This is a genomic window from Blautia sp. HCN-1074 (assembly GCF_037890165.1).
In the GTDB taxonomy this organism is placed as follows: domain Bacteria; phylum Bacillota; class Clostridia; order Lachnospirales; family Lachnospiraceae; genus Blautia_A.
Window position 1 is genome coordinate 1 of sequence record NZ_JBBKBP010000017.1, and the last position, 57,671, is coordinate 57,671.

Genomic DNA, 57,671 nt, shown 5'->3' on the forward strand with positions numbered 1-57,671 from the left:
TGGTTTATTCAACCGTTCTTAAAAATGTAAAGAATTTTCGAGAATCGTATGTGTTTCACTGTTTAGTTATCAAGGTTGTCTGTCTTACGACAGCTTGTTTATTTTATCATGTTGTTTTTGATTTGTCAAGAACTTTTTTAAGTTTTTTCAAATCTTTTTTTCAACCGATTTGCTGTCCGTTGACAGCTTGTTTACTTTATCATAGTCTCAAGCGTTTGTCAACATCTTTTTTTATTTTTTTAAAAAACATTTTTTCAAAAAAATAAAGCGGAGAAGGAGGGATTTGAACCCTCGCGCCGCGTTAGCGACCTATACCCTTAGCAGGGGCACCTCTTCGGCCTCTTGAGTACTTCTCCAGACTCCGAACTAATAGTTCAATATTAAATTCGAATGCACTTTGGAACTTCCCGAAGCGCATTTGTAATTATATGTAAAAAAACCTGTTTTGTCAACAGGTTTTTTTGTTTTTTTTCATATTTTTTATTTTCAACTTCTTTTCGTCATTGATTCTATAGCGAATCATAACTATTTTCCAGCATAAATACGCCATTTCAGGCATATCTGGCTATGGTTTCTTCGATACGTCTTTTTACCTCTGATGCAATTTCTGTTGTTTTCATATCCTTGTATTCTTCATAATATATTGGTTCCAGAAAATGCACCTGTACAGTCAGCTTCTTAACAGAGCCTGTATCAAATGCTTTAAAAGAATCGATCAATGCGACCGGCACGATCGGACATTTTGATTTTGTTGCAGCTTTAAAGCTCCCGCCTTTAAATTCCTGCGGATGATTTCCATCTTTGCTTCTGGTTCCCTCTGCAAAGATCAGATAGTTGCGTCCTTCCTTTACCTCTTTGATAACCTGAAGAATCACCTGCATAGACTGTTTTACATCCTCACGATCGATCATAAAAGCTTTCATGCATGCAAATACCTGTTTCAGAAACGGAACATCCGTAAGTTCCTTCTTGGCAACTACAGAGAATGGCACCGGGCATACTTGTATGATTGCAAGTACGTCAAACAATCCCTGATGATTTGGAAAGAACATAAATCCATTTTTTTTTGGTATGTTCTCTACTCCATGTGCATCAATGATCAGGTTTCCTCCCCGTATTGCTCTGTGGTCTACCTGTTGTAGAAGCTTATATCTTTCCTCTTCTGTATAGCGGTCCACATGTGACGCATACCAGCACAACTTGAACCATCCATATGGAACAAAGAAAAGATTTCTCAATACCATAAATAATATTCTTTTCATTTTTTGTCCTCGATATATTATGATCCTATTTTTTCCGAAATCTTATCTTCATATCCCGGATTCTTCTTGATAAATGTCTCGTATGCTTTTGTATATGTCTTATATGAATCTGTTTTCATAAATTTGGCATACTCTGTCGCAGCCTGAGTTCTCATATCATCTGTGATCTGAGATGGAGCCATGATATAATATGTTTTATCCTGTTTACCTACCATATAGGTCCCTACACATGGATACTCCTGGTCATCCTCCAGAACCAGATTATATGTAATATATACATATGCATACTTATCATTCTCTGAAAGAATCTCACAGTTCTGAACAGATACTTTCTTTGGATTATGTGCTTTAAAGTAATTGAGCGTTGCTGTAATTTCTGTCTGAAGATCTGCTTCGGTATTATCTTTCTGATTATAGCAGTCTTTTACTTTGCTTTCTTTTCCATCAACATAGGACTGTATCAGTTCCTCTGTTACTTTTTCCGGTGATTTATGACTTACACCTCCGCATCCTGCCACGCAGAGTGTCAGTAATACCAACACTCCCGCTACAAGATATCTATACCATTTTTTCATGGTTATTCCTCTTCTCCTCTGTTCTCACCCTGTGCATCCTGATCAGTTTCTTCTGTTACAGCTGATACAGCTTCTGAAATTTTCTCTCCAGTTGCCAGCTGTGTATTCTGGTCTTTCTCTTCTTTATCCCTTACTTTGGCTACGCTGGCTACAGTTACACCCTCTGTAAGATTAATCAGTTTTACACCTGATGTGATTCTTCCAAGAATGGAAATATCGGAGCATGCAATTCTGATAATAATGCCTTCTGTCGTGATCAGCATTACTTCGTTATCCTCATTTACAGCTCTCGCACCAATTACATCACCGGTTTTCTCTGTGATCTTATAACACTTCACACCTTTTCCGCCACGATTCTGGCAGGTAAATTCACCCATAGAAGTACGTTTACCCATACCATTAGCAGATACGATAAGCAGACAGTCTCCCTGAGAATTCAGCTGCATGGAGACAACTTCATCGCCATCATCAAGGTTCATGCCTCGTACGCCCATGGAAGTCCTTCCGGTGCTTCTTACATCTGTCTCTTTGAAACGGATACACTGGCCATTCTTTGTAACAAGAATAATATCTTTCTTATCATCAGTTAATTTGACTTCGATCAGCTCATCATCATCGCGCAAAGTAATCGCTGCCAGTCCTGTCTTACGGACATTTGCATAGTCCTCAGTCGGAGTTTTCTTCACAAGGCCGTTCTTTGTAGCCATCATCAGATAACTTCCCTCATCAAACTTACGGATTGGGATCACTGCTGTGATAAATTCACCCGGCATAAGCTGTAAAAGATTAATGATTGCTGTTCCTCTTGCGGTACGTCCTGCCTCAGGAATCTCATATGCTTTCAGACGGTATACTCGTCCTGTATTTGTGAAGAACATCAGATAATGATGTGTGGTCGTCATCAGAAGTTCTTCAATGTAATCGTCTTCAAGAGTCTGCATTCCCTTGATTCCTCTTCCACCTCTGTTCTGACTTCTGAAATTATCTACTGTCATTCTCTTGATATATCCCAGTTTAGTCATTGTGATCACTGTATTCTCTCTTGGAATCAGATCCTCTGTAGAGATATCATATACGTCAAATCCAATGGCAGTCTTTCTCTCATCTCCATATTTCTCTGCGATTGCGAGAATTTCTTCACGAATCACGCGAAGCAGAAGATTTCTGTCAGCAAGAATTGCTTCGTATTTGCGGATTTTTTCCATTAAGTCAGCATACTCTGCTTCCAGTTTCTCTCTTTCCAGACCTGTCAGAGCACGCAGACGCATATCTACGATTGCCTGAGCCTGAACATCCGTCAGCTCGAAACGCTCCATTAATTCCTGTTTTGCGATCTGTACATTCTGAGAAGCTCTGATAATACGGATTACTTCATCAATATTGTCAAGAGCTTTCAGCAGACCCTCTAAGATATGAGCACGTTCTCTTGCCTTATTCAGATCATATTTTGTTCTTCTGGTCACTACATCTTCCTGGTGAGCCAGGTAGTATTCCAGCATTTCCTTCAGGTTTAACACTTTTGGTTCAAGACTTCCGTTATTTGGAATAAGAGAAAGCATATTTACGCCAAAAGTATCCTGCAGCTGTGTATGCTTGTACAGTAAATTCAGAACTACGTTCGCATTTGCATCTTTTCGCAGATCAATACAGATTCTCATGCCTTCACGGCTGGAATGGTCGTTAAGGTCTGTGATTCCATCAATCTTTTTATCTCTTACAAGGTCTGCGATTTTTGAGATAAGACGCGCTTTGTTTACGAGGTATGGAAGCTCTGTAACGATAATTCTGGATTTTCCGTTTGGAAGAGTCTCAATATTTGTTACCGCACGTACACGGATCTTTCCACGTCCTGTTCTGTATGCCTCTTCAATTCCTCTTCTGCCAAGAATCGTGGCACCAGTTGGGAAATCAGGACCTTTTACGATGTCCAGGATTTCCTCCATAGTGGTTTCTCTCTGTTCTTCAATCGTGTTATCAATGATTTTGACAACAGCATCTATAACTTCTCTCAGATTATGAGGCGGAATATTGGTTGCCATACCTACCGCAATACCGGAAGTTCCGTTTACCAGAAGATTTGGATAACGGGATGGCAGAACAACAGGCTCTCTCTCTGTCTCATCGAAGTTTGGCTGGAAATCAACTGTATCTTTGTTGATATCTGCCAGCATTTCCATGGAAATCTTGCTCAGACGTGCCTCTGTGTATCGCATGGCTGCTGCCCCGTCACCGTCTACAGAACCAAAGTTTCCATGTCCGTCTACCAGCGGATATCTGGTAGACCATTCCTGTGCCATATTTACAAGTGCACCATAAATAGAACTGTCACCATGTGGGTGATATTTACCCATTGTATCACCGACAATACGCGCACATTTACGATGTGGCTTGTCAGGACCATTATTCAACTCTATCATGGAATACAATACACGACGCTGAACCGGTTTCAGACCATCTCTTACATCCGGCAATGCTCTGGAAGCGATAACGCTCATTGCATAGTCAATGTAAGAGTCCTTCATGGTCTTTTCCAGATCCACCTCGTGGACTTTGTCAAAAATATTATCTTCCATTTATCTATTCTCCCTATTATCAGATATCCAGATTCTTTACAAATCTTGCATTCTCTTCAATAAATTCACGTCTTGGCTCTACTTTATCACCCATCAGTGTAGTAAATGTCAGGTCTATCTCAGAAGTTGCTGCTTCATCCATGGTAACCTTGAGAAGAATTCTCTTCTCCGGATCCATAGTTGTCTCCCAAAGCTGGTCTGCATCCATCTCTCCAAGACCTTTGTATCGCTGAATCTTGTTATTTCCGTCACGACCGATATCTGTCAGAATCTGATTCAGCTCATCATCATCGTATGCATACCATACTTTCTTGTTCTTTTCAATCTTATATAACGGTGGCTGAGCAAGGTATACATAGCCCTGTTTGATAAGTTCCGGCATAAAACGATACAGGAAAGTCAGCAGTAAAGTCGCGATATGTGCACCATCGACATCGGCATCAGTCATGATAATGATCTTGTGATATCTAAGCTTACTGATATCAAAGTCATCATGGATACCTGTTCCGAAAGCTGTGATCATTGCTTTAATCTCAGCATTTGCATAAATCTTGTCCAGACGTGCTTTCTCTACATTCAGGATCTTACCTCTCAGTGGAAGAATCGCCTGTGTTACACGATTTCTGGCTGTCTTTGCAGAACCACCGGCGGAATCTCCCTCTACGATGTAAATTTCGCAGTTCTCCGGATTCTTGTCTGAACAGTCAGCAAGTTTTCCAGGAAGTGACATATTATCAAGTGCTGATTTTCTTCTGGTGAGATCACGAGCCTTACGTGCAGCCTCACGTGCTCTCTGTGCAAGGACAGATTTCTCTACGGTAGCTTTCGCTACTGTCGGATTCTGTTCAAGAAAGATTTCAAGCTGTCTGCTTACCACGCTGTCAACAGCACCTCTTGCTTCGCTGTTTCCAAGTTTCTGTTTTGTCTGTCCCTCAAACTGAGGATTCTCAATCTTAACACTGACAATAGCAGTCAGACCCTCTCGGATGTCATCACCACTCAAGTTCGGTTCGCTGTCTTTGAGCAATTTATTCTTTCTTGCATAATCATTGAACGTTTTAGTCAGAGCATTTCTGAAACCTACAATATGAGTACCGCCCTCAGGTGTATTAATGTTATTTACAAATCCATAGCAGTTCTCGGTATAAGAGTCATTGTGCTGCATGGCAACTTCTACAGATACACCGTTCTGCTGCCCTTCACAGTAAATGATCTCCGGATACAGTGCCTCTTTACTTCTGTTAAGATAGCTTACAAACTCACGGATACCACCTTCGTAATGGAAAACTTTCTCTCTTTCCATTCCTTCTCTGGTATCTTTCAGACAGATTCTCAGTCCTTTTGTCAAAAACGCCATCTCTCTCAGACGCTGTTTCAGGATATCGTAGTCATATACTGTTTCCTCAAAGATTTCTTTATCCGGCAGGAATACAACAGTCGTTCCTGATTTATCCGGCTCACAATCTCCTACAACTTTCAAAGGATACATTGTTTTACCACGCTCATAACGCTGCTGATAAATTTTACCTTCATGGTAAATTTTTACTTCCAGCCAGGTAGAAAGTGCGTTTACTACAGATGCACCTACTCCATGAAGACCACCTGAAACCTTGTACCCTCCACCGCCGAACTTACCACCGGCATGAAGAATGGTGAATACTACTTCGACAGCAGGAATTCCTGCTTTATGATTGATACCTACCGGAATACCACGTCCGTTATCTACGACTGTGATAGAATTATCCGGATTAATAACTACCTGAATCTCCGTACAAAATCCAGCAAGTGCTTCGTCAACTGCATTGTCTACGATCTCATAAACCAGATGATGAAGACCTCTGCTGGATGTACTTCCGATATACATACCTGGTCTCTTTCGTACGGCTTCCAAACCTTCCAGAATCTGGATTTGATCCGCTCCGTATTCTGTATTTTCTCCGCCCATTTCTTTCCTCCTGTTATATATAGTTATCACCAGAATATATCTGAAAACCCTTGCGGGTTAATTTCCGCAAGAAACCATAAACTGGGTTACTGTTCACTTCATTCTCAGTAACTAAACAGGTTTTCAAATATATTCTGGTATTTGGACATAATAATACAAATTTATTATAGCACAAAAGCCTGTTTCTTGCTACAAATTATATAAAAAGAATCCCCGCTAACGGGAATTCTCCTATAAATTCTTCTGTGGTTTTTGCTTTTTATTTATCCGAATTGTTAATGAGATACTGATAAACATCTCTCTTCGTCATACCTCTGTCATTTGCCACCAGTTTCATGGCTTCTTTTCTGGAATGGCCTTTGTTTTCGTATAGTTCCATATGTTCTTCTATCGTTATTTTTTCCCAGGAAGCTTTCTGTTCTTCTTCCATTTCTTTTCTGTTTCTGCCTTCGATTACCAGAACACATTCACCCAGTGGTTTCTCCGTCTGATAATACAGAATCAGATCATCAATCGTAGAATGAAAAGCAGTTTCATGTTTCTTTGTCAGTTCTCTGCAAAGCGTCATCCTGCGGTTTCCCAACGTTTCTTTCAGTTCCTCCAGAGTCCTTACCAGTCTGTGTGGTGCTTCGTAGAGAATAATGGTTCTCGTTTCATTCTTCAGTTCTTCCAGAATCTGTTTTCGTTCTTTCTTATCTGCCGGCAGAAAAGCTTCAAAAGCAAATCTTCTCGTTGGTAGCCCGGACAATGTCAGTGCTGTAATACAGGCAGCAGGTCCAGGAAGTGATGTTACCTCGATTCCAGCCTCATAACACATCGCAGCCAGTTCTTCTCCCGGATCAGAAATACCAGGTGTTCCTGCATCTGTGATCAATGCGATATTCTGGCCTTCCTGCATTTTGTTGATCAGTACATATGCCTTGTCGATTTTGTTATATTCATGATAGCTGGTCATAGGCGTCTTTATATCAAAATGATTCAGCAGTTTGATACTGTTTCTGGTATCTTCTGCTGCAATAAGGTCCACTTCTTTTAATGTGCGAAGTACCCGGAGTGTGATATCCTCCAGGTTTCCTATGGGTGTTGCGCACAAATACAATTTACCACTCATAATTTATTCCTCTCATATTACTTTGCCGATAATGTTTTTTCGTAACTGTAAATCAACTAAACAATTACGATTTTTCCACAATTCCTGTTCATCAGATCATATCATAAATCTTCAGGATATTCTCCGTATAAACTCCCGGCTCTTTATATACGATCAACGGCGGCTCCACTGTCACTCTGGAATTTCCGCCTTTTAATGCCTCAATCAGAACCATATTCGGCTCTCTGTCTATGTATGGATACACCAGCTGCATTCTTTTCGGCTCCAGGCGGTATTTTGTAAGAACATTCATAATCTCTGCAAGCCGAAATGGTCTGTGCACCATATAAAATCTCCCACGCTCTTTCAGAACTTTTGCTGCCTGACTTACCACATCTTCCAAATTACATAATACTTCATGTCTGGCGATTGCCTTTGGCATATCCGGGTTTCTTAGTCCGTGCTGTCCAATCATATAAGGTGGATTGCTTGTCACTACATCAAAAGAGGCCGCCCCAAAAATCTCAGCAGCCTCTTTAATATCTCCCTGCACGATATCAACATCGTTCTCCAGGTGATTATACATGACACTGCGTCCGGCCATATCTGCACATTCCTGCTGAATCTCAAGACCTGTGAAATGTTTTCCACTTGTTTTAGCCTTGAGCAGAATCGGAATAATTCCTGTTCCTGTTCCCATGTCCAGAGCAATCTCACCTTTTTTCACTTTTGCAAAGCCGGAAAGAAGAACCGCATCCATTCCAAAACAGAATTTATCCGGATCCTGAATCACATAATATCCGTTTTGAAGATCATCTACGCGTTCGTTATCTTTTACCAGCTGATCAGTCATTTAATTTGGGATCTCCTTTTTTGTCTTCCAGATTTCCAAGTTCCTTTAATTCTTTGTCTGAGACTTTGACTTTCTTCTTTCTCGGACGGAATTTCAGTTCATCCACCGGAAATTCCTGAATCTCTTTCTCGTCATTAATCTCAACGATTACCTTTACACGCTGACGAAGTACGTTCACACTGTGTACAGTTCCTGTAAGTCCATCCGGAGTTGTGACAGAATCGCCCAGTCCCGGAAGTTTCTTATTCAGTTCCTCATATGTTTCCTGCTCATTCTTCAGACAGCACATTAATCTTCCACATACTCCGGAAATCTTTGTCTGGTTAAGAGACAGATTCTGCTCTTTCGCCATCTTAATAGATACCGGTGCAAATTCTGAAAGATAAGTATGGCAGCACAAACATCTTCCACATATACCGATTCCACCAAGAATCTTCGTTTCATCACGAACACCGATCTGTCGAAGTTCAATACGTGTTTTGAAAATTGCTGCGAGATCCTTTACAAGCTGACGGAAATCAATTCTGCCGTCTGCCGTAAAATAAAACAATACTTTATTGTTATCAAATGTATATTCCGCATCTATCAGCTTCATCTCCAGACCATGCTCACGAATCTTCTTCTGACAGATTTTAAACGCTTCTCTCTCTCTGACTCTGTTCTGTGCCTCTCGCTCATCGTCCTCCTTTGTCGCTACGCGGAGTACTTCTTTGAGAGGATGAACAACATCTTCCTCACCTACTTCCCTCGGTGCAAGTACAACTTTCCCGTACTCTATTCCACGGGCAGTCTCCACGATCACATGATCGCCAGTTTTAATCTCGTAATCCTTAGGGCTGAAATAATAAATCTTGCCTACATTACGAAATCTTACGCCTACTACTTTTGTCATTCTATTTCTCCCTGATCGTCAGGAACAGTAATTCAAATGCCAGGTCAAAATTAACATTTGCTTTCAGACGTACCTTTGTCTTCTGAATGGAATCCAGGATTTTCTCCAGATTCTCATAGGAACGCTGTTTCGCCTGTTCTCTGATAAAATTAATTTCCTGCTTAAATACCAGATTATCAACTTCCTGTGTTGCCTTGAACATCAGGACATCTCTGAACCAGAACTGGAAAATATCCAGATAATCATTAATGTTCTGTTTCTCTCCTGAAAGGCTCTTGATCGCATCTGACAGTTCATAAACTTCCATGGTATTTGCATATTTAAGGATTCTCAGTGCATTCTGAGTCATCTCTGCAAATTCCCGGGAAGTGGCGGCTTCCTTTGCTCTTCCGATACTTCCCTGTGCAAAAGACGCATCAATCTCTGCCTGATAGTCAGGAACATGAAGATGTTCCATCAGGTATTTCTTCACAAGACCATCATCTACTACCTTCAGGTCAAGACGAACACATCTTGACTGAATCGTTGGCAGCAGTCCACCTATATTATTCGTCAATAACATGATCACTGCATATTCCGGCGGCTCCTCAATTGTTTTAAGAAGAGCATTCTGTGCCTGCGGTGTCATAAGATCTGCATCTGCAATAATATAAATCTTGTAGGGACTATAATATGGCCTGATATCCACATCATGAATCACCTGATCCCTGATCTCATCAATTGTGATCGTTCCCGGTTTCTCATGTGTAACCATAATAATATCCGGATGATTCTTGCCCATAGCTTTCTTACAGGAATCACATTTCTGACACGGTTCTGTACCGCCGGCTTCGCATTGGAGTGTAGCCGCAAAAGTTCCTGCAAGAAGTTTCTTACCAGAACCTGGTTCGCCGGTAAAAATATAAGAATGCGATATTTTTCCCGCATCTATTGCATTTTTTAAATGTCCGATAATCTCATCATGTCCGATAATGTTGTTAAATCCCATCATAAGAATCACCTCACCAGTCCGTTTTGTAAGATATTATACCATAAAAGAAGATCTATTGCATAGATTTTATATAATTTACGATTTCTTTCACACATTCGTCGAGATCTATATTCTGAAAACGTTTCCATATTCCGGCCCGGAGAATGTTCTCCTCTGAGAAATCCGACTGGTCCGCAATAAACCGTCTGCACATTTCCTCGTATTTCGGATTTGCCTGCTCACGCTCCCTCTTAAGAGCGCGGCTAAGTCTTTCGCCATCTTCTACCTGGATATAAACAGGGCAGACCGCATCATCCCCATAATATTTACGCATTTTCTTAAAGGATTCCAGCGTTCCAATACCAAGGTAATCAGAACCAGTCAGGTCCACCTGTCCGTCATCTGCGGTAAAATATGTCCAGATTCCGTGAACGGTATGATATGCTCTCGCCTCGATCAGATTTCCGTTTCTGCGAAATTCTTTCAGTTTCTTATCATCTACAAAGTAGTAATTCTTCCCATCCTGTTCCCCTGCCCTGATAGGGCGTGTCGTATACAGGACCAATGTCTTTAAATTCAGTTCCTTATGTGCGGCCAGAAGTGAATAAATTCTGTCTTTTCCGGACGCACTTTTTCCCATAATGTAAAAAATCTTTCCCATGTCTGCTATTTTATTCCTTTGCCGGACTGTCATCTTCCTGTCCCGATTCATTTCGGGCCGCCACGCAGATCGTCTCAGCAGATGTATCACTAAGCCCCTGCACTTCCAGTCCCTGTTCCATGTATCTTCTCACATTTCGTACGAATTGTCCAGTTATCTGCTCTCCCGGCACAATAATCGGGATTCCCGGCGGATACAGGTAAGCAAACTCTGCACTGACCTTTCCAATACTCTCTTCCAGAGGATATCTTCTCTGCTGTGCATCCATTGCCTGGGAAATACTCATAAGCTGCTTCATTCTCGCATAAGAAACAGTCTCCTGGGATTCCTCCGCTGAAGCTACGAATTCTGTCTCTGTATCAATCTGTTCAATCGCATCACATAATCTTTCAAATCCCTCTTTGGTATCTCCAACTGCCGCAATCCCCAGCGCATATTTCTCCGCTTCCATTTCCATCTCAATATGAAATCTGTCGCGAAGCATCTCGTGAAGCTGATGTCCATTAATTGAAGTTCCCACTGTTGAAAAGAGAAGCTTCGATCTGTCAAAATCATAGATTCCGGTTCCCTTAATCATAGAGGCTTCGATCAGCCTTATCTTTTCACAATTTGACAGTCTCTGCCTAGCTTGTTCCAGATTAAAGGTAAATTCCCGAAACATCTGCTGCCCATCTTTTTTTAATTTATCCATACACGCATCCATGCTTGCCATCAGAATATAAGAAGGACTGCTGGTCTGATAAATGCCCATAAATCTTCTGATTTTCTCCACATCTGCCATGTCACTGCATATATGAATCACCGCCGTCTGTGTCATAGATGGAAGCGTTTTGTGAAAACTCTGAATGACGATATCTGCTCCCAGATCTGCCGCCGAAACCGGAAAATAATCTGAAAAATGAAAATGTGCACCATGTGCTTCATCCACAATCAGTGGAATCTCATGTCTATGCACCACTTCTGCAATCGCCTTTATATCAGACACAATTCCGTCATATGTAGGAGATGTCAGCAGAAATGCCTGTACATCCGGATTTTCTTCCAGATATCTTTCCACACGCTCGGCAGAAATCCCTCCGTTTATCCCCAGCCGGTGATCTTCGTGTGGATAAATATAGACAGGCTGTAATTCTCTTAAGTACAATGCATGATAAACTGCTTTATGACAGTTTCTTGCCACAAGTATCCTGCCACCTTTACTTACGCTTGCACTGACTGCTGCCAGAAGTGCAGCTGTGCTTCCATTTACACTAAAAAAACATTTCTTTGTCCCATAAATCTTAGCTGCATATTCCTGTGCTTCCTTCAGGATTCCTTCTGCATGATGAAGATTATCAAACCCGGAAATCTCCGTAATGTCTCTCTCAAAAGGAAACTCTCCTGCTGAGGATGCCTTATTTCGCTTATGTCCCGGCATATGAAATGGATAATAATCCGACTGCCCATAACTTTCTAATTTTTTATATAATCTTTCCATTTTCTTCCTTTCTTATACTTTAAATCTGTAACCAACCCCCCAGATTGTCTCAATATACTGCGGTTTGGCCGTATTAAATTCGATTTTTTCACGAATTTTTTTAATGTGAACAGTAACTGTTGCAATGTCTCCCACTGATTCCATATCCCAGATTTCTCTGAACAGTTCTTCTTTAGTAAATACTCTGTTAGGATTCTCTGCAAGGAATGTAAGAAGATCATACTCTTTGGATGTAAAGGTTGTCTCCTCTCCGTTCACCCATACACGGCGTGCAGTCTTGTCAATCTTAATGCCTCGAATCTCCACAATATCATTCTTTCTCACATTTGATCCGATCAGACGATTATATCTGTCCATATGTGCCTTGACTCTGGCTACCAGCTCACTCGGGCTAAACGGTTTTGTCATATAGTCATCTGCGCCAAGCCCCAGACCTCTAATCTTATCTATATCATCTTTCTTTGCAGACACCATAATAATTGGTGTATTTTTCTCCTGGCGCACCTGTCTGCAGATATCAAAGCCATCCACTTCCGGCAACATCAGATCCAGAATGATCAGATCAAATTCCTCATTCAGCGCCTTAGTCAGCCCTGTATCTCCTCTGTTACAAATCTCAACCTCAAATCCGGACAGTTCCAGATAGTCTTTCTCCAGATCTGCGATTGCTTCTTCATCTTCTATGATTAAAATCCTGCTCATTTCATTGGTACCTCCTGATACTTTCTAAGTACAAAATACATAATCGTGCCAATTCCAAGTCTGCTTGTAGCCCAGACCTTTCCACCATGATCCTCAAGAATTTTCTTTACAATGGAAAGTCCGATTCCGCTTCCACCCTTGGAAGAATTTCTCGACACATCCGTTCTGTAAAAACGGTCAAAAATAGATGTAAGATCTTTTGCAGCTATTCCTTTTCCATTATCCTCTATCTCAACCTGTATGAAATCACCTACGTCTTTAACACGAATCTGAATGATTCCCTTCGGTTTATCCATATATTTGATGGCATTACTGATAATGTTATGGATTACACGACGGATCTGTTCACCATCTGCGATTACCTGTACGCCACTCTCCACATAATTCGCATATACCAGTTCTATTCCTCTTGTTTCCAGTTCCAGTCCTGTTTCTTCCGCACAGTCGCTGAAATAATCCTCTACATTCAGTTTACTGAATGTATATGGAATTCTGTTTGTATCAATCTTGGAATAAAAGGTCAGCTCGTTAATCAGATGATCCATCTCATTCGTCTTGTTATAGATGGTCTTTACATAACGATTCATTTTCTCCGGAGTGTCTGCCACCCCATCCATAATGCCTTCTACATATCCTTTCACTGCGGTGATAGGTGTTTTAAGATCGTGGGAAATATTACTGATCAGTTCCTTGTTCTCTTTATCCAAAAGAACTTTCTCTTCTGCCGACTCTTTCAGCCGTTTTCTCATCTCTTCAAAATCTCTGCAAAGCTCTGAGAATTCGTCATCTCCCTCTACTTCCAGAACGAAGTCCAGATTTCCCTCTTTGATATTCTGAGTCGCTTTCTTTAATTTTACCAGTGGTGTTGCAATGCTTCTGTATATCCACAACCCTATCGACAAAGATGTAAAAACCAGAATTACCGTCGCCGTAAATAATACATCTTTGGCTATCAATTTTACCTGAGTCTGGCTGTTGGCTGATTCTCCAACAGAAATATCATACACAACCTCTGAAGAATTCTTTGCCTGCTGCGCAAATTTCGTATGGCTTAATCCATATAAAGTTGCTGAAAATAAAAGCAGCGGAACCAGAATGCTCATGCCGAACCCCACTATGATCCTTGTCTTTAACTTCATTTGAATCATCCTTTATCTTTTTTATTTAACCGGATCAAACAAGTTTCCCATTTCCATTACAAGGCACAAAACAGCAGCCTTATCCAATCCGGACAGCTTAAAAATATTATATCATAAAGTCTCTTTGCCATATCTAAATTTTCTATAAAAAGAACAGGAATCATCTGTCAGATATTTACAGATAATTCCTGTTTCCTCTTTTTTGTATTTCAATTTTCTCACAACTGTATTTTCACAGTTGCTGCAATATCTTCCCTGCTATCAATTATGCAAGATATTTCTTAAGATCATCAACCTTGTCAAGATGTTCCCATGGAAGATCTACATCTGTACGACCAAAGTGTCCGTAAGCAGCTGTCTGTTTGTAAATCGGTCTTCTCAGGTCAAGCATCTTAATGATTCCAGCCGGACGAAGGTCAAAGTTCTCACGAATAATCTCAACCAGTTTTGTATCAGAAAGTTTGCCTGTTCCAAATGTTTCTACGTGGATAGATGTCGGATGAGCAACACCGATTGCATAGGAAAGCTGAATCTCACATTTATCTGCAAGACCTGCTGCAACGATATTCTTTGCAACATAACGTGCAGCATATGCTGCAGAACGGTCAACCTTTGTGCAGTCTTTTCCGGAGAAAGCTCCGCCGCCGTGACGACCAGCTCCACCATATGTATCAACAATGATCTTACGTCCTGTAAGTCCACTGTCACCGTGAGGTCCGCCGATTACGAAACGTCCTGTCGGGTTGATGAAGTACTGTGTATTCTCATCTACCATATCTGCCGGGATAATCTCATCAAATACATATTTCTTGATATCTTCATGAATCTGCTCCTGAGTTACATCCGGATCATGCTGTGTAGAGCATACAACAGTATCGATACGGAAAGGTTTTCCAGCTTCATCATATTCAACTGTAACCTGAGTTTTTCCATCTGGTCTTAAGTAAGTTAATGTACCGTCTTTACGAACTTTTGTCAGCTGACGTGCAAGTTTATGTGCCATGTTGATTGCATATGGCATATATTCTTCTGTTTCGTTTGATGCGTAACCAAACTGGATACCCTGATCTCCGGCTCCGATAGCGTTGATCTCATCTTCACCCATCTTAGCTTCCAGTGCTTTATCTACACCAAGAGCGATATCTGCAGACTGTTTATCCAGAGCTGTGATAACTGCACATGTATCTGCGTCAAATCCATATTTACCACGGTCATATCCAATCTCACGAACAGTATCTCTTACGATCTGCTGAATATCGATATTTGCAGTTGTTGTGATTTCCCCCATTACCAGTACAAGACCTGTTGTTGTAGCTGTTTCGCATGCAACACGTCCCATTGGATCCTGTTCCATGATTGCATCAAGAACGGCGTCGGAAATGGCATCGCACATTTTATCCGGATGGCCTTCAGTTACAGATTCAGAAGTAAATAAAATTTTCTCCATTGTATTCTCCTTTTTTCTATGTGTTAACAAAAAGAAACAGCCCGAAGTAATCGGACTGTCTGATTATCTCAACAATCCTCTTATTGTTCGATCACTCGCTCAGGTTGGCACCTTCCTCCACTAAAGGGGTTGCCGTGGCTTCGCAGATCCTTTGTATCTCCACCACTCTGAATAAAAGGCTATTACTAATTATTAACTTTCATTAATATTGCTGCACACCATACAATATACTTAACATCGATAATTGTCAAGCTATTTTTTTGGTATTTTTTATCATCCCACTCTTAAACGGAATTTCTGGATTTCTTTCTCACTGGATACTCTCTCGATCTCAGCGCCAAGGGATCTGAGCTTCTCTTCGAAATTCTCATATCCTCTCTGGATATAAACAATATCATCAACAATAGTGATTCCATCTGCTGCAAGACCTGCAATTACAAGAGCTGCACCGGCACGAAGATCAGGAGCACTTACTCTTGCACCAGTAAGCTTCTTCACTCCATCAATAATTGCTGAATTACCTTCAACCTTGATGTTAGCTCCCATACGTGAAAGTTCATCCGCATATTTAAATCTGTTCTCAAAAATGCTCTCCGTTACAATACTGGTACCTTCTGCAAGCGCCAGTGTTACAGCGATCTGTGGCTGCATATCTGTCGGATATCCCGGGTATGGGAGAGTTTTTACATGAGTACGATGAAGTCTGCCTGTAGAACGTACACGAACTGCATCATCAAATTCTTCAACTTCGCATCCGATTTCCTCAAGCTTAGCAGTGGTTGCCTCTAAGTGTTTCGGGATTACGTTCTTAACTGTAATATCTCCGCCAGTTGCTGCTGCCGCAAACATAAATGTACCAGCTTCAATCTGATCCGGAATAATAGAATATTCTGTACGGTGAAGTTTCTCTACGCCTTTAATACGGATAACATCAGTTCCTGCACCCTTAATATTAGCTCCCATGCTGTTTAAGAAGTTTGCAACATCTACTACATGCGGCTCTCTGGCTGCGTTTTCCAGGATAGTACGTCCCGGAGCCAGTGATGCTGCCATCATAATATTGATTGTTGCACCAACAGAAACAACATCAAGGAAAATATGGCTTCCATGAAGTTCATCTGCTTTTGCAACGATCGCGCCATGCATGATATCAACCTCAGCACCAAGTGCTCTGAATCCCTTCAGATGCTGATCGATCGGACGGCTTCCGATATTGCATCCGCCCGGAAGCGGTACTTCTGCATGTTTGTACTTACCAAGAAGTGCTCCCAGCAGATAGTAGGAAGCTCTGATCTTCTTGATATATTCATAATCAACACTTACATCTCCAATTGTAGATCCGTTAATCTTTACAGTAGATTTATCAATACGGTCTACCTGTGCTCCAATACCAGCGATTGCTTCAAGCAATACATTGATATCCCTTACATCCGGCAGATTCTCTATAAGAATCGTCTCATCAGTCATTATGGCTGCTGCAAGAATAGCAAGTGCCGCATTCTTGGCACCGGCAATCTCAACCTCACCAACTAAAGGGTTGCCTCCTTTAATAACATACTGTTCCATATCACACCTCTATAATTATTTTCACTCCACGAGCAGAATTAAGTACATCTTACTCCATACAAAAACAGCTTTTTTGCGGGTTTTATAACAACGTACATTTTATTTCAAATGAATATATGTTTATACTAAACGATCATCTTATTTTAAAGTCAGTTGTATATTATAACATATATTTAACATTTGTAAACAAAAATTATTTACCACTATCTGCTTCAGGACCTGTAATAATCACTTTCCCTGCTCTTTGATATGTATTATCTCCAGAATTGCTCTGAGACTTTCATCCAAATCTTTCCCATCCTCATCAATGGTAATATCTGCATATTTTTCGTATAAAGGTACTCGTTCTTCGTATAAGTCTTTCAGGCTTTGTCCATCCTTAAGCAGAACTCCACGTCCCTTAAGATCTCCAAGTCTTTTGGATAAAGCTTCCAGAGATAATTTAAGATAAATAACTTTACCTATGGATTTCAGATGCTCCATTGCTTCCTCGCAGTAAATAACACTTCCGCCAGGCGCAATCACTGTATCTGTCACATGAATAGCTACATTAACACGATTCTCTATTTCCATAAAACGTTCCGGCCCGTCCTGCGCTATGATTTCAGAAAGTTTTCTTTTCTCCTCTTTCTGAATCAGAAGATCAGAGTCCAGAAACTCATATCTCAAAGCTTTTGCAAGAATAACTCCTATTGTACTTTTCCCTGAGCCGGGCATTCCTATTAATGTCACATTATTCATGTTTATGTCCTTTCATTTTACCATACTTTTATCGTTTTTTACCGGAAGATTTTTTCTTCTTTTTTACGCTGTAACCAAAGGTTCCCAGTTTCTTTCCGATTCCCAGATATTCACCATGGGAATATACCAGCGGCTTCGCATCATTGAGATGAAATTTCTTCTTCTCATCCATATATTCCGGATCTGCATGGACTGCAAGTACATCTGCCAGAAACATATGATGAGAGCCTAACTCCAGAACCTGTTTCACTCTGCACTCAATACTTACCGGAGATTCGGCGATCATCGGTGCTTTAATAAATTCTGCCTTTTCCTTTGTAAGCCTCATTTCCTTAAACTTATCAACATCCCGGCCGGAACGTACACCACAATAATCTGTAGCATATGCCAGCTTCTCCGTTGTCAGGTTTATTACAAATTCCCCTGTTTTTCTGATCATATCATAAGAAAAACGGGATGGTCTTACGGAAATGGATACCATGGGCGGATTGGTACACACAGTCCCTGCCCATGCAACTGTAATAATATTATCATTACCCTCTCCGTCAGAAACACTTACCATAACTGCCGGAAGAGGATAAAGCATATTTCCTGCTTTCCAAGTCTCTTTTGCCATTCTATATTCCTTAACTGTTTTATTGTTAACACACGATAATTCACCACTTATCAGCTGTAGTCATTCTGTCCCGCCTGTGCAGCTTCCATAAGTGCCGGAATCAGCTGTTTCTTACGTGAAACTACACCTTTCAGGTCAAAGACACCATCCTTCGGTTCCATGTGAAATGCGATACGCGCCATTTCTTCACTGCCCTCACCATAATAAAGAAGTTCAGTAGACTCCTCAATAATATTAGTAAGCATAAAGAATACGCGGGTAACTCCATGGCGACCACACTCGCTGACCATAAACGGAACCAGTCGTTCCTTTATTTCTACCAGCTCGTCGCTGTCCATAGAACTGATCTGTCCAACACCAAAGTTGATCTCGTCTTCTGCGATAAACTTCTTGTAATCCTGATAGAAAATCTCTTCCGGAGATTTATCTTTGAGGTTACTTCCTGCCTTAAACATTTCTCTGGCAAATTTTTCAATATCGATTCCTGCAATTAATGCCAACGCACCTGCTGCCATTTTATCTGATAAAGTGCAGGTCGGTGAACGGAACATCAAAGTATCTGAAATAATCGCAGCGCAGAGAAGTCCGGCGATGGTCGGTGAAATTTCAAGCTTCTGTTCGCCATACATTTCATACAGAATCGTTGCCGTACATCCAACCGGCTGATTTCTGAAAGAGATTGGTACCATTGTCTCTAAAGAACCAAGTTTATGATGGTCAATGATCTCTACAATCTCTGCCTTATCAATATTATCTACCGCCTGGTCTTTCTCATTATGATCCACAAGTGCAACTTTCTTCTTGTGCATATCCAGGAAGTTTCTTCGGGAAATCGTTCCGATACATTTTCCCTTTTTATTGATTACAGGGAATGCACGATGACGATGTTTGATCATCTCATTCTGAATATCATCGGTGAAATCTTCTGTGTTAAATGTAACCAGATTATCTGTTTTCATGATATATCTTACCGGAATACTCTGGTTGATCAGTCTCGCAATTGTAAATGTATCGTACGGAGACATAATGATCGCGATTTCTTTTTCATGAGCAAGTTTAATTACTTTCTCACTGACTTCAATTCCCATTCCAACGATAATACAGCTTACGTTCTGTGCAATTGCCTGAAGATGATCCTCTTCTCTGTCTCCCATGATGAGCAAGTCATCTTCTTCAATATAGGCTTTGAGCATTTCCGGATTTGCTGTTCCTACCAGAACTTTTCCCTTTGTAAAATATCCATGCTCATTTCCCTCTATCACAGTACCTGCAATTGTCTCGGCAATTCTTCTGTACTGTGTTCTTGCTCTGGATAACAGATAGCTGTCCGTTGTATCCATATAAGTCTTGGCGATATCGCCGATAGTGATCAGACCTTCCAGCTGCCCGTCTTTATCTCTGATCGGGAGAGATACGATACTCTTCTCCATCATCAGATCCCACGCATTCTTCAGGGACATACTCTTGTCTGCATCCGGACTCATACGGATATCCATATCCTTTACCTGAGTTCCGATATTAGACAGATATCCAGGTGGCTGCATTCCAAAACGGTTTAATACATATTCTGTTTCTTCATTAATCTGTCCTGCACGTTTCGGAATATATTTTACTTTCTGAGAAGTCCTGTTTTTGATGTCCGCATAGGCGATTGCTGAACAGATAGAATCCGTATCGGGATTCTTATGACCTATTACAAATATTTTTTCCTGATTTCTCATACAGATTTTAACCTCAATTATAAATTTTAGTGTAATGATTCAGCCGTCCACTAACTGTGAAGATACTGACCCGTTGCAATTTAGTTTAACTTAATGTTTGCAAAAAGAGACGCAAGAGAAGTGGATGCTTCTTCCTTGGAATCCGGAAGTTCGATCACCTCTTCTTCGATCTCCTTAGCCATCATATCCGTAGCTTCTTTGATACTCAGGCTTAATTTTCCATCTTTAACAGCAGTTACTTTGACTTTTACTTTGTCTCCGACTGTCAGAACTTCAGATGGTTTCTTGATTCTTTTCTCACAGATCTGAGAAATGTGTACAAGTCCTGATAAACCATTTCCAAGGTCTACGAAAGCGCCATAAGGCTGCAGACTCTCAACCACACCTTCCGTTACAAGACCTACCTGTACATTGGAGATTTTTGTTTTTTTCTCTTCTTCTGCTTTCTCTCTTAATATTTCCTTTGCAGAAAGAATTAATCTGCCTTTTTCTTTATCAATATCAAAAACCTGAACCTGAATTGGTTTATTCAGATATTCATTTGTATCCTCTACATAGTTTAACGCAAGCTTTGATGCGGGAATAAATCCACGCACGCCTTCTACATATGCGATCACACCGCCGTTTACGATTCCCTTTACTACTACATCGATAACTTCTTTGGAATCCTTTAACTCTTTCAGTTTATCCCATGCCTCTACATCTGCTGCCTCCACTCTGGAAAGAAGAATATTTCCGTTTCCATCATCTTTTCTTACAACCGTTGCAGAAACTTCATCTCCCACGTGAACTTCTTCTTTTAATGAAAATCCCGGTTCTCTGCTGTAATCTTCTGCCGGAATGATTCCCTCTGCATAATATTTAAGGTCAATTACAACCTCTTTTTCATCTACACTGATCACAGTTCCTGTAAGAATATCTCCTTCTTCAATTTTCTTAAAAGAAGCTTCCAGTTCTGTTTCGTAATCTTTCATTGATTCAGCCATTATTTGTTCTCCTTTACCTGGATTTGTTATATAATGCGTTGCTGTTTCTTTAGAGCGTGTTTGAAAAAAGCTCTGGCACACTAGTTTCTGGCAAGTTAAAAACCAGCTTTTTGCAAACATTATAGCACAATCACTTTAAGAATGGAAATCCGAATTTCCGGGCAGATATTTACACAACTAAAAATTTATATGGTATAATAGTGTTATTATTGACTGGCAGTATTTGTAACTGTTCAGTACCTTCACAGTTACGAGTCAAAATCCATTAAAAATCGCCTTTGGCGATGGGATTTTGACTTGTATGTCTCGGGATTTTGGCATATTCATGCCAAAACACCTCGCGGAATAGCTGACTGCTGAATAGTTACCAGTATTTTACAATTTGTCAGGCAGTTAATTTTTTAATCTATTTTTTTTAATTCACTTACCTCTGAAATACAAAAAAGCAGAAAATAAATACAGCAATGACTTCAAAGGTATCGCATAGAAAAATATAATTGAGCATAGAAAGGACTTTCGTATATGAATTATGATTCTGTCCCATTGAGGGACTTTAAAGAGCTAAATGACTGGGAAACTGTTATTTTCGTTTATCAGTCTGCTCTTAAGCAGATTGAAACAAAGATTAATATTTTAAATGGTGAGTTTCAACACCGCCATAAATATAATCCTATCGAACATGTAAAATCCAGGATCAAAACTCCGGAGAGCATTGTAAAGAAATTGAAACGACATGGATATGAATCCAGTATTGAAAATATGGTTCGATATGTTAACGATATTGCAGGAATCCGAATCAGCTGTTCCTTCACTTCTGACATTTATCTGATTGCAGATATGATTTCCAAACAGAATGATCTGACAATTCTCGCAAGACGCGACTATATGAAAAACCCAAAGAAGAGTGGTTACCGAAGTTACCATATGCTGGTTACCACACCTGTCTTTCTTTCCGACAGTATCATTGATACCAAAGTAGAGATACAGATTCGTACAGTAGCACAGGATTTCTGGGCAACTCTGGAGCACAAAATGCATTACAAATTTGAGGGAGACGGACCAGACTACATCACAAAGGAATTAAGAGAATGTGCCAGATATGTAGCCGAGCTGGATGCCCGCATGGAAGAACTCAATAACGAAATCCAGAAATATGGGAAAAAAAATCCTCTATAAAACGAGGAGTGCCCCGGCAGTGGTTTACCGGGGCTATTATTATGAAAAAAATTTATGTGTAATGATAACACATTACAACGTCTTTCGTAGGTTCTTTCGAACTGTCTATATAATAGCAATTATTTATGAACAAAATATGAACTCGCCGTTAACTTTCGTTCATTTGCACAATTAATTCTATTTTTTATACTTTTTTTTAGGAAATTACCACATATATTTTATTTTTGCAATTCCTTACACTTGTACATGTTGTATATCTCCATCACGTTCATATGTCCGTATCAGGCGGATATTTTTTCTCTGAAAGTCCGGCAGCAGTCATATCCTTTTAATTCATATTCTTTTAATTAAAGAGACTCTTTGCAAAATCAAATAATTTATGCAGAATTCCTTTTACTTCCTCTTTGCCGATTCCCATTTCTTCAAGCTTATCATACACCTTTGTCACAGTACTTCTCAGCTGCTCCTCGTTAATATCTGAATTCTTGACCTGCTTAACGATCGTGACGATTTTATTCTCTTCCTCATCAGTAAGACTTACTCCAACAGTATTTTCTGCTGTCTGGATTACCTCTTTGATCTGGTCATCCGAAATATCCTGATCTGCCACAGCATCTTTTACATACATAATGATATCCACAACTTTATCCGGATCAGAAACGAGAGAATCTATTTCATTATCTGAGATAATCTCCTGTACAGAATCAACTGCATCTGATGCCATTACAGGCATTGCCGGTGTCGTGCACATGATCACTCCTGCAACAATAAGTGTTCCCAGTTTTTTTATTCTCATAATCTAAATTACCTCCATAACCAATAACAACCTGGGGCATCAATCATTCAACCTTTATAACTGTTCAGTACCTTCACAGTTACAAGTCAAAAAGCCAAATCATTAACACCCCGATAACTGTTCATATTATCTGATATTTCTTATTTTTCCTTTTTACCGGCACATTATAACACACTTACTTTTCCCTCTGTAAAGTAAATATCACTTCACATACTACCTTCATAAATCATTTGACATTTGTTCAAAATTTTTTCACATCTTAAACATGATTCTATCATAATTCCAAGATATACTAAGACCATAAAAATAATAAAGCCAACATTATTTTTATAAAATTTCTTTTTCATATGTTGATTGCCTGAAAAGGGCAATTGACTCTCCTTCCTTTTAAAAAATAAATTTGAACGTAATATAAAAAGCATCCGACTAGCCACCGGATGCTTTTTATATTCATATTTTTATAAACTGCTGAAAGCATTTGCAAGCTGTGCAAACTGCTCAAGTGTCAATGCTTCTCCTCTGATATTCAAAGAAAGTCCACACATTCCCAGAGCCTCCTCTATCTGCTCTTTTGAAAAAGGAATCTCCGGTGAATTCTTCAGACCATTCACCAGTGTCTTTCTTCTCTGATTAAAGGATGCCCGGATAATTCGAAACATCAGCTTCTCATCGTTCACCTCAACCGGCGGTTTCGCATATCTTTCCAGTCTGATCACAGCACTTCCAACCTTCGGTCTTGGCATGAAACAATTCGGCGGTACATTTGCAACGATCTGAGGTTTCGCATAATACTGTACTGCCAGTGAAAGAGCTCCATAGTCTTTCGTTCCGGGTCCTACCTGCATTCTGTCCGCAACCTCTTTCTGTACCATGATCGTGATTGAATCAATCGGAACCTGATTCTCAAATAATCCCATAATGATAGGGGTAGTAATGTAATACGGTAAATTCGCAACCACCTTGATCGGACGTCCCTGGTTCTTCTCAAGTGCAAGCTTCCGGATATCCACTTTAAGGATATCATTATTGATCACTGTTACATTATCCCAGTTTTTTAATGTGTCCTTCAAAATCGGAATCAGTGTCGTATCAATCTCGACTGCCGCAACTTCCCTGGCTGCTTCAGCCAGGTACTGCGTCATTGTTCCGATTCCCGGACCAATTTCCAATACGAAATCGTCCTTTGTAATCTGCGCTGAATCTATGATCTTATCCAGAACATGAGTATCGATCAGAAAGTTCTGACCAAACCTTTTCTGGAATGCAAAATTATACTTCTGAAGCACTTCTATGGTATACTTTGGATCTCCTAGATACGGTCTGGGCATAGTCTTTACTCCTTTTTCTTGCATTATTTACTGAAATCTTTTTCATACAGAACGATATAACCGTCTCTGTCTATACGTTTCTTGGATACATTTCGTTTAAATTTACGGATTCCTCCCTGAGATTTCGCAATCGCAGAATCTATAAGTTCTTTCACCGCGCCAATATTCATCGGCGAATCCTCTTTCTGATTGATTCCAATCAGATTGTACAGTGCAAGCATTCCCATCTGGTCAATGGTATAACCATTTTCCTTTGTATAAACCCTTGCAAAATTAACGAGCTCATCATTGGTAAATACCGGAATATTGATCATAGATGTAAATTTCTTTGCAAATTTCGGATATTTTGCAATCAGTTTACGCATGCCAATCTTTTCATCCTCAACAATTATAGTCAGACCATCCGTATTTACTTCCATAGCTTTATCAAGCATCTCAACAGTTTCCTGTGTAAGCTGATTTGCATTCTCTATTACAAGGAAACCACCGGACAGCTTGGAGAAAATCTTATAAATATTTTTTCCATTGATCTGGTCTGCGAAAACGTAAGCTACTTTGGATGCTTCCAGATTTAACTCTTTACAGATTGCCGGAACCAACCCGGAGATCAGTCTAGTCTTTCCACATTCCTTGCCACCCATGACAATAATATTTCCAGTTTTGGAAGTCTTATCTGCTGCCGCCATCTGAACATCACATAACGTATCAACCAACTGTTCTTTCATTCCCGGAATCTTTACAAAATATGTAAATAACTGTTTCTCATCATCCGTCAGTTCTTTTTCTCTTGGTACAATGTCTCTAGGATCGGTTTCATCTTTCGGCTGAATAGATTCTATAAAACGTTCCAGTTCCTCTTCTTCAGTCAGAGGTTCTGGCTGTTCTTCTTCCTCTTTCGCCACATCAACTAACTGTTCCGGTTCTGTATCATCTATATCTTCCAGATTGACATCCGAATTACCTGTCGGTCCATACAGAAATTCCTCTTCTGCTCTTCTGAGGTCCTCTTCCGTAACCTCATCTTCGTCATCTTCAATAAACTCTTTTGGAACAGCTACAGGTTCTTCTGTTTTTTCCTCATCTATTATAGTCTTTGCCGGCTCTGCTTTAACATCCTCAATGTCTGTATCTTCCAGATTTCCACTGAGAAAATCCGGTTCTTCTAATTCATCTGCAATCTTCTGTGTTTTTATCGCTACCTCAGGTTCTGTTTCTGAAATTTTTTCCGGCTCTTTTACTTCCGGCTGAGTTTCTTCCTTCGGAATTTCAATTCCCTGAGCGCTGGCAGCAGCAAGAATCGTATCTTCCAGATTAAATTCTGTTCCTGATGTTTTAAAAGAGTCCATGGATAACTTCGTCTCAGCAACATCTTCCACTTTCGGAGCTTTACTAAGTTCCATATTCTTCATGGAAGCAGGTATATTTAATTCCGGCATCTTAATTGTTGCAGAAAAATCCGGCTCTTTTTTCTCTTCCTGTACACTCTCGACAGGAACAGCTACCGGAGCTTCCCCCGGTTTCTCAGGTTCTGCTTCCAGCTGCGGAACATTTTCCGGTTCTTCCTGTGATGCATCACTCTTTATGATCTCTTCCGGAATCTCATTCTCCTTTGTAATTCCGGCTTCATTGATCATATCATCAGATTCTTCTGTAAACTCTTCTTTTTCTTCCTGAGTCTTACCACCAAAAATATCTCTGATACCTTTGGAAATTTGCTCCTGGATACCCTCCATATTGACACGAATCTCTGGCTCTGATTCTTCAGGTGTTTCCGATTCTTTCTCTTCAGTATCCTCACTTACATCTGCCACTTCACTGTCTGAAGCTACTTTCTGTTCTTCCTCTTCTGAAGCATCTTTCTCTGACTCTGCTTCTTTTTCTGCCTTTTTCAGTTCCTTCGCCTGCTCTGGCGTAAGAAGTTTCGGAACAAACTGTTTCTCAAACTTAGCTTTCTCTGCACCTGTCAGCTCACCCATTCTCATTTTAAGATCATAAGCTTTCATGACATATTTGCCTTCGCTGAACCACAGAATAATCTCATTACATAAATCCAGACTCTTCTGCTTTTCTCCGGCTTTATAATATAATGCAGCCAGTTCATATGACCATTTCTCAGTAAATTCCTGCTCTTTATATTCTTCCAGAATTCTGATCTGCTCATTCAAGGAAGAGTTCTTCGCTCTCGCAATTTTATACTGAAGAATATACTGTGTACTATCATTAGATGCTACCTGTTTATATTCTTCAAAAAATTCTTCCGCTTCATTAATGTCATCCATTCTAAGTGAAATCTCAATTAAGCGATAAAGAATATTTTTTCCAATAGATGCTTTATGATATGCAAGAAGAAAAATCTCCTTACTATCTTCATATCTTCCATTTGCGGCATAAATCTCACCGACAACGCATAAAGTACGGACGTTCTTGACACGTCTCCAGTCTATGCTGTCTACAATGTTCATGGCGCCTTTATAATCTTTGTCCTGAACCAGCTTATTAATCTCTTCCAGCTTTATCCGAAATTCTTCTTTGTCCAATGCATTCACCAACTTTCCATAATTACGTTCAGTGTATCATAAGCCTATACCCTTGTCAAAAGATTGTTAACCGTCATTGTTCAGGTTGCAATACATTTCCCTGCACTACCTGAAATACCTTATTTATCTGAAACTGATGACTGATAAAATCATCAAGACCTGTACATGTGATCAACGTCTGAATATCACTGATACTGTCCAGAAGATAGTTCTGTCTGCTGCGGTCCAGTTCAGACAGAACATCATCCAGAAGCAGAATCGGCGTATCCTTTATTTTTCTTTTCACCATATAAATTTCCGATAATTTAAGTGAAAGTGCCGCGGTTCTCTGCTGGCCCTGTGAACCGTATCTTCGAATATCGATTCCATTTGCCATCACACACAGATCGTCTCTGTGCGGACCGACAGATGTCAGCTTCATCCGCATATCTTTTTCCCTATTTAACTGTACACTTTTTTCCAGTTCTTCTGAGGTACAGCTTGGCTCATAAATAACTTCCAGTTCTTCCAGACCACCCGTAAGATTATGATGTATTTTTCTTACAGTCTCATTTAATTCCGCAATAAAATCACTTCGCTTATTAATAAGTCTACGCCCATACTCTGCCATCTGCATATCCCAGATATCAAGAGTATCTTTTAGCGAAGGCTGAATATAAATATCTTTCAGCAATTTATTTCTCTGATTTACAATGTGATTGTATGAAGCCAGATCCGTAAGGTATATTTTGTCCAGCTGACATAATTCAAGATCAATAAATCTTCTTCTTTCTCCGGGACCATTTTTTATGATATTCAGATCCTCGGGAGAAAAGAACACAAGATTGACCACGCCAAACAACTCACCGGCTTTTCTGATCGGCAGCCCGTTAATAGCTACACCTTTCGCCTTATTCTTTCTGAGGTGCATGTCAATTTTGTAAGAAAGTTCATCTCTTTTCACCATCATACGGATATGAGATTCATCCTCTCCAAACCGGATCATATCTTTATCTTTGCTTCCCTTGTGCGACTTAGTCGTTCCACATAAATAAAGCGCTTCCAGGATATTTGTCTTTCCCTGGGCATTATTTCCGTAAAATATATTCGTCCCCTGTGCCAGATCAAGTTCCAGAGAATCATAATTTCTGAAATTTTTTAACTGAACGGATTCAATATACATTTACTCACCTGATCACTTTGATTTCTTTTCCATCATAAGAAACAACATCGCCTTCATAAACTTTTCGTCCGCGACGTTCGTCCACTTCTCCATTAACTTTAACCAGTCCGTCGGTGATCACATATTTCGCTTCAACCCCGTCCTGAACCATATCTGCAAGTTTCAGTAACTGCCCCAGTTTTATAAATTCATCTCTGATTTTAATTTCTTCCATTTTCATTTACTCCCTATCTTGCCTGATTCTGGTTGATATTTACAGGCAGAATCAAATATGTGTAATTTTCCTCATCATCTCTGATAAAGCATGGTGCTTTTGGATTTACGAGGTAGATACTGATTGTTTCATCATCAATTACTTTCAGAGCGTCAATCAGGAAACGAGGATTAAACCCAATCAGAATATCCTTTCCCTCTTTGTTGATATCAATGCTTTCATTCATAGAACCCATTGCTGAATCAATGCGTAATTCCATAGAATTATCAGTAATTTCTATGATGATCGGTTTCTTTTCTCCCTCTCTTACCAGCAATGTAGCTCGGTCAATACAATCCAGAAATTCTTTTTTGTTGATTACGATCTTTGTTTCATAATCGCTGGAAAGCATCTGATCAATGCGGAAATATTCTCCGTCAATCAGCCTGGAAATAACAATTGTCTGGTCGAATTCAAATAAAATATGATTCTTTGAAAAATAAATATTTACAATATCATCAATTTCACCTGACAGGATCTTACTGATCTCATTAAGGGTTTTACCAGGTACCACCACTTTGCGGTCTGCATAATCTTTCTTCAGTTCCATACGTCTGATGGCAATACGATGTCCATCCAGAGATACGATTTTCAGATAATTATCCTTAATCTCAAAAAGTTCTCCGGTCATTAATTTGTTAGTCTCATTAGACGCAATTGAGAAAATTGTCTGTCTGATCATCTCTTTAAGAGTGAATTGTGAGATAGTAAGACTCTCTTCCCTTTCGATAATTGGGAGATATGCAAAATCTTCTCCGGATTTACCAGGAATTGTAAATTTAGCTTTTTCACAGGTAATGGTGGCAGTAAGTTTCTCGTCTGTTTTTATAGTAACCTGATTTTCTGGCAGTCGACGAATGATTTCATAAAAGATTTTTGCATCAAGTGCAATTAATCCTTTTTCTTCAATCGTTCCATCAACGATTGTTTCAATCCCAAGTTCCATATCATTGGTAGTAAATTTAATCTGGTTTGTTGTTGCATCTATTAAAATACATTCAAGGATTGGCATTGTTGTTTTGGAAGGAACTGCTTTGAGTGAGATACTGACACTTTTGAGCAAGTTACTTTTCTGGCAAATGATTTTCATAATGTGTATAACTTCCTTTCTGGGTGAAATGTGTTTTTTATAGATAAATATATAAAAGGAATCCGTCGTCGCCGCCGTAGGGGATGTGAATATGTGAAAAACTCAATTTTATGTTGATTTTTCAAGGGTTTCGAATATGGATAACTTCGTGTATAGAGGCACTTAAAGCATGTGAATAACTTGTGTATAACTGATTTGCCAAAAAAGGGGCAGAAAGTTATACACATTTATCCACATATAATCAACATCTTATACACAGTTTATACAGTCAGTTATCCTCATCCCTGTGGATTAATCTTTTTCTTTAAGGTTTCGATGGTATTTTTTAAATTTTCGTCGTTGGAAATCTCTTTTTCAATCTTGTCGATTCCATGCATAATGGTAGTATGGTCACGATTACCAAGAGATTTTCCGATAGATTTCAATGGTGTGGAAATAATTTCCCTGCATAAATACATTGCGATCTGACGAGGGGTTACAATTTTGGAGTTACGTTTATTTCCTGAGAGGTCTTCAACTGTAACATCAAAGTGTTCTGCAACCATGGAAATAATGTATTCCGGTGTGATCACTTTCTTTTCGTCAGGTGAAATGATATCTTTAAGCGCCTGTTCAGCAAGTTCAAGTGTTACTTCTTTCTTTTCAAGTTTGGCGAAAGCCATAACCTTGTTAATCGCACCTTCCAGCTCACGAATATTGGATTTGATATTGTTTGCGATGTATTTGATTACTTCTTCATTAATATCATAGCCATCCATTTCTTCTTTTTTATGAAGAATCGCCATTCGGGTTTCGTAATCCGGCAGTGTGATATCTGCGATCAGACCCCATTCAAATCGTGAACGGAAACGTTCTTCCAGAATTTCCATATCTTTCGGTGGTTTATCTGATGAAATAATGATCTGTTTTTTTGCGCTGTGCAGACTGTTGAAAGTATGGAAAAATTCTTCCTGTGTAGATTCCTTTCCTATAATAAACTGAATATCATCGACGAGAAGAACATCAATATTTCTGTATTTTTCGCGGAATTTAGTCATTGCTGAGTTATTTCCGTTTCGGATTGTCTCGATCAGTTCGTTAGTAAATTCCTCGCTGGTAACATAAAGTACTTTACTGTTTTCATCGTGATCAATGATAAAATGCGCAATAGAATGCATAAGGTGAGTCTTTCCCAGACCTGCGCCACCGTAGATAAACAGCGGATTGTAGGTATCTCCCGGAGATTCAGCAACTGCAAGGGCTGCCGCCTGGGCGAATTTATTGTTGCTTCCGACTACAAATGTGTCAAAAGTGTATTTCGGATTCAGATGAGCTTCTTCGCAGCGGGCGTCCTGCGACTGCGCTTTGGGAGAAACTGTCTCTCTTTTCGGAACATCTTCCGGTAATATAAAATTAATATCACAGTTTTCCATTCCGGTAACTTCACTGATTGTTACCTGGAGAGGAAGTTTGTACTTTTTACTTATATAATTGAGACCGACCTGCTCAGATGGAACGATAATAGTAACGACGTTGTCGATTACTTCAAAAACAGTGAGTGGTTTTAGCCATGTATTAAAAGAAACGTCAGACAGATCATGCTCTGTTTTGACGATTTGTAGGATTTCATCCCATTTTTCCACAACTTTGTTCATTTTTGGTTCTCCCGGTTCGTATTACTTATTACTGAACATGTAGTGAACAGTAACAATTGCTTCTATATTAATGTATAAGTCATTGCGATAGCCTGTTTTCCACAGACATTGTCCGTATTCTTTAAAAAAGACATAAATATCCTTATATATATTATAATAAAATGCCTGTTTTCGCAATGTATATTTGATGGAAATGTGGAAAAAAAGTTATCCCCAATTTTTATGTGGATTAGTGTGGATAACAGTGGAAAAGCCCATTTTGGTTACCATAATGCGACACGATCACTTGAATATAGGAAAAAAATGTGTATAATTTTATACACTGTCAAAAAGCGCAAAAATAAAAGAGAATTTTTGGGAGATGTGTAAAAACAAGGGGGATAAAGTGGAAAGATAAGCAGGTATTCCACAAGTTATCCACAAGTTATCCACAAATTGTGGATAATATTACGTAAACCAATTAAACTATCCACAATGACAGAAAAACAAGAGAAATCTTTGTTGCAAATAATACTTGACGAAACCACCCTTTATGAATATAATTGAAATGATGTTCTAATAAGTAAAGTTGGCGGCTGCAGGAAGCGAATACTCCGGCATTTGCCATACTTAAAAAGTTACAAAATTTAACATGGATAATAGATAAAGGAGGTGCTTTACCTATGAAAATGACATTTCAGCCGAAAAAAAGATCTAGAGCGAAAGTTCATGGCTTCAGAGCTCGCATGAGCACAAAAGGTGGTCGTAAAGTATTAGCTGCCAGAAGATTAAAAGGAAGAAAGCATTTATCAGCCTAAGAATAAGACCGCAGTTATGTGGTCTTTTCTTCTCTTAAAAAAGAGATTATGAAAGGGGATTCTATGCAAAGATCAGAGTCCTTAAAAAAAAATCAAGATTTTCAAAAAGTATATAAACATGGAACATCAAAAGGTAATCGGTATCTGGTGATGTACGTACTGAAAAATCAGTACATGAAGAATCGTCTGGGAATATCAGTAAGTAAAAAAGTAGGGAATAGTGTGGTCCGCCACAGACTCACCAGATTGATAAGAGAAAGTTATCGGTTAAATGAAGCGGAATTTGAAAATGGTTTGGATATTGTAGTAGTTGCACGTCCCCAGGCAAAAGACAGAACCTATCATGAGATAGAAAGTGCACTGATGCATCTTGCGGGAAAGCACTGCATAGCAGGTAAGAACAATGATAAAGAAGTTTCTGATCAGAATAATTAAACTCTATCAAAAGTATTTGTCACCGATGAAGAGAACAAAATGTCCTTATATTCCCACATGTTCTCAATATGGTTTAGAAGCAATCGAAAAATATGGTGCATTAAAGGGTGGTCTTCTTGCGGTATGGAGAATACTTCGCTGTAATCCTTTTTCCCATGGAGGCTATGACCCTGTACCGTAAAGACAGGAATGTACTTGAAAATTGAATATTGATCGATCGAAGGAACCTCCTGTCATTTATGGATTCTAGGAGGAAATGAACTTGGAAATGATTTTAGCGACAAAGAGCAGCACTCCTATTATCGGTCAGCTTGCGACCGTCATGGGATGGATCATGGATGGTATCTACAGACTGCTGAATGTATTTGGAATTCAGAATATCGGTCTTTGCATTATCATCTTCAGTATCCTTATTTACGCTCTTATGACTCCACTGCAGATCAAACAGCAGAAATTTTCTAAATTAAGTGCGATCATGCAGCCAGAGCTTCAGAAGATTCAGAAGAAGTATAAGGGAAAAAATAACGATTCGGCAGCTATGCAGAAGATGCAGGAAGAGACACAGGCTGTATATCAGAAATACGGTGTATCTCCTACAGGAAGCTGCGTACAGCTTGCAATCCAGTTCCCTATTTTGATGGCATTATACCAGGTAATTTACAAAATTCCGGCATATGTAGGCAGCGTAAAAGATATCCTTGCATCTGCAGTTACAAGCATTACAGGTGTAAACGGATATACAGATATCCTGCAGCAGTTCATCACAGATAATAAGATGACAAGAGTTCAGCTTATTATGGATGGCAACAATGCTACGAGCAATTCTGTAACAGACTTTTTATATGCATTATCTCCTTCTCAGTGGAAAACTCTTGCAGAGACCAGTCAGTTTTCCGGATTTGCGGATACACTTAACAGTACTGCAAAAGAGATTTCGCATGTGCAGAACTTCTTTGGACTGAATATTGCAGACCAGCCTTTGACTTATATTAAAGCCGCTTTTGTCGGTGGTTCTATTCTTATTGCAATCGTTGCAATCCTGATTCCGATCCTTGCGTGGGCTACACAGATGATTAACTTAAAGCTGATGCCTCAGGCAGCACAGCAGGGTGGAGATGCACAGCAGGATGCAATGATGAACTCCATGAAGACAATGAACATGGTAATGCCGCTCATGTCAGCAGTATTCTGTTTCACATTCCCTGTAGGTCTTGGTATTTACTGGGTAGCAAGTGCGGCAGTACGAAGTGTACAGCAGCTTGTCATCAACAGACATATGGATAAGATTCAGATTGATGACCTGATCAATGAGAATATGAAGAAGATGGAAAAGAAGCGCGAAAAAGAAGGGCTTCCGCCTCAGAAAATCACAAATCAGGCACATCAGAGCGTTAAGAATATCAATAAAGTTGAAAAAGGCAGCAGCAATACTGATGTCGAGACAAGAGCTAAGAAGGTCGAAGAATCTTACAAAAACGCAGCAAATGCAAAACCGGGCAGCATTACTGCCAAAGCCAATATGGTAAAAGCATTTGATGAGCGTAATAAGAAGAAGTAGTCAGGAACGGAGGGGTTGGCATGGAGGATTATATCCAGTTTTCAGCGAAAACAAAGAGTGAAGCAATTACAAAAGCATGTATCGAGCTTGGCGTATCCAGTGACCAGCTTGAGATTCAGGTAATCAGTGAAGGAAGCAACGGATTCTTCGGAATCGGAAGTAAACCTGCAGTGATAAAGGTTCGTAAGATTGAACTGGTTTCTGAGGAAGAAGAAATGAAGGAAATCGTAGAGACAGTAAAACTTGATTCCTTCAAGGAAGAGACTCCGGTTGAAGAAAAGAAACCAGAACCTGTAAAACCGGTGAAGAAAGAAACAAAAGAGCCAAAAGCTGTTTCTGAGAAACCAAGACAGCCAAAGCCTGTAAAGGAAAAAGTTGTAAAAGAAAAACAGCCAAGAGAACCGAAAGAAATCAAAGAGAAACCAGTCAGAGAAAAGGCAGCAAAACCGGTGAAACCGGCAAAACCTGTTGAAATCATTACAGATCCGGAAGAGATTAAAGAAGTAGAAAACAGAGCAAGGATATTCCTGAGCGAAGTGTTTGCTTCTATGAATCTTGGAGAAGTAGAGATCACATCTAAGTATAATACAACAGATGGAAGTCTGGAAGTTGATTTCGAAGGCGAAGATATGGGAATCCTTATCGGCAAGAGAGGTCAGACACTGGATTCTCTTCAGTATCTGACAAGCCTTGTGGTAAATAAAGGAAAATCAAATTACATTCGTGTAAAACTTGATACAGAAGATTACCGCAAACGCCGTAAAGAGACTCTTGAGAATCTTGCAAGAGGTATCGCTTATAAGGTAAGAAAGACCCGCAAGCCGGTAATTCTTGAGCCGATGAATCCTTATGAGAGAAGAATCATCCATTCTGCTCTTCAGGGAAATAAATTCGTTGAGACTGTCAGTGAAGGTGAAGAACCTTACCGCCATGTAGTGGTAAAATTAAAAAGAAATTAATCTGCTGTTTATTTCACAAGGTGTTGGCGACTGAACAGTAACAAATTAAATAAATAGCTGTATGTAGAAGCACATGTTTCATTGCAGATATTAAAAAAGAATGTTATTCTAGGTGAAAGCGTGAATAACACGTAACTTTGCGTGTACACTTTTACCTGGAGTAACATTTTTTATTGTAGAAAATAAGTAATTATCCAACGGCAGCAGTTCCCAGGTGGGACTTGTTTTTGTATAAATAACAGGGATATTAACGATAGGTGTAATGATCTTGTTATTTATATAAAGATTTGAAAAAGATGCTAAGGGTTGCCTGTGTAATCCTGTTTGTATTTTAAAATTTCTAAATGCTATTTGGCTATGAGCAGGCAGCGAGAGTACATATAATAAGTGAGGAGGAAAAAATGGAAACAACAATTGCAGCAATTTCCACAGCTATGAGTGCATCCGGAATTGGAATTGTCCGCATCAGTGGTGAAAATGCCATGGACGTGATTTCCCGTGTCTACAGATCAAAAGGTGGAAAGAAAAAAATAAAAGAAGTTCCGACTCATACCATTCATTATGGATATATTTATGATGGAGAGGAACTGGTGGATGAGGTTCTGGTGATGATCATGCACGCACCGAGAACTTTCACAGGGGAAGATACAGTAGAAATTGACTGCCATGGCGGTGTATTTGCCATGCAGAGAGTACTGGAAACAGTGCTGAAAAACGGTGCAGAGATCGCAGAACCAGGAGAATTTACGAAGCGCGCTTTCCTGAACGGTCGTATGGATCTGTCCCAGGCCGAAGCGGTTATGGATGTCATTCAGGCAAAGAATGAATATGCACTTCGCAGTTCCATGGATCAGTTAAGAGGTTCTGTACAGAAAGCTATCCGCGAGATCAGAGAGAAACTGATTTATCATATCGCATACATTGAGTCAGCATTGGATGATCCGGAACACATCAGTCTGGATGGATATCCACAGGAGCTTCTGGAAGTTGTGGACAACGAGCAGAAAGAAGTGAAACGATTGTTGAAAACTTCTTCCGACGGAAAGATGATCCAGGAGGGAATTCAGACGGTTATTCTTGGGAAACCAAATGCCGGAAAATCTTCTCTGCTGAATCTTCTGATAGGAGAAAATCGCGCTATTGTAACTGATATTGCAGGAACAACAAGAGATATTCTTGAAGAATATATCACACTTCATGGAATCTCTCTGAAGATTATCGACACAGCCGGAATCCGTGAGACGAAGGATATTGTGGAAAAAATCGGTGTAGACAGAGCCAGAGAAATGGCACAGAAAGCAGACTTGATTCTTTATGTTGTGGATTCGTCAGTTCCGCTTGACGAGAATGACGAAGAAATCATGGCTATGCTTGCCGGTAAAAAAGCAATCATCCTGTATAATAAAACGGATCTTCAGCCAGTAATCCAGCCAGAACTTCTGAAAGAAAAGACGGGTCACCCTGTGATTCCTATTTCTGCAAAAGAGGAAAAAGGAATCACAGAGCTGGAAGAACAGATCAAAGAAATGTTCTTTGGTGGAGAGATTTCCTTTAATGACGAAGTATACATCACAAATGCTCGCCATAAAGCAGCACTGGAAGAAGCTGACAAGAGTCTTGATCTGGTCAGAAACAGTATAGAAATGGGAATGCCGGAGGATTTCTTCTCCATAGATCTGATGAACGCATATGAAAATCTTGGAAAGATTCTCGGAGAATCAGTGGGTGAGGATCTGGTTAATGAGATTTTCAGTAAGTTCTGTATGGGTAAATAGTGGATAAGAATCTGGCAGCGAGTAGTGACTTGATTGTATCCGATAGATTATCATTAGTATTGATGAAGTATGATTGTAATAGAATAAATTTTGCAAAAAAATCGCCTTCGGCGATTTTTAATAATAGATTAGTAAATTGTACGATAGTAGATTATACAGTGGAAATAAAGGAGATAAAATGAAAACTTTAGTAGAAGATTATGATCTCGTTGTAGTCGGCGCCGGACACGCCGGATGTGAGGCTGCACTTGCAGGCGCGCGCCTCGGTCTGAATACAGTTATGTTTACCGTCAGCGTAGATAGTATCGCATTAATGCCATGTAATCCAAATGTAGGTGGCAGTTCCAAGGGACATCTGGTAAGAGAACTGGATGCTCTTGGCGGTGAAATGGGAAAGAATATTGATAAAACATTTATTCAGTCAAAAATGCTCAACTGCTCCAAAGGACCTGCGGTTCATTCCCTGCGTGCACAGGCGGATAAACAGGCATACAGCAATGAGATGAGAAAGACATTGGAAAATACTCCGAACCTTACTATTAAGCAGGGTGAAGTAACAAAGCTTCTGGTTGAAGATGGAAAGATTAAAGGCGTAAAAACTTATTCAGGTGCTATTTATAATTGTAAGGCAGTCGTTCTCTGTACAGGAACCTACCTGAAAGCAAGATGTATCTACGGCGATGTAAGCAACTACACAGGTCCGAACGGACTCCAGGCTGCCAATTATCTTACAGATTCTCTGAAAGAACTGGGAATCGAAATGTTCCGTTTTAAAACAGGAACACCGGCACGTATTGCTGGAAATACCATTGACTACAGCAAAATGGAAGAGCAATTCGGAGATGAGAGGGTTGTTCCGTTTTCTTTTTCAACCAACCCGGAAGATGTTCAGATTGAACAGAAATCATGCTGGCTGACATACACCAATGAGAAAACACATGAGATTATCCGCGCAAACTTGGATCGTTCTCCGCTATATTCAGGAATGATTGAGGGAACAGGACCACGTTACTGCCCATCTATTGAAGATAAGGTAGTGCGTTTTGCTGATAAAAACCGACACCAGGTGTTTATTGAGCCGGAGGGACTTTATACAAATGAAATGTATATCGGCGGAATGTCCAGTTCCCTTCCAGAGGATGTACAGGAGGAAATGTATCACTCTGTACCGGGACTTGAACATGCCAAAATCGTCAAAAATGCATATGCCATTGAGTACGATTGCATTAATCCGCGCCAGCTATATCCAACACTGGAATTCAAGAAAATTAAAGGTTTATTCAGCGGTGGACAGTTTAACGGAAGCTCCGGATATGAGGAAGCGGCGGCTCAGGGACTGATTGCCGGAATTAATGCGGCTATGGAAGTTAAAGGCCAGGAACAGTTGATTCTGGACCGTTCAGAGGCGTATATCGGTGTCCTGATTGACGATTTGGTAACAAAGGAGAACCATGAACCATACCGTATGATGACCAGCAGAGCAGAGTACAGACTTCTTCTCCGTCAGGATAATGCAGATCTGAGACTTCGTAAGAAGGGCTACCAGGTAGGTCTTATCAGCGAGGAAGAATATCAGAAGATTCTTGCAAAAGAAGAACAGATTAAGAAAGAAATTGAAAGAGTAGAACATACAAATATCGGTGCAAATAAAGAGGTTCAGGCACTTCTGGAAAGCTACAACAGTACTCCATTGAAGTCAGGAACAACACTGGCAGAACTGATCCGCCGTCCGGAACTTTCCTATGAAGCAATTAAACCGCTTGACAAAGAACGTTCGGAACTTCCATGGGATGTACAGGAACAGGTTGATATTAACATCAAGTATGATGGATATATCCGCAGACAGTTAAAGCAGGTAGAACAGTTTAAGAAACTGGAAGCAAAGAAAATCCCAGCGGATCTTGATTATGAGAAAGTCGGCAGTCTGAGAATCGAAGCCCGCCAGAAGCTGGAGGCATACAGACCGATTTCTATCGGACAGGCCTCCCGAATTTCAGGGGTATCGCCAGCAGATATATCTGTTTTACTGGTATATCTTTCAAGTGCAAGATAAGACACAATAAGCACTATTTAATGTACTTACACATGTGAAAATATGAAAAAAGCAAGCATATTTTACAATATGAAAGAACTGAATAAAGGACCCTTAAATCACCAAAAAACGATTTCAAAGCACGAAAAACAACACTTAAATACACAGACTCAGGTAGAGAAAGAATAGAAAAGAACATTAAAAATCCCAAAAAACAACAAAAAGAAAAATAGAAAGTTGAGAGAAAAGCTAATAAAATAGCAGGGAAACTCAAAATCTGAAATACCGAAATAAAAAAGAAAAATCAGTTATAAGTTGAAAAAACAAAACAACGATTAGAGAATTAGAAATAAGTATAAAAAAGGAGAAAAATACCATGCCATATAATCTGTCGACATTGGAAAACGGATGTAAAGAGCTGGGAATAGAACTGAGTCAGAAACAGAAAGATCAGTTTATTCAGTTCTATGAATTTCTGGTAGAGAAGAATAAAGTTATGAATCTGACAGGAATTACAGAATTCGAGGAAGTGCTGACAAAGCATTTTCTCGACAGCCTGTCCTGCGTAAAAGCGATTGATATGACAAAAGTAAAAACAATCATGGATATTGGTACAGGAGCAGGATTCCCGGGAGTACCGTTAAAGATTGCATTCCCGCATCTGGAAGCCTGCCTGCTGGACTCCCTGAAGAAGAGAGTGAATTTTCTGGAGGAAAGCTTTACGCTTCTCGGATTGGAAGGAATTAAGGCAATTCATGGAAGAGCCGAAGAGTATGCGAAGAACAAGGAATATCGTGAGAAATATGACCTCTGCGTATCCAGAGCAGTGTCAAATCTTGCAACGCTGTCAGAATATTGCCTTCCATATGTAAAAACAGGTGGAACATTTATTTCCTATAAATCAGGAACTGTACAGGAAGAAGCAACAGAGGCTGAAAAAGCAATCAAAATCCTTGGCGGGCAGTTAAGAGATATCACATATTTCCAGCTTCCTGATTCGGAAATTGACCGTTCTCTTGTCATTATAGATAAGAAGAAACCAACTCCGGGTAAATATCCGCGTAAAGCAGGAACTCCGCTGAAAGAACCATTGTCTCACACAAACATCACAAAATAATCACACTTTTATCCTAATTTTATCACAACTTCATCATAAACTGTTCTTGTAGAGATGTCCTCGGGTTCCCCCATTCTCTGTTTCGCCTGAGGACATTTTCTATATTAATCCTGAAGCCAGAGCGTGTTTGGAAAATCATTCCTGCGGAAAGTCTTTTTTAAACACACCAGGACGAATTTGCGGCATTTAAATAAAAGGAGGAGAACACATTGATTGAAGTAAACAATCTGGTCAAACGATATGGCGACCATACGGCAGTTGACCACCTTTCTTTTAAAATCGAGAAAGGTAAAATCTATGGATTCCTTGGACCAAACGGTGCAGGCAAATCCACCACAATGAATATGATAACAGGATACATTGCATCCACAGAAGGAACCGTCAGGATTGACGGACACGATATCCTTGAAGAACCGGAAGCAGCGAAGAAATGTATCGGTTATCTGCCAGAACAGCCGCCACTCTATTTTGATATGACCGTTCTGGAATATATGAAATTCGTGGCTGATCTCAAAAAAATCCCAAAAGACAAAAAAGCAACCATGATAGAAGAAGTTATGGATATGGTAAAGATTTCTGATATGAGAAATCGTCTGATCAAAAATCTGTCAAAAGGCTACAGACAGAGAGTTGGACTGGCGGAAGCAATCATGGGCTACCCGGAGGTTATCATTCTGGATGAGCCGACAGTAGGACTTGACCCGAAACAGATTATAGAAATCCGTACCCTCATCAAAGATTTAAAGAAGAAGCATACAGTAATTCTCAGTTCGCATATCTTATCTGAAGTAAGTGCGGTGTGTGATTACGTGCTGATCATTTCCCATGGAAAACTGGTTGCCAGTGATACTCCGGAGAACCTTGGAAAGCTGGCAGAAGGATCTAATACTCTTGAAATGCTTATTAAAGGTGAAAAATCACAGATTAAACAGGCTCTGGAAAGCATTGAAGGAGTTAACAGCGTGACTATTGAGAAGGATGAGAAACAGAATCTCTGGAGCACTAAGGTTTCCACAGAAGAGAATAATGATATCAGAGAAAAAGTATTCTACAAGATGTCTGATATAAACAGCCCAATTTATGAGATGAAGTCCAAGAAAGTATCTCTTGAGGAAATATTCCTTGAACTTACAGCATCTGAGAAACCGGCATCTGCAAGTGAAGATGATACAGACCAGAAGAGTTCTGAAAGCCAGGAAACAGCAGAAGCTAAAACGGAAGCTGTAAACGTGGAACAGACATCAACAGAATCACAGAAAAATGATGAAGGGGGAGAAAAATAATCATGACAGCTATTTATAAAAGAGAGCTGAAAAGCTACCTGACATCCATGGTAGGATATTTGTTTATCTTTTTTATCCTTGTACTGGCAGGTATTTATTTTTCTGCATATCAGCTTTCAGCAGCATATCCTAAATTTGAATATACATTAAGTGCCATTACCTTTGTGTTCCTTATTGGAGTGCCAATCCTGACGATGCGTGTACTGGCAGAAGAAAGAAAACAGAAAACAGACCAGCTGCTTTTGACATCACCGGTTTCTGTAGGTGGTATTGTAATAGGTAAATATCTTGCACTGGTAACGGTATATGCCATTCCTATGGCAGTTATGTGTACTTATCCACTGATTATGTCTAAGTTTGGTACAGTATCCTTTGCATCTGCTTATACAGCAGTTCTTGGATTTTTCCTTCTTGGATGTGCAAATATTGCAATCGGTGTATTTATGTCAGCATTAACTGAAAGCCAGGTAATTGCGGCAGTACTTACATTTGTCCTTTTATTTGCCTTCTACATGATGAATGGTATTTCTTCATTTTTCTCTCAGACATCAATGTCTACATGTGTAGCATTTGGATTACTGATTCTGGCAGCAGCGATTATTATTTATACAATGATTAAGAATGTTCTGATCTCAGCAGTGATTGGAGTGATCGGAGAAGTAATACTTGTAATCATTTATGTAGTAAAATCCAGTATTTTTGAAGGCGGAATTCAGAAAGTTCTGGATGTATTCAACCTGAGTGGACATTTTGATAATTTCACGAGTAACATTTTTGACATAAAAGGAATTGTATATTTTCTTTCAGTGATCGCAGTATGCTTGTTCCTTACAACACAGTCTATTCTGAAGAGACGTTGGAATTAGTGGGGAGGTGAAAGGAAATGAAGCTGAAAGAAAAAATGAAAAACAGTAAACATACGAAGTTTGATAAAAAGAAATTGATTGGAACTGTCAGCAAGAAACATATTAAAAACGGTTCCTATACAATGGTAATGTCAGTAATATTTATTGCAGTTGTAGTTGTGATAAATATGATTGTAAGTGCGATTCCATCCAAATACTCAGAGATCGATATCAGCAGTGAGAAGCTTTACAGTATCGGCGACGATACTAAGGCAATGCTGAAAGATCTGGATAAGGATGTAACGATTTATCAGATTGCACAGAGCGGTTCAGAAGATGAAAATATCACGAATCTTCTTAAGAAATATGAAGATGAATCCAAACATATTAAAGTAGAACAGAAAGACCCGGTAGTAAATCCTAAATTTGTAGCCGAGTATACAAGCGATGATCTTTCTGCAAATAGTCTTATTGTGGTATGCGGAGATCGAAACAAAGTTATTGATTATAACAATATCTATGAAAGTACAATGGATTATCAGACATACAGTTATCAGACAACTGGTTTTGATGGTGAAGGTCAGATCACAAGTGCTATCGGATATGTAACTTCTGAAGATCTTCCGGTTCTTTATACATTGGAAGGACATGGAGAAAAAGAGATGGATTCTTCTATCAAAGAAGACATCGAAAAAGCAAACATGGATATTCAGTCACTGAATCTTCTTACAGAAAGCAGTGTTCCGGATGATGCAGATTGTCTGTTTATTGATTCTCCATCTACAGATATCTCAGAAGATGAAAAAAATGCCATTATAGATTATCTTGAAAGTGGTGGAAAAGCAATGATCTTCTCTGATTATACAACAGAAAATCTGCCAAACTTTGATGCAGTTCTTGAAAATTATGGTGTTCAGAGAGCAGCAGGAATTGTATTTGAGGGTGACAGCCAGCATTATGCAATGCAGATGCCATATTACCTGGTTCCAACTGTAAACAGTACAGATGCAAGTTCTGAGACAGCCTCCGGCGGATATTATGTACTTGCACCATATGCACAGGGAATCAAGAAGATGGATGATGTGAGAGACACTGTAACGATCAACAGTATCTTAACAACTTCTGATCAGGCATACTCAAAGACAGATCTTAACAGTGATACATTAGAGAAAGAAGATGGCGATGAAGAAGGGCCATTTGATCTGGGAGTGAGCATTACAGAAACTCTGGATGATGACAAAGAAACTCAGATCGTTTATTATTCTACTTCTAATCTGATGGAATCACAGGTTAATCAGATGGTATCAGGCGGAAATGAAAAGCTGATCATTGAATCACTGAAATGGATGACTGATACAGAAGACAGCGCAACCGTATCTATTCCGTCAAAGAGCCTGTCTGTATCTTATCTGACACTTACAGATTATGATGCTGCATTCTGGAAAATCTGTACAATCGGACTGATTCCTGGATTCTTCCTGGTTGTAGGTTTAGTAGTCTGGATGAAGAGGAGAAAAGCTTAAATGAAGAATAAAACTGTAAAAATGATTCTTGCAGTTGCAGTTCTTGCAGTTTGCTGTGGGGCATACGCAGGCGTAAAAACCTACGTATCCCACCAGGAACAGAAAGAATCAGAAGCGGAATCCGAAGAAAACACCTCTGTATTTACTGCTTCTGCTGACGACATTAAATCTCTGGATTTCATGGTTGATGATACAGAAACAACATTTGAAAAAAAAGATGATAGCTGGGTAAAAAAAGATGATACAGATTTTCCGGTAAATCAGAGTACTTTGGACAGTGCTGCGTCATCGGTTACTTCCGTAGAGTCAGACAGAGTTCTGGAAGATGTAGATGACCTTGCAGAGTATGGTTTGGATTCTCCGGCAAATACAATTAAGATTGTGACGAAATCAGAGGATGAAGACGGTGATGATACAACAACTACATTATATGTAGGAGATGAGAATTCATCTACAAGCCAGTATTATGTAAGAAAAGATGATGATGAGAAAACAGTTTATCTGGTAGATTCTTCCTGCGTAGAACCATTTACAAAGACATTATATGATTACGCGCAGATGGAAGACTTCCCGGCAATCTCCAGCACAGATACAATCACTAAGATTTCTGTAGACGGAGATAATTCCTATGAATTAAAAAAGGATGCGGATACCAGCGTATGGTCAGTAAGTGCTAATGGAGAAGAGGATAAGGCAGATTCAGCTACAGTAAGTTCTCTGGTATCTTCTTTTGGAAGCATGGCTTATAATTCCATGGCAGATTATAAATGCGAAGATAAGAGCAAGTATGGACTGGATAAACCATATTCGACAATCACCGTAGATTATCAGGAAAAAGTAGAAACTTCGGATGATAACGCAGAAACCTCAGATTCTGAAACACCGGATTCTACAGAAACGACAGAGATGGTAGATAAACAGCTTACAATTCTGGTTGGTAACGAAGCTGATGACAGTAACAGATATGTCATGGTAAATGACAGTAATGAAGTCTACACTATGTCGGAAGAAACACTGTCTGCACTTACGGATAAAACAGAAGAAGATTTCTGGGATATGACAGTAAGTTATGTATCTGTAAACAGCCTTGCAAGCTTAAAAGTAAATTATCAGGGAACAGATTATAAGGTAAATGCTTCACGTGAAACATCAACAGACGAAGACGGAAATGATACAGAAACAGTAACGTATAAACTTGACGGCGCTGATCTGAATGAAACAACATTTACAACATTCTATAATAAACTGATCAACATGGCAGCACAGAAACGCCTTACGGAAAAATATGATCCGGATGGAGATGCAGAACTGACAGTAACATTTACAGAAGAAGACGGAGACACACTGGAAGTTTCCTACTACAGTTATGATACAAACTACTATGCAGCAGTAGTAGATAACAAGGTATATCTTGTAAACAAAATGAATATAAAAGAGTTATTTACAGCATTCGAGTCAGTCGCAGGCGTTGAGAAGGATGAGACTAAAACAGATTCAGATGAAGTGGAATCAGATGAAAAAGCATCAGCAGATGTTGAAACTGATAGTGAAACAGAAACATCCGATAATAGTGATGCAGTAACTGATGATGATTCAAAGTCCGCAAGTGCATCTGATACAACAGATACATCTGAAAGCGATACAGAAGAGTAAGAAAATGTAAATAAAGACCATAGCAATTCCATTATTTTCTGGAATTGCTATAAAAAAGCTTCGATACATAGAAATAAATCTGCGTGTCGAAGCTTTTTGTGTTTGAGAACAACTTTATAGGGTTGCTTTATTGCAGAACGCCTTTTTCAAATATGTTCTAACCTGCCACTAAAAGAAGATTTTAACCTGCTCGAGAAAGTTTTCTGGGTTTTCAACATGAGGAAGATGCTTAGTACCAGTCAGTGTAGAAATTTCTATAGCCGGGTTACAAGAACAATATTCATCTGTGATGGACTTTGCATTTGGTTCTGCTTCTCCCTCAACGATATAAATACTGTTATCTAACGCCTTGACAGCATGATTGATGTTAATATTCATGTATTTGGAAGCCAGGCTGGAGTACAGATATTTCGTATAACATCCGCCCTTATGTGCTGCCTCATAATATGCATCTGTCATCTGAGAATCCACATGAAACGGATTGTAATACATTTTCTCTATAAACAAATTACTTACATTATCACGTGAAACAATCATATGGTAAATCAATGTTCCAAAAATTGGAACCTCCAGAGCAAGTTTTAATAAGTGGTCTTTTCTTGTTGGCATATGCCTTAACTGAGTAAAGCTTGGAGGGTTAACCAGCATGATTTTGTTAAAGAGCTCTTTCTCATTATGACAGGCCATTACAACAAAGGAACTGGAAAATCCACTGGCAATTACATCTGTTTTTTCTCCGATAATTTTCCGGATAAAGTCACAGATCATCTGTACATATACAAAATTGGTATATGTGATGCTGGGTTTATCGGAGCGTCCACAACCTAAAAGATCAACAGTATATACGGTATGGTCAACTGCCAGTTCATCTTCAATTTTGCTCCATTCATATCCAGAAGCTCCTGGTAAAGCATCATGAATTAATAAAATTGGTGAGCCGGTTCCTTTTTTTGTATAGTAAATATTGCCAAAACGCCATTCAAAGTAATTATCATCAGAAATATGAAGCATCTGTTTAAGCTGTGCGGCAGCAGCAACAGTGCGGTTGATCAGATGGACTGTAACAGTTGCACCAGTCATCAGAGCAGCAAATGTAAGAAATTTATGTTTGTTTCTGTTCATTTTCAGCCTCCTTTATTAAGCATAGCAAATGTTTAAAACGTTACTGCATACCTTATTTTAAGGAATATATTTTATGACAAAATAGCATGTGACAGTAACTATAGCAGTTTCGTAAAATACTGCAATTAATTCAGCCCGTCAGAGAGTGAAGTCCTGTGTCAGATATCTTTGTCCTGTGTCAGCACACCTGCAGATATCTTTCTTGTCCTTCACACTCTGCTGAACTGTCTAATTGCATTATTTTCTGGAATTGCTATAAAAGACACTAAACATATATAAAGATATTATACTGCGAGGACATTGATTTTACAAGAAAATCATGAGCCATACAAACTAAACAATTTTTTAAAAAAAATTTATTTGTTTTTTTATGTTTCACGTGAAACATTATGTGGCGGGATTAAAATAAAAGTGTTATAATAAATCTGCAATACGCACAATGACAAATAAAACCTCATAAAGGAGGAATGAAGTTGGGAAGAATTATAGCAGTTGCCAATCAGAAAGGCGGAGTTGGTAAATCAACAACTGCAATTAATCTTTCGGCCTGTCTGGCAGAAAAGGGAAAGAAGGTTCTTACAATTGATATAGACCCACAGGGTAATACAACCAGTGGACTTGGCGTTGACAAGAATTCTGTAGAAAATACATTGTATGAACTTCTCCTTGGAGAAGCCGAGACGAAAGATACGATTATAAAAAATGTTGTCGAAAACGTAGACCTGATTCCATCTAATGTTAATCTTTCCGGTGCAGAAATCGAATTAGTAGGCATCGATAATAAAGAGTTTATATTAAAAGGAATTACAGATAAGCTTCGACGCAAATACGACTACATAATACTTGATTGTCCGCCATCATTAAATATGCTGACAATTAATGCGTTGACTGCAGCGACATCAGTATTAGTGCCTATTCAGTGTGAGTATTATGCATTGGAAGGACTTTCGCAGTTAATCCATACGATTGATCTGGTAAAAGACAGATTAAACAAGCGCCTGAAAATGGAAGGTGTCGTATTCACAATGTATGATGCCAGAACAAATCTGTCTCTGCAGGTTGTGGAGAACGTAAAGGAAAATCTTAATCAGAATATATACAAAACGATTATTCCGAGAAATGTAAGATTAGCAGAGGCACCAAGTTATGGACAGCCGATAACAATTTATGATCCAAAATCAGCGGGAGCAGAGAGCTACAGACTTTTAGCTGAAGAAGTGATCAACAGGGAGGATAATTAATGGCAGGCAGAAAGAACGGTCTTGGCAGAGGTTTAGATGCACTGTTTCCGGAAAAGAAGTCTGCTGTCAAAGAACCTGTAAAAAAAACAACAGCTAAAACAGAAAATAAAACTGTAGCAACTGAAAAAGAAACAACTGGTACGAAGGAAAAAAGCAATACAGCAGAGCATAAAAAAACAGCAATGATAGTAAAAATATCAAGCGTAGAGCCTAATGTAAATCAGCCTCGTAAACAGTTCGATGAAGATGCGTTGTTAGAACTATCTGAGTCCATTAAACAGTATGGAGTTCTCCAACCACTGCTTGTATCCGATAAAAAGGACTATTATGAAATAATTGCAGGAGAAAGACGCTGGAGAGCAGCAAAACTTGCCGGACTCAAAGAAGTTCCTGTAATTGTAAAAGACTTTTCTGAACAGGAATTAGTAGAAATTTCCCTGATTGAGAATATTCAGCGGGAAGATTTAAATCCGGTCGAAGAAGCAATGGCATATAAACGCCTGATTGATGAATTTCACCTTAAACAAGATGAAATCGCAGAGCGTGTAGGCAAAAGCAGAACTGCTGTAACAAATGCTATGAGACTTCTTAAACTCAGTGAAAAAGTGCAGCAGATGTTGATTGATGAGATGATAACTGCCGGACATGCACGTGCAATCCTTGCAATATCAGACAAAGAAAAACAGGAATCTGTTGCGATGAAAGTTTTCGACGAGAAATTAAGCGTTCGAGAGACAGAAGCACTTGTCAAACGTATGCTGGAGCCACCGAAAACAGAGAAAAAGAGTAAATTCAGCTCTGCGGAAGATGCAATCTACGAGAGTCTGGAAGAAAAAATGAAGAGTATCATGGGCACCAGAGTACAGATCCACCGAAAGAAAAATGACAAAGGTAAAATTGAAATTGAGTATTATTCCAAGGATGAATTGGAGAGAATCATAGATCTCTTTGAATCCATTGGTTAGGAGTGACAGTAATATGAGTGGCATTTTTGAAAGTCTTGGAATTGATTCCGGGATCATCATTATTATACTACTGATTCTTACTATCTTCCTGCTGGTAAGGAATATCAGTATGAATATGCGTCTGAGTCGTCTGGAACGAAAATATAAGACGTTTATGAAAGGCTCGGATGCACAGTCTCTGGAGAAAGTATTTGTAAGAAAATTCGCTCAGATAGATAAACTGTATGATGCGAAAGAAGAACATGATCATGATCTCCTTTTTATTAAAAAGAATCTTGATAAGATGTTCAATAAGTATGGTGTAGAGAAATATGATGCATTTGATGATGTAGGCGGCAAATTAAGTTTTGCATTGGCCTTGCTGGATAAGGAAAATACGGGCCTTATTTTAAATGCAGTGCATAGCCGTGACAATTGCTTTTTGTATATGAAAGAAATTGTAAAAGGCGAATCTTATGTTATGCTTAGCCAGGAAGAAGTGGAAGCACTTCGAAAAGCTGTTAATTTCGGCCTGGATAATCTCGAACAGGACTGATTAAAAACAGAAAAGAAAGAGCATACTTAAAGATAAAATAAAAAACAGTGTTACTGGATACGAAGTAAACAGTAACAAAATAGTAACTGTATGACAGCAATATATCCGCCAGGCGGCTGCCAGAATACATAAAAGAATAGTAACTGCCTGGTAATTTGCCAAAAAGCAGATCAATGAATAGTTACAAAATATTTTATGTTACTGTGAATGATGTAAACAGTAACTATTTTATTCAGGAGGAACAAGATGTTAGACATTAAATTTGTGAGAGAAAACCCGGAAGTTGTAAAACAGAACATCCGCAATAAATTCCAGGATAATAAACTGGAATTAGTGGATAAAGTGCTGGAACTGGACAAAGAAAACAGAGAAATCAAACAGGAAGTAGAGGCTCTTCGCGCTGAGAGAAATAAAATTTCCAAACAGATTGGTGCTCTGATGGGACAGGGAAAGAAAGAAGAAGCAGAAGAAGTCAAGAAACAGGTAGCTGCTTCCGGAACACGTATTGAAGAACTTTCTGCAAGAGAAAAAGAAGTAGAAGAAGAACTTCTCAAAAATATGATGGTAATCCCGAATATCATTGATCCGTCTGTACCGATTGGCAAAGATGACAGTGAAAATGTAGAAATTGAGAAATTCGGTGAGCCAGTTATTCCGGATTATGAGATTCCATATCATACAGATATTATGGAAAGCTTTGACGGAATTGATCTTGACAGTGCAAGACGTGTTGCAGGAAATGGTTTCTACTACCTGATGGGGGATATTGCAAGACTTCACTCTGCAGTAATCTCTTATGCGCGTGATTTCATGATTAACAGAGGATTTACTTACTGTGTACCTCCTTTCATGATCAGAAGCAACGTTGTAACAGGTGTTATGAGCTTCGCAGAAATGGATGCTATGATGTACAAGATCGAAGGCGAAGATTTATATCTGATCGGTACAAGTGAACATTCCATGATCGGTAAATTCATCGACCAGATTATTCCGGAAGAGGAACTTCCAAAAACTCTTACAAGTTATTCTCCATGTTTCCGTAAGGAAAAAGGTGCTCATGGACTTGAAGAGAGAGGCGTTTACCGTATCCATCAGTTCGAAAAACAGGAAATGATCGTTGTCTGCAAACCGGAAGAAAGTCCAATGTGGTTTGATAAATTATGGCAGAATACAGTAGATCTGTTCCGCTCTCTTGACATTCCGGTTCGTACACTTGAGTGTTGTTCCGGTGACCTTGCAGATCTGAAGGTAAAATCTCTTGACGTAGAAGCATGGTCCCCACGTCAGAAGAAATATTTCGAAGTAGGAAGCTGCTCTAACCTTGGAGATGCACAGGCACGTCGTCTGAAGATTCGTGTAAACGGTAAAGACGGCAAATATCTTGCACATACATTAAATAATACAGTTGTTGCACCGCCTAGAATGCTTATTGCATTCCTGGAGAACAACCTGAATGCAGACGGATCTGTAAGCATTCCGAAAGCTCTGCAGCCATATATGGGCGGCATGACAAAGATTGAGAAAAAGCACGCTTAATGGAGAGTGAGCTTTTTCAGGGAGGTGTTCTTATGCACAGTTATCTGAGAGCAGTTGGTTTTTCCAAGATCACCAAAAGAAGCAGTATCAGGCAGATCATTACGGATGTGGTTGAAAATTATGATGATAAAACAATAGTAAAGGATCATCCGGAAGGTGTATTTGCTGAGTTTTCCAAGGATTATGGATGCGATTGTGGAATCACTGTCTGTGGACAGTATGATGAAAACAACGTATTTTATCCGGACTATTATTTTCCTTTCTTTCGCGGAACAGGTATTACGACACAGGAGAATGTCATAATAGAGAGACATACAGAAAAAGAGTCTTTTGCCGGTGCCTGTGACGATCTGAGAATAGGAGTTACTTTAATTTTTTATCTTCAGAATGCCGCTGAGTATATGAAAGAAAAATACAAAAGCGGTATGCTTCCTGATGGCCAGCCCTTAACCCTTTCCGGACTGGCCAGGGAAGGAAAAATTCTTTTTCCGGTGGAGAAAGATAAAGAGGCTGTAAAAGCTGAACGGGAACTGACAAAAAACAGAAACCATTTGATTGCGGCAGCCCGCAACGGAGACGAAGAGGCAATGGAAAGCCTCACAATGGAGGATATGGATACATATTCTATGATTTCACAGAGAATTGTCACTGATGATATTCTTTCCATTGTAGATTCGTATTTCATGCCATATGGTATTGAATGTGACCAGTACAGCGTCATGGGGGAGATTATTGATTATATGACTTTTGAAAATATCATTACAGGAGAGAAAATTTGTCAGATTACTATAGAATGTAATGATATGCAGTTTGACGTTTGTATCAACCGGGAAGATCTTCTGGGAGAACTCAAGATCGGCCGCCGATTTAAAGGAATCATCTGGCTTCAGGGTCAGTTACATTATTAAATAAGTGGGAGATATTTAACCAGTTAGTGATGGAATATAAGTATGAAAAACTGGTATGAATATCAGATAAAATATTATGTTTCACGTGAAACATAACAACGATAGTTTAACCGAAACTGCGAAGCAGTTATTTGGTGTAGAGCCACGTAGCGGAAGTGGATTGCGGATATCCGATTGATACAAATCAATTGTGGATGAGAAAATATCCACTTCATAACATATTTGATGAAAACATTTGAATTTTGGGTAAGATTCTAGTTACTGTTCACACGCCACTATCCCGCGAGGTGTTTTGGCATGAGAATGCCAAAATCCCGAGACATACCGCGCGAATTTATGCGAATAGCATAAATTCTGTGCATCGCGAAGCGTGTTACTGAGAACGGAGTGAACAGTAACAGATTCTAAATGTGTACGAAAAGAATATGAAAGATTCTCTTGTAATTCGAATAAAAATATAGTAAAATTACGATTGTGAGTCAAGTGTCCTCGTAGCTCAGCTGGATAGAGCACTCGCCTCCTAAGAGAAAGCCGAGGCATTCCCCAAAGGGAAAAATGAAAAACAACTTTCAGTTCGAATCTATTCTGAATAATGCCAAAGGTGACAACAAAGCATTCCCCAATTTGGGGAACGTTCTAATGTGACCAAAGTAAAAAAATCTGTAGATTGACAACTCGAAAAAGAGTTGATAATCTTATATATGGCCGAAGGGGAAAATCCCAGAAACCCAGTAAAATCAGGGTTTGCGGCATGTGTCGTCATAGCTCAGCTGGATAGAGCACTCGCCTCCTAAGCGAGGGGTCGGAGGTTCAAATCCTCTTGGCGACGGGCTTCAAAGCGTTCGAAAATGTTAGCTGGATTAGCTGACAGCGAACGCTTTTCTTATTTTCTAATCACGTTCGTGACATGAAATTCCATTCAAAATGATCCATTTCCAGCTAACATTTGGGTTCCGCTCTGTTATCACCCCTTATTTGGGGATGTAAATAAGAGAAAAGGCGGGAAAAGAAGCAATCTCTCCGAAACCTGCAAACATAAATTAGCTGAAACAGTATTCAATTCTATTAGCTACAGCTAATGGTCAAACGGCAATGTCTGTTTGGAACTTTACTTACAACAAAAGTTCCAGGCAGGCATTTTTTATATCCTGAATCCTGGAGGAAAGGAGTCAAGATGACTGAGACAAACAGACAATTAGGAGAAAAAGAAGAAAGAATCATAGAAATTGAGATTGAACGTCTCCGCCCTTTTAAGGAGCATCCGTTTCAGGTGAAAGATGATAAGGAAATGTTTCTTCTGCAGGAAAGCATTATCCTGTAATTCAAGGAGAACAAATCAATTATCAAAATAAATAGTATTTATAAATAAGAAGTAGGAAGGAAATTACCATGACAAAGGAAGAAGTAGAAAAACTCTGGATGGATAATCCGGAATCAATGCAGTTTTTAAAGAATGCTACAAAGTTTTATAATTTAATGATGATGTATCGTTGTGCTATCCGGGAAATTCAAACCAAACTTGAGGTTTTAGATGATGAATTTTCAGTTGAGAACAATCGAAATCCTATTTCATTTATAAAGACAAGAATTAAGAAACCCAATAGTATTTATAATAAACTGCAGAAAATGGGACATGATTTTACAACAGAGAATATACAAACATATCTAAATGATGTAGCAGGTGTTCGAATAGTTTGTGCATTTATTGATGATATTTATATGATATCTGATTTGATCACACAACAAGATGATATCAAAGTTATTGAAGTAAAGGATTATATAAAAAATCCCAAACCAAATGGCTATCGAAGCTATCACATGATTGTTGAGATTCCTGTATTTTTTGCTAAGGGTAAAACACCTATGCGTGTAGAACTCCAAATCCGAACTAATGGGATGGATTTCTGGGCAACGTTGGAACATCAGCTTCGTTATAAAAAAGGCATTGAAGAAATGCCTGGATATGAAGAGATCAGTGAAGAATTACTTCATTCTGCAAGAGTTGTCATTGAAGCAGATAATGAAATGCAGAGAATAAAAGACAAAATTGGTATGTTCCACGAAATTTAAGCAGAAATTTGATTGAGTAGAAAGGTTGGAATATATATGAAACAAGATACTTTAGAAGGAAAAGCGAAAACAAAAAACGGAGTAAAACGATTGTGTTTTCCATAATCTGCATTCTTCTAGAAGTAGTTTTTATTATTACTATTGTAACACGCTTAAATGAATATGCAGAAATCATAAATCTATTTACAAGGATTTTAAGTGGAATTTTAGTTTTGAGATTGTATGCATCAGATAAGACATCTTCCATGAAAATGCCTTGGGTTATATTAATTTTAATTTTCCCAATTATGGGTGTAGGCCTATATTTATTGATTGGTTTGAATGGTGGCACACATAAAATGCGTGAGCGATATGCAGAAATTGATAGCAAATTGTTACCAATGCTTTCCGATAATCAGGAGTGTTTAAGCAGAATAAACGAAACGATTCCGAAGGCAGGAAATATTGCAAGTTATATACAAAGAAATTTGCAGTATCCAATCTATCAGAATACGGATGTGATGTATTTCGATGAAGCAGTAAGGGGATTAGAGACCCAGCTTGAAGATCTTGCAAAGGCACAGAAGTTTATCTTCATGGAGTATCATGCTATAGAAGATGCAGAGGCGTGGCATAAGATCCAAAAGATTCTGGAAGAACGAGTAAAAGTTGGAGTGGAAGTACGCATATTGGTTCTATAGGATTTATTAATACTGATTTTGTAAAAAAAATGGAGTGCGTAGGAATTCATTGCCGTGTATTCAATCCGTTTGTACCAGGTTTAAATTTGTTCTTGAACAATCGTGATCATAGAAAAATAACGGTTATTGACGGGAAAGTTGGGTTTACCGGTGGATACAACCTCGCAAATGAATATTTTAATTATACACATCCTTATGGACAATGGAAAGATACAGGTATTCGTTTAGAAGGAGATGCTGTTCAGTCACTCACAGTGACATTTTTGGAAATGTGGAATGCGGTTAGTGATAAAGATGCGAATGATCCTGATTTTGGTAAATATATTTTTCATTATGATTACAAGGCGCAGCAAACGGGGTTTATTCAGCCTTATGCAGACAGTCCTATGGATAATGAACAGGTTGGAGAAGAAGTTTATATTAGTATGATAAATAAAGCTGAAAAATACTGTTGGTTCATGACTCCATATCTGATTATAACAGACGAAATGACACATGCGTTATGTTTGGCTGCTAAGCGAGGAGTGGATGTCAGAATTATTACACCGGGTATTCCAGACAAAAAATTTATTTATAATATCACTCGTTCTTTTTATCATGGATTGGTTAAACATGGTGTGCGTGTTTATGAATGGACTCCTGGTTTCTGCCATGCAAAAATGAGTGTGGTGGATGACTGTATGGCAACTTGTAGAATAATTAATCTGGATTATCGAAGTTTATACCATCATTTTGAAAATGGATGTTTTATGATAGATTGTCAGTCTGTTTTAGATATAAAGAGTGATTTGATAAAAACCATGGGTGAATGTCGTGATGTGACAGAACAATATTGTACCGGACGCAGTGCATATTTACGATTAGGACAATTATTTATGAGATTATTTGCTGGATTGCTATAAGAATCTGATGTAACGATCTCTCAAAAAACAGTTAATTTAAAAGTCGACTGTTTTTGAGAGGTTGTTTTGTTATATCGAATGATTTGTACAGAATTTCCGTTTAGGTGAAAAAAATAAATTTTGTTGAGGTTGAATTGAGATTGACATTGTATTATATAAGCATAGAAAAAAGGAATCAGGTGATATACAATGAAAAAGCATAAAATATGTAAAATTCTTCTTGTTATACTGGCAGTTCTTCTGTTTATGGCTTGTTATGAATTACTTGGAATCTGCATTGCATATAAAAAACAGCCAGAAATGTCCGAAAAAACCGTAAAAGAAATACATAATGAGTCGTGGAACGAATGCAGTGAGAATCCAGAACGGGCAGTGATCATAGAAAAGAATTCGGAAGCTCTTTTACAAAGAGTGCGATTGATTAAGAATGCAAAAGAGGAAATTATTCTTTCTACGTTTGCATTCAAATCCGATGAAAGTGGGAAATTGATCTTAGGAGCTCTTCGTGATGCGGCAGACAGAGGTGTACATGTTCGCTTGCTGGTAGATGGAATGGAGAGTTGGATTGATATGGAAGGTAATCCGTATTTTTATGGATTATCTTCCCATGAGAATGTTGAAATCAAATTATACAATAAGGCCAATCCGTTGAAACCATGGAAAATGATGGGAAGAATGCATGATAAATATTTGATTGCAGATGGTAAGAACTATATTCTTGGAGGAAGAAATACATATAATTATTTCCTGGGCGATTTTCCAGGACACAAGAACTATGACAGAGATGTGTTGGTTATTTGCGATGAACCAAGGAAAGAAAATTCAGTCAACCAGTTGTTAGATTATTTTGAAATGATATGGGAACAAGAAGATAGTGGCTATTTTCATAATGATAAGAAACTTGCAAATAGAAAATCTGTAAAGAAGGCAGTATTAGAACTGCAGGAAGGATATCAGCAATATTTTAATGAAAACAAGGGAATGATTTTCGATACGGATTATACAGACGAAACGTTTGAGACAGAAAAGATTGCATTGGTATCAAATCCTATTCACACAGCTTCCAAGGAACCAGTAGTCTGGTATCAGCTGGGAGAATTGATGAAAAGTGCGAAGAATCGTGTAAAGATTCATACACCATATATTATCTGTAATGATATGATGTACAATACATGGGAGGAGATTGCAGAGAATGTTCCAAATTTTTCAATCATGACAAATTCGGTTGCAAATAATGGCAATCCATTCGGGTCTGCTGATTATGCAAAAAATAGAAATAAGATTTTAAATACAGGAATTGACATCTGGGAATATGAAGGCGGTTATTCTTACCATGGAAAAAGTATCCTGATCGATGATGATATATCTGTGATTGGTTCCTTTAACATGGATATGAGAAGTACGTATCTGGATACGGAACTGATGCTTGTAATACGTAGCAAAGAAATCAATAAACAGTTGGAAGAAGGAATGATGGAATATGAAAAAGTATCCCGACAGGCATTAGAAGATGGCACGTATCATGATCCGTATCATGTAAAACCGATTGAATTAACAAAAAAACGTCAGAGAAATGTGTTTTTGGTACAGCATCTGCTTGGATGGGCAAGATATCTGTTTTAATAGATAACAGGGAGGAAGGAAAACGTGTTTCAGATATTAATTGTAGAAGATGATAAAGAATTAAGCCAGCTATTTCAGAAAGTGCTCGAGAAGAATGGTTATCAGGTTAAAAGTGCACCGGATGGAGCTCAGGCATTAGAAGTATTGGATAAGGAATATATTGATCTGATTATTTCCGATATCATGATGCCGGTTATGGATGGTTATGAGCTGGTGTCGGAACTTCGTTCAGCAGGATACCAGATACCGGTACTTATGATCACTGCAAAAGGAAACTTTGATGACATGCGCCAGGGATTTCTTTCTGGAAGTGATGATTATATGGTAAAACCGGTAAATGTGAATGAAATGGTTTTAAGAGTAGGCGCATTGCTCCGTCGTGCACAGATCCTGAATGAACATAAAATTGTGATTGGTTCAACAGAGTTTGATTATGATGCAATGACCGTTACAACGGATAAAGAAAGCCTTGTTTTACCGAAAAAAGAATTTCTGCTTTTATATAAGCTGGCAGCTTCGCCGGGAAGAACATTTACAAAACAGCAGTTAATGGATGAAGTTTGGGGATATGAGACAGAGGCAGACCCACATACGATAGAGGTGCATATAGGAAGAATTAGGGAGCGTTTTAAAGATAACCCAAATTTCGAAATTGTAACCATGCGCGGAATTGGATATAAGGTGGTGAAAAAATAATGAATCAGAAGAAAGAAAAAAGATTGAAGATTCGGTCCTGTCTGACTGGTGCAATCTGGCTGTCTCTCGTATTTTCAACAGTGATATCTGCTTTATTATTTGCATTTTTAAATCATTTCTTTAAGCTACCGGGGAGTATACCTGTGCTTGGCTGGCTTTTGATTTTTAATACACTGATCGCAGGGCTCATTACTTCTTTTATTAATGCAAAGTTACTGGAGCCA

The 57,671-nt window shown here is 39.0% G+C and carries 48 protein-coding genes, 2 tRNA genes, 2 pseudogenes and 1 riboswitch (1 of these 53 running past the window's edge); of the genes and pseudogenes, 25 read left to right on the forward strand and 27 right to left on the reverse strand.

The genetic code is table 11. From position 1 onward, the window contains the following. Window positions 1-268 precede the first annotated feature (268 nt). From WKT11_RS13450 to WKT11_RS13540, 19 genes are all read right to left on the reverse strand, one after another. Window positions 269-356: transfer RNA gene (locus WKT11_RS13450), tRNA-Ser, on the reverse strand. A gap of 195 nt (window positions 357-551) precedes the next feature. Next, on the reverse strand, window positions 552-1,262 hold the full coding sequence (locus WKT11_RS13455; protein ID WP_117845287.1) for a lysophospholipid acyltransferase family protein: 711 nt from the start codon (window positions 1,260-1,262) through the stop codon (window positions 552-554). Between the two features lie 17 nt (window positions 1,263-1,279). Then, window positions 1,280-1,837: a hypothetical protein gene (locus WKT11_RS13460; RefSeq protein WP_117676549.1), complete on the reverse strand. Its 558-nt coding sequence runs from the start codon at window positions 1,835-1,837 to the stop codon at window positions 1,280-1,282. A 2-nt stretch (window positions 1,838-1,839) separates the two neighbouring features. Further along, a complete protein-coding gene (gene gyrA / locus WKT11_RS13465; protein ID WP_118411363.1) occupies window positions 1,840-4,410 on the reverse strand; it encodes a DNA gyrase subunit A in 2,571 nt (856 codons plus the stop codon). Between the two features lie 19 nt (window positions 4,411-4,429). Beyond that, window positions 4,430-6,355: a DNA topoisomerase (ATP-hydrolyzing) subunit B gene (gene gyrB, locus WKT11_RS13470; RefSeq protein WP_117676551.1), complete on the reverse strand. Its 1,926-nt coding sequence runs from the start codon at window positions 6,353-6,355 to the stop codon at window positions 4,430-4,432. A gap of 259 nt (window positions 6,356-6,614) precedes the next feature. Further along, window positions 6,615-7,466 carry a 16S rRNA (cytidine(1402)-2'-O)-methyltransferase gene (gene rsmI, locus WKT11_RS13475; protein WP_117845291.1) on the reverse strand — a complete coding sequence of 284 codons (852 nt, stop codon included), beginning with the start codon at window positions 7,464-7,466 and terminating at the stop codon, window positions 6,615-6,617. Between the two features lie 91 nt (window positions 7,467-7,557). Next, window positions 7,558-8,298, reverse strand: coding sequence for a tRNA1(Val) (adenine(37)-N6)-methyltransferase (locus WKT11_RS13480; RefSeq protein WP_117845292.1), 741 nt, complete (start codon window positions 8,296-8,298; stop codon window positions 7,558-7,560). Continuing rightward, the gene (locus tag WKT11_RS13485; protein WP_117845293.1) at window positions 8,291-9,190 is read right to left on the reverse strand and encodes a PSP1 domain-containing protein; all 900 of its coding nucleotides are present in this window, start codon (window positions 9,188-9,190) and stop codon (window positions 8,291-8,293) included. Before WKT11_RS13485 ends, WKT11_RS13480 begins: the two co-directional genes overlap by 8 nt. Before the next feature lies 1 nt (window position 9,191). After that, a complete protein-coding gene (holB, locus tag WKT11_RS13490) occupies window positions 9,192-10,181 on the reverse strand; it encodes a DNA polymerase III subunit delta' (protein WP_117845294.1) in 990 nt (329 codons plus the stop codon). Between the two features lie 52 nt (window positions 10,182-10,233). After that, window positions 10,234-10,821: a guanylate kinase gene (locus tag WKT11_RS13495; RefSeq protein WP_117676556.1), complete on the reverse strand. Its 588-nt coding sequence runs from the start codon at window positions 10,819-10,821 to the stop codon at window positions 10,234-10,236. A 10-nt stretch (window positions 10,822-10,831) separates the two neighbouring features. Further along, window positions 10,832-12,298, reverse strand: a complete 1,467-nt coding sequence (locus WKT11_RS13500) for an aminotransferase class I/II-fold pyridoxal phosphate-dependent enzyme (protein ID WP_118516814.1) — start codon at window positions 12,296-12,298, stop codon at window positions 10,832-10,834. Window positions 12,299-12,310: 12 nt separating this feature from the next. Next, on the reverse strand, window positions 12,311-13,000 hold the full coding sequence (locus WKT11_RS13505; protein WP_117676558.1) for a response regulator transcription factor: 690 nt from the start codon (window positions 12,998-13,000) through the stop codon (window positions 12,311-12,313). Then, on the reverse strand, window positions 12,997-14,145 hold the full coding sequence (locus WKT11_RS13510; protein ID WP_445291948.1) for a sensor histidine kinase: 1,149 nt from the start codon (window positions 14,143-14,145) through the stop codon (window positions 12,997-12,999). The genes WKT11_RS13505 and WKT11_RS13510 overlap by 4 nt, the downstream gene beginning before the upstream one ends. A gap of 259 nt (window positions 14,146-14,404) precedes the next feature. Next, window positions 14,405-15,586 (reverse strand): methionine adenosyltransferase, encoded by a 1,182-nt coding sequence (gene metK / locus WKT11_RS13515; RefSeq protein WP_117676560.1) that lies wholly within the window; start codon window positions 15,584-15,586, stop codon window positions 14,405-14,407. A 77-nt stretch (window positions 15,587-15,663) separates the two neighbouring features. Continuing rightward, window positions 15,664-15,764, reverse strand: a riboswitch (SAM riboswitch). A gap of 95 nt (window positions 15,765-15,859) precedes the next feature. Then, complete coding sequence (locus tag WKT11_RS13520) at window positions 15,860-17,152, reverse strand: UDP-N-acetylglucosamine 1-carboxyvinyltransferase (protein WP_117676561.1); 1,293 nt, start codon at window positions 17,150-17,152, stop codon at window positions 15,860-15,862. A 228-nt stretch (window positions 17,153-17,380) separates the two neighbouring features. Continuing rightward, the gene (locus tag WKT11_RS13525; protein ID WP_117676562.1) at window positions 17,381-17,893 is read right to left on the reverse strand and encodes a shikimate kinase; all 513 of its coding nucleotides are present in this window, start codon (window positions 17,891-17,893) and stop codon (window positions 17,381-17,383) included. A 28-nt stretch (window positions 17,894-17,921) separates the two neighbouring features. Continuing rightward, a complete protein-coding gene (locus WKT11_RS13530) occupies window positions 17,922-18,509 on the reverse strand; it encodes a flavin reductase family protein (protein WP_117676563.1) in 588 nt (195 codons plus the stop codon). A 50-nt stretch (window positions 18,510-18,559) separates the two neighbouring features. Beyond that, window positions 18,560-20,230, reverse strand: coding sequence for a putative manganese-dependent inorganic diphosphatase (locus tag WKT11_RS13535; protein WP_117676564.1), 1,671 nt, complete (start codon window positions 20,228-20,230; stop codon window positions 18,560-18,562). 80 nt (window positions 20,231-20,310) lie between these two features. Further along, complete coding sequence (locus WKT11_RS13540) at window positions 20,311-21,216, reverse strand: S1 RNA-binding domain-containing protein (RefSeq protein ID WP_117676565.1); 906 nt, start codon at window positions 21,214-21,216, stop codon at window positions 20,311-20,313. Between the two features lie 522 nt (window positions 21,217-21,738). Between WKT11_RS13540 and WKT11_RS13545 the strand changes: the two genes are divergently transcribed. After that, window positions 21,739-22,392: a GTP pyrophosphokinase gene (locus WKT11_RS13545; RefSeq protein WP_117676566.1), complete on the forward strand. Its 654-nt coding sequence runs from the start codon at window positions 21,739-21,741 to the stop codon at window positions 22,390-22,392. Window positions 22,393-22,735: 343 nt separating this feature from the next. Here WKT11_RS13545 and WKT11_RS13550 read toward each other — a convergent pair whose 3' ends face one another. The 7 genes from WKT11_RS13550 to dnaA form a co-directional block, all read right to left on the reverse strand. Beyond that, window positions 22,736-23,188, reverse strand: coding sequence for a DUF1002 domain-containing protein (locus tag WKT11_RS13550; protein ID WP_340284943.1), 453 nt, complete (start codon window positions 23,186-23,188; stop codon window positions 22,736-22,738). A 458-nt stretch (window positions 23,189-23,646) separates the two neighbouring features. Further along, the gene (rsmA, locus tag WKT11_RS13555) at window positions 23,647-24,516 is read right to left on the reverse strand and encodes a 16S rRNA (adenine(1518)-N(6)/adenine(1519)-N(6))-dimethyltransferase RsmA (RefSeq protein WP_118411360.1); all 870 of its coding nucleotides are present in this window, start codon (window positions 24,514-24,516) and stop codon (window positions 23,647-23,649) included. Between the two features lie 23 nt (window positions 24,517-24,539). Continuing rightward, window positions 24,540-27,062, reverse strand: coding sequence for a hypothetical protein (locus WKT11_RS13560; RefSeq protein WP_243103807.1), 2,523 nt, complete (start codon window positions 27,060-27,062; stop codon window positions 24,540-24,542). A gap of 64 nt (window positions 27,063-27,126) precedes the next feature. Beyond that, window positions 27,127-28,215, reverse strand: a complete 1,089-nt coding sequence (gene recF, locus WKT11_RS13565) for a DNA replication/repair protein RecF (protein ID WP_117845299.1) — start codon at window positions 28,213-28,215, stop codon at window positions 27,127-27,129. A 4-nt stretch (window positions 28,216-28,219) separates the two neighbouring features. Next, window positions 28,220-28,429 carry an RNA-binding S4 domain-containing protein gene (locus WKT11_RS13570; RefSeq protein WP_117676572.1) on the reverse strand — a complete coding sequence of 70 codons (210 nt, stop codon included), beginning with the start codon at window positions 28,427-28,429 and terminating at the stop codon, window positions 28,220-28,222. Between the two features lie 13 nt (window positions 28,430-28,442). Beyond that, window positions 28,443-29,558, reverse strand: a complete 1,116-nt coding sequence (gene dnaN, locus WKT11_RS13575; protein WP_118411357.1) for a DNA polymerase III subunit beta — start codon at window positions 29,556-29,558, stop codon at window positions 28,443-28,445. Between the two features lie 278 nt (window positions 29,559-29,836). Further along, window positions 29,837-31,192, reverse strand: coding sequence for a chromosomal replication initiator protein DnaA (dnaA, locus tag WKT11_RS13580; RefSeq protein WP_118516811.1), 1,356 nt, complete (start codon window positions 31,190-31,192; stop codon window positions 29,837-29,839). 662 nt (window positions 31,193-31,854) lie between these two features. Between dnaA and rpmH the strand changes: the two genes are divergently transcribed. From rpmH to WKT11_RS13640, 12 genes are all read left to right on the forward strand, one after another. Further along, the gene (gene rpmH, locus WKT11_RS13585; RefSeq protein WP_008708004.1) at window positions 31,855-31,989 is read left to right on the forward strand and encodes a 50S ribosomal protein L34; all 135 of its coding nucleotides are present in this window, start codon (window positions 31,855-31,857) and stop codon (window positions 31,987-31,989) included. Window positions 31,990-32,052: 63 nt separating this feature from the next. Next, window positions 32,053-32,424, forward strand: coding sequence for a ribonuclease P protein component (gene rnpA, locus WKT11_RS13590; protein WP_117676616.1), 372 nt, complete (start codon window positions 32,053-32,055; stop codon window positions 32,422-32,424). Continuing rightward, on the forward strand, window positions 32,393-32,605 hold the full coding sequence (gene yidD, locus WKT11_RS13595) for a membrane protein insertion efficiency factor YidD (RefSeq protein ID WP_173681245.1): 213 nt from the start codon (window positions 32,393-32,395) through the stop codon (window positions 32,603-32,605). The genes rnpA and yidD overlap by 32 nt, the downstream gene beginning before the upstream one ends. Window positions 32,606-32,692: 87 nt before the next feature. Continuing rightward, on the forward strand, window positions 32,693-33,982 hold the full coding sequence (locus tag WKT11_RS13600; protein ID WP_117676617.1) for a YidC/Oxa1 family membrane protein insertase: 1,290 nt from the start codon (window positions 32,693-32,695) through the stop codon (window positions 33,980-33,982). A 20-nt stretch (window positions 33,983-34,002) separates the two neighbouring features. After that, window positions 34,003-34,941, forward strand: coding sequence for an RNA-binding cell elongation regulator Jag/EloR (jag, locus tag WKT11_RS13605; protein WP_117676575.1), 939 nt, complete (start codon window positions 34,003-34,005; stop codon window positions 34,939-34,941). Between the two features lie 401 nt (window positions 34,942-35,342). After that, window positions 35,343-36,716, forward strand: a complete 1,374-nt coding sequence (mnmE, locus tag WKT11_RS13610; protein WP_117676576.1) for a tRNA uridine-5-carboxymethylaminomethyl(34) synthesis GTPase MnmE — start codon at window positions 35,343-35,345, stop codon at window positions 36,714-36,716. Between the two features lie 178 nt (window positions 36,717-36,894). Next, complete coding sequence (gene mnmG, locus WKT11_RS13615; protein ID WP_118516810.1) at window positions 36,895-38,769, forward strand: tRNA uridine-5-carboxymethylaminomethyl(34) synthesis enzyme MnmG; 1,875 nt, start codon at window positions 36,895-36,897, stop codon at window positions 38,767-38,769. Window positions 38,770-39,124: 355 nt separating this feature from the next. Next, a complete protein-coding gene (gene rsmG, locus WKT11_RS13620) occupies window positions 39,125-39,865 on the forward strand; it encodes a 16S rRNA (guanine(527)-N(7))-methyltransferase RsmG (RefSeq protein WP_117676578.1) in 741 nt (246 codons plus the stop codon). A 209-nt stretch (window positions 39,866-40,074) separates the two neighbouring features. After that, on the forward strand, window positions 40,075-41,148 hold the full coding sequence (locus tag WKT11_RS13625) for an ABC transporter ATP-binding protein (protein WP_117845301.1): 1,074 nt from the start codon (window positions 40,075-40,077) through the stop codon (window positions 41,146-41,148). Window positions 41,149-41,150: 2 nt separating this feature from the next. Further along, on the forward strand, window positions 41,151-42,014 hold the full coding sequence (locus tag WKT11_RS13630; RefSeq protein ID WP_117676580.1) for an ABC transporter permease: 864 nt from the start codon (window positions 41,151-41,153) through the stop codon (window positions 42,012-42,014). 17 nt (window positions 42,015-42,031) lie between these two features. Further along, entirely contained in the window at window positions 42,032-43,516 is a 1,485-nt protein-coding gene (locus WKT11_RS13635; protein ID WP_117845302.1) for a GldG family protein, read from the forward strand. After that, window positions 43,517-45,169 carry a DUF4340 domain-containing protein gene (locus WKT11_RS13640; RefSeq protein WP_243009630.1) on the forward strand — a complete coding sequence of 551 codons (1,653 nt, stop codon included), beginning with the start codon at window positions 43,517-43,519 and terminating at the stop codon, window positions 45,167-45,169. Between the two features lie 168 nt (window positions 45,170-45,337). Here WKT11_RS13640 and WKT11_RS13645 read toward each other — a convergent pair whose 3' ends face one another. Further along, window positions 45,338-46,291 carry an alpha/beta fold hydrolase gene (locus WKT11_RS13645; protein ID WP_117676582.1) on the reverse strand — a complete coding sequence of 318 codons (954 nt, stop codon included), beginning with the start codon at window positions 46,289-46,291 and terminating at the stop codon, window positions 45,338-45,340. 473 nt (window positions 46,292-46,764) lie between these two features. Here WKT11_RS13645 and WKT11_RS13650 point away from each other — a divergent pair, with 473 nt between their 5' ends. From WKT11_RS13650 to WKT11_RS13705, 12 genes and pseudogenes are all read left to right on the forward strand, one after another. After that, a complete protein-coding gene (locus WKT11_RS13650) occupies window positions 46,765-47,532 on the forward strand; it encodes a ParA family protein (RefSeq protein ID WP_117676583.1) in 768 nt (255 codons plus the stop codon). Continuing rightward, window positions 47,532-48,497, forward strand: coding sequence for a ParB/RepB/Spo0J family partition protein (locus WKT11_RS13655; protein WP_117676584.1), 966 nt, complete (start codon window positions 47,532-47,534; stop codon window positions 48,495-48,497). The genes WKT11_RS13650 and WKT11_RS13655 overlap by 1 nt, the downstream gene beginning before the upstream one ends. Before the next feature lie 13 nt (window positions 48,498-48,510). Next, window positions 48,511-49,032, forward strand: coding sequence for a DUF4446 family protein (locus WKT11_RS13660; RefSeq protein WP_117676585.1), 522 nt, complete (start codon window positions 48,511-48,513; stop codon window positions 49,030-49,032). Between the two features lie 246 nt (window positions 49,033-49,278). Further along, window positions 49,279-50,568 (forward strand): serine--tRNA ligase, encoded by a 1,290-nt coding sequence (gene serS, locus WKT11_RS13665; RefSeq protein ID WP_117676586.1) that lies wholly within the window; start codon window positions 49,279-49,281, stop codon window positions 50,566-50,568. Window positions 50,569-50,600: 32 nt separating this feature from the next. Beyond that, window positions 50,601-51,476 carry a DUF3881 family protein gene (locus tag WKT11_RS13670; protein WP_117676619.1) on the forward strand — a complete coding sequence of 292 codons (876 nt, stop codon included), beginning with the start codon at window positions 50,601-50,603 and terminating at the stop codon, window positions 51,474-51,476. Window positions 51,477-52,231: 755 nt separating this feature from the next. Beyond that, window positions 52,232-52,305: transfer RNA gene (locus WKT11_RS13675), tRNA-Arg, on the forward strand. 249 nt (window positions 52,306-52,554) lie between these two features. Further along, window positions 52,555-52,788: pseudogene (locus WKT11_RS13680) on the forward strand (ParB/RepB/Spo0J family partition protein); the annotation flags it as partial. 77 nt (window positions 52,789-52,865) lie between these two features. Next, window positions 52,866-53,546, forward strand: a complete 681-nt coding sequence (locus tag WKT11_RS13685; protein ID WP_055057101.1) for a GTP pyrophosphokinase — start codon at window positions 52,866-52,868, stop codon at window positions 53,544-53,546. 36 nt (window positions 53,547-53,582) lie between these two features. Further along, window positions 53,583-55,128: pseudogene (locus WKT11_RS13690) on the forward strand (phospholipase D-like domain-containing protein). 189 nt (window positions 55,129-55,317) lie between these two features. After that, on the forward strand, window positions 55,318-56,751 hold the full coding sequence (locus tag WKT11_RS13695; RefSeq protein ID WP_340284969.1) for a phospholipase D family protein: 1,434 nt from the start codon (window positions 55,318-55,320) through the stop codon (window positions 56,749-56,751). A gap of 24 nt (window positions 56,752-56,775) precedes the next feature. Then, window positions 56,776-57,447: a response regulator transcription factor gene (locus WKT11_RS13700; RefSeq protein ID WP_117602944.1), complete on the forward strand. Its 672-nt coding sequence runs from the start codon at window positions 56,776-56,778 to the stop codon at window positions 57,445-57,447. Then, window positions 57,447-57,671, forward strand: the 5' portion of a protein-coding gene (locus WKT11_RS13705) for a HAMP domain-containing sensor histidine kinase (RefSeq protein WP_117767974.1). It continues 822 nt past the right edge of the window; the window shows 225 of its 1,047 coding nt (coding positions 1-225); its start codon is at window positions 57,447-57,449; its stop codon lies off the right edge, out of view. The genes WKT11_RS13700 and WKT11_RS13705 overlap by 1 nt, the downstream gene beginning before the upstream one ends.

Coding starts and splice junctions, on each gene's coding strand:
- WKT11_RS13485 (WP_117845293.1), bottom strand. CDS start 9,190: ATGACAAAAGTAGTAGGCGTAAGATTTCGTAATGTAGGCAAGATTTAT.
- WKT11_RS13495 (WP_117676556.1), bottom strand. CDS start 10,821: ATGGGAAAGATTTTTTACATTATGGGAAAAAGTGCGTCCGGAAAAGAC.
- mnmE (WP_117676576.1), top strand. CDS start 35,343: ATGGAAACAACAATTGCAGCAATTTCCACAGCTATGAGTGCATCCGGA.
- WKT11_RS13660 (WP_117676585.1), top strand. CDS start 48,511: ATGAGTGGCATTTTTGAAAGTCTTGGAATTGATTCCGGGATCATCATT.
- mnmG (WP_118516810.1), top strand. CDS start 36,895: ATGAAAACTTTAGTAGAAGATTATGATCTCGTTGTAGTCGGCGCCGGA.
- WKT11_RS13545 (WP_117676566.1), top strand. CDS start 21,739: ATGAATTATGATTCTGTCCCATTGAGGGACTTTAAAGAGCTAAATGAC.
- WKT11_RS13635 (WP_117845302.1), top strand. CDS start 42,032: ATGAAGCTGAAAGAAAAAATGAAAAACAGTAAACATACGAAGTTTGAT.
- WKT11_RS13655 (WP_117676584.1), top strand. CDS start 47,532: ATGGCAGGCAGAAAGAACGGTCTTGGCAGAGGTTTAGATGCACTGTTT.
- serS (WP_117676586.1), top strand. CDS start 49,279: ATGTTAGACATTAAATTTGTGAGAGAAAACCCGGAAGTTGTAAAACAG.
- WKT11_RS13695 (WP_340284969.1), top strand. CDS start 55,318: ATGAAAAAGCATAAAATATGTAAAATTCTTCTTGTTATACTGGCAGTT.
- WKT11_RS13525 (WP_117676562.1), bottom strand. CDS start 17,893: ATGAATAATGTGACATTAATAGGAATGCCCGGCTCAGGGAAAAGTACA.
- WKT11_RS13480 (WP_117845292.1), bottom strand. CDS start 8,298: ATGACTGATCAGCTGGTAAAAGATAACGAACGCGTAGATGATCTTCAA.
- rsmA (WP_118411360.1), bottom strand. CDS start 24,516: ATGCCCAGACCGTATCTAGGAGATCCAAAGTATACCATAGAAGTGCTT.
- WKT11_RS13500 (WP_118516814.1), bottom strand. CDS start 12,298: ATGGAAAGATTATATAAAAAATTAGAAAGTTATGGGCAGTCGGATTAT.
- WKT11_RS13645 (WP_117676582.1), bottom strand. CDS start 46,291: ATGAACAGAAACAAACATAAATTTCTTACATTTGCTGCTCTGATGACT.
- WKT11_RS13550 (WP_340284943.1), bottom strand. CDS start 23,188: ATGAGAATAAAAAAACTGGGAACACTTATTGTTGCAGGAGTGATCATG.
- rsmG (WP_117676578.1), top strand. CDS start 39,125: ATGCCATATAATCTGTCGACATTGGAAAACGGATGTAAAGAGCTGGGA.
- WKT11_RS13570 (WP_117676572.1), bottom strand. CDS start 28,429: ATGGAAGAAATTAAAATCAGAGATGAATTTATAAAACTGGGGCAGTTA.
- holB (WP_117845294.1), bottom strand. CDS start 10,181: ATGATGGGATTTAACAACATTATCGGACATGATGAGATTATCGGACAT.
- dnaA (WP_118516811.1), bottom strand. CDS start 31,192: ATGAACAAAGTTGTGGAAAAATGGGATGAAATCCTACAAATCGTCAAA.
- WKT11_RS13670 (WP_117676619.1), top strand. CDS start 50,601: ATGCACAGTTATCTGAGAGCAGTTGGTTTTTCCAAGATCACCAAAAGA.
- rpmH (WP_008708004.1), top strand. CDS start 31,855: ATGAAAATGACATTTCAGCCGAAAAAAAGATCTAGAGCGAAAGTTCAT.
- WKT11_RS13640 (WP_243009630.1), top strand. CDS start 43,517: ATGAAGAATAAAACTGTAAAAATGATTCTTGCAGTTGCAGTTCTTGCA.
- WKT11_RS13460 (WP_117676549.1), bottom strand. CDS start 1,837: ATGAAAAAATGGTATAGATATCTTGTAGCGGGAGTGTTGGTATTACTG.
- gyrA (WP_118411363.1), bottom strand. CDS start 4,410: ATGGAAGATAATATTTTTGACAAAGTCCACGAGGTGGATCTGGAAAAG.
- WKT11_RS13530 (WP_117676563.1), bottom strand. CDS start 18,509: ATGGCAAAAGAGACTTGGAAAGCAGGAAATATGCTTTATCCTCTTCCG.
- WKT11_RS13540 (WP_117676565.1), bottom strand. CDS start 21,216: ATGGCTGAATCAATGAAAGATTACGAAACAGAACTGGAAGCTTCTTTT.
- WKT11_RS13455 (WP_117845287.1), bottom strand. CDS start 1,262: ATGAAAAGAATATTATTTATGGTATTGAGAAATCTTTTCTTTGTTCCA.
- gyrB (WP_117676551.1), bottom strand. CDS start 6,355: ATGGGCGGAGAAAATACAGAATACGGAGCGGATCAAATCCAGATTCTG.
- WKT11_RS13600 (WP_117676617.1), top strand. CDS start 32,693: ATGATTTTAGCGACAAAGAGCAGCACTCCTATTATCGGTCAGCTTGCG.
- dnaN (WP_118411357.1), bottom strand. CDS start 29,558: ATGAAAATCATTTGCCAGAAAAGTAACTTGCTCAAAAGTGTCAGTATC.
- metK (WP_117676560.1), bottom strand. CDS start 15,586: ATGGAGAAAATTTTATTTACTTCTGAATCTGTAACTGAAGGCCATCCG.
- recF (WP_117845299.1), bottom strand. CDS start 28,215: ATGTATATTGAATCCGTTCAGTTAAAAAATTTCAGAAATTATGATTCT.
- WKT11_RS13505 (WP_117676558.1), bottom strand. CDS start 13,000: ATGAGCAGGATTTTAATCATAGAAGATGAAGAAGCAATCGCAGATCTG.
- WKT11_RS13685 (WP_055057101.1), top strand. CDS start 52,866: ATGACAAAGGAAGAAGTAGAAAAACTCTGGATGGATAATCCGGAATCA.
- yidD (WP_173681245.1), top strand. CDS start 32,393: ATGATAAAGAAGTTTCTGATCAGAATAATTAAACTCTATCAAAAGTAT.
- WKT11_RS13630 (WP_117676580.1), top strand. CDS start 41,151: ATGACAGCTATTTATAAAAGAGAGCTGAAAAGCTACCTGACATCCATG.
- WKT11_RS13535 (WP_117676564.1), bottom strand. CDS start 20,230: ATGAGAAATCAGGAAAAAATATTTGTAATAGGTCATAAGAATCCCGAT.
- jag (WP_117676575.1), top strand. CDS start 34,003: ATGGAGGATTATATCCAGTTTTCAGCGAAAACAAAGAGTGAAGCAATT.
- rnpA (WP_117676616.1), top strand. CDS start 32,053: ATGCAAAGATCAGAGTCCTTAAAAAAAAATCAAGATTTTCAAAAAGTA.
- rsmI (WP_117845291.1), bottom strand. CDS start 7,466: ATGAGTGGTAAATTGTATTTGTGCGCAACACCCATAGGAAACCTGGAG.
- WKT11_RS13520 (WP_117676561.1), bottom strand. CDS start 17,152: ATGGAACAGTATGTTATTAAAGGAGGCAACCCTTTAGTTGGTGAGGTT.